Raw genomic sequence first — 56,728 nt, 5'->3', positions numbered from 1 at the left:
CGTTGTTGACGATGATCTCCGGCGCGCCGAGGTCCAGGAGCCGCTTGAGGCGGTTGTTCCGGTTGATGACGCGGCGGTAGAGGTCGTTGAGGTCGGAGGTCGCGAAGCGGCCACCGTCGAGCTGCACCATCGGGCGCAGGTCCGGCGGGATGACCGGAACGGCGTCGAGGACCATGCCCTCGGGCTTGTTGCCGGTCTTGCGGAATGCGTCGACGACCTTGAGGCGCTTGAGCGCCCGAACCTTGCGCTGGCCCTTGCCGGTGGCAATGGTCTCGCGCAGCGACTCGACCTCGGCCTCGATGTCGAAGCTCTGCAGGCGCTTCTGGATCGCCGTGGCGCCCATGTGGCCTTCGAAGTACTTGCCGAACCAGTTCTTCATCTCGCGGTAGAGAACCTCGTCACCCATGAGGTCCTGCACTTTGAGGGTCTTGAACGTGCTCCAGACCTCGTCGAGGCGGTCCAGCTCGCGCTGGGCGCGGTCACGGAGCTGCTTGAGCTCGCGCTCGGCACCGTCGCGCACCTTGCGGCGCTGGTCGGCCTTGGCACCTTCGGCCTCGAGGGCAGCGATGTCCTCTTCGAGCTTCTTGGTGCGGTCCTCGAGACCCGAGTCGCGGCGCTTCTCGATGTTCTGGCGCTGCAGACCGATCTTGGTCTCCAGGTCAGGGAGGTCGCGGTGGCGAGCATCCTGGTCGACCGAGGTGATCATGTAGGCCGCGAAGTAGATGACCTTCTCGAGGTCCTTCGGGGCCAGGTCGAGCAGGTAACCCAAGCGCGACGGAACGCCCTTGAAGTACCAGATGTGCGTCACCGGAGCGGCGAGCTCGATGTGGCCCATCCGCTCGCGGCGGACCTTGGATCGGGTCACCTCGACGCCGCAGCGCTCACAGATGATGCCCTTGAAGCGCACGCGCTTGTACTTGCCGCAGTAGCACTCCCAGTCCCGGGTGGGACCGAAGATCTTTTCACAGAAGAGGCCGTCACGCTCAGGCTTGAGCGTGCGGTAGTTGATGGTCTCCGGCTTCTTGACCTCGCCGTGGCTCCACGTACGGATGTCGTCCGCGGTGGCCAGGCCGATCTTGAGCTGGTCGAAGAAGTTCACGTCGAGCACGATGGCTGCTGTCCTTCGTTAGTTCTGGTGCAAATGAGGCTGGGAGGACTGAGGCGGTACGGCGGCCGGATTCGACCGCCGTACCGATGACTCAGACTTCTTCGACGGAGCTGGGCTCGCGACGGGAAAGGTCAATGCCGAGCTCTTCGGCCGCGCGGAAGACGTCTTCCTCGGCGTCCTTCAACGAGATGGTGGAGCCGTCTTGGCTCAGCACCTCCACGTTGAGGCAGAGCGACTGCATTTCCTTGACGAGAACCTTGAACGACTCGGGGATACCGGAGTCGGGGATGTTCTCGCCCTTCACGATGGCTTCGTACACCTTCACGCGGCCCGGCACGTCGTCGGACTTGATCGTGAGCAGCTCCTGCAGGGCGTAGGCGGCGCCGTACGCCTCCATTGCCCAGACCTCCATCTCGCCGAACCGCTGGCCACCGAACTGGGCCTTACCGCCCAGGGGCTGCTGCGTGATCATCGAGTAGGGGCCCGTCGAGCGAGCGTGGATCTTGTCGTCGACGAGGTGGTGGAGCTTGAGGATGTACATGTAGCCCACCGACACCGGCTCCTTGTACGGCTCGCCGGAGCGACCGTCGAAGAGGCTGGCCTTGCCCGTCTCGTCGATCAGGCGCTTGCCGTCACGGTTGAGCGTGGTGGCACCGAGGAGGCCGATGATCTCGTCCTCACGGGCACCGTCGAAGACCGGCGTGGCGACCTTCGTGTTCGGGCCGGTCTTGTCGACGCCGATCGAGATGAGCCGCTGCTTCCAGTCGGCGTTCTCCGGGTCACCGGACAGGTTGATGTCCCAACCCTGCTTGCCGAGCCAGCCGAGGTGGAGCTCGAGGATCTGACCGATGTTCATCCGTCGCGGGACACCGAGGGGGTTCAGCACGACGTCGACCGGGGTGCCGTCCTCCATGAACGGCATGTCCTCGATCGGCAGGATCTTCGCGATGACGCCCTTGTTGCCGTGACGGCCAGCGAGCTTGTCGCCGACGGAGATCTTGCGCTTCTGCGCGACGTAGACCCGCACCAGCTGGTTGACGCCCGGCGGGAGCTCGTCGCCCTCTTCACGGTCGAAGACCCGAACGCCGATGACCGTGCCGGTCTCGCCGTGCGGAACCTTCATCGAGGTGTCGCGGACCTCGCGCGCCTTCTCACCGAAGATCGCGCGGAGCAGCCGCTCCTCCGGCGTCAGCTCGGTCTCGCCCTTGGGCGTGACCTTGCCGACCAGCAGGTCGCCGTCGCGGACCTCGGCGCCGATGCGGATGATGCCCCGCTCGTCGAGGTCAGCAAGCATTTCCTCGCTGATGTTGGGGATGTCGCGGGTGATCTCCTCCGGCCCGAGCTTGGTGTCGCGGGCGTCGACCTCGTGCTCCTCGATGTGAATCGAGGTGAGGACGTCTTCCTGCACCAGGCGCTGGCTGAGGATGATCGCGTCCTCGTAGTTGTGGCCTTCCCACGGCATGAACGCCACGAGGAGGTTGGTACCGAGGGCCATCTCCGCGTTGTCCGTGCAGGGACCGTCAGCGATCGGCGAACCGACCTCGAGGCGGTCGCCCACCTCGACGATCGGGCGCTGGTTGATGCAGGTGCCCTGGTTGGAGCGCTTGAACTTCGCGAGGCGGTACGAGGAGTACGAGCCGTCGTCGTTCATGGCCTCGATGAGGTCGGCCGAGACCGACTTCACGACACCGGCCGCGGTGGCGACAACGACATCACCGGCGTCGACAGCGGCACGGAACTCGATGCCGGTACCGACGATCGGGCTGTCGCTGCGGATCAGCGGAACGGCCTGACGCTGCATGTTGGCGCCCATGAGCGCGCGGTTGGCATCGTCGTGCTCGAGGAACGGGATCAGCGCAGTTGCGACCGACACCATCTGACGAGGCGAGACGTCCATGTAGTCGACGTCGTCGGCCAGGACTTCGGAGACCTCACCACGGCGCTGGCGGACCAGCACACGCTCTTCGGCGAACCGGTTGGTCTTGTCGAGCGCAGCGTTGGCCTGCGCGATGACGTAACGGTCCTCGTCGTCGGCGGTGAGGTAGTCGATCTTGTCGGTGACCTTGCCGTTCTCGACCTTGCGGTACGGCGTCTCCACGAAGCCGAACGGGTTGATCCGTCCGTAGGAGGCGAGCGAACCGATCAGACCGATGTTCGGGCCTTCAGGGGTCTCGATCGGGCACATGCGGCCGTAGTGCGACGGGTGGACGTCACGGACCTCCATGCCGGCGCGGTCACGGGACAGACCACCCGGGCCGAGCGCGGACAGACGACGCTTGTGCGTCAGGCCGGCGATCGGGTTGGTCTGGTCCATGAACTGCGACAGCTGCGAGGTTCCGAAGAACTCCTTCAGCGCAGCGACCACGGGCCGGATGTTGATCAGGGACTGCGGCGTGATGGCCTCGACGTCCTGGGTCGTCATCCGCTCGCGGACCACACGCTCCATGCGCGCCAGACCGGTGCGGAGCTGGTTCTGGATCAGCTCGCCCACGGTGCGCATGCGGCGGTTGCCGAAGTGGTCGATGTCGTCCGAGTTGATCTCGAGCGTGCCCTGGGCCGACGCCATGTCAGCGCGACCGTCGTGCAGCGCCACGATGTAGCGGATCGTCGCGACCATGTCGGAGATCGTCATCGTCTGCTGGTCGAACGCCAGCTCCTGGCCCAGCTTCTTGTTGATCTTGTAGCGACCAACCTTCGCCAGGTCGTAACGCTTCGGGTTGAAGTAGTAGTTCTTCAACAGCGTCAGCGCGGCCTCACGCGTCGGCGGTTCGCCGGGACGGAGCTTGCGGTAGATGTCGAGCAGCGCGTCGTCGGGTCCGGACGTGTTGTCCTTCTCCTCGGTCAGCTGGATCGACTCGAAGCTGCGCAGGTCGGCCATGACGGCCTCGTAGTCGTACTCCTCACCGGTGTCCTCGGCGACGGCCTGGAGGGCCTTGAGGAGAACGGTGACGTTCTGCTTGCGCTTGCGGTCGAGGCGAACGCCGACCATGTCGCGCTTGTCGATCTCGAACTCGAGCCAGGCGCCACGGCTCGGGATGAGCTTGGCGGTGTAGATGTCCTTGTCGGACGTCTTGTCGGCCGTGCGCTCGAAGTAGACGCCGGGCGAACGGACCAGCTGCGAGACGACGACACGCTCGGTGCCGTTGATCACGAAGGTGCCCTTGGGCGTCATGAGCGGGAAGTCGCCCATGAAGACCGTCTGGCCCTTGATCTCACCGGTTTCGTTGTTGGTGAACTCGGCGGAGACGTAGAGCGGGGCGGAGTAGGTGAGGTCCTTCTCCTTGCACTCGTCGACCGTGTACTTCGGGTCATAGAAGACCGGGTTCTCGAACGAGAGGGACATCGTCTCGGAGAAGTCCTCGATCGGGGAGATCTCCTCGAAGATCTCCTCGAGTCCAGACTTGTCGGAGGCGTCCTCGCCGCCAGCGCGGCGGGCCTCGATCCGAGCCTTGTGGGCCTCGTTGCCGATCAGCCAGTCAAAGCTGTCGGTTTGCAAAGAAAGGAGCTGCGGAAGTGCCAGCGGCTCCGAGATCTTCGCGAAAGAGATGCGGGACTTACCGGGGGTGGTGCGCGCGGCCAAGAGTTGTCCTTCGACGGTTCGACTCTTCGATTGCGCCGTCCCACCTCACAACGGCCACCGGGCAGGCCGAAGCGCATCTGAGGGCAGGCGCAAGGACCCACACTACATGAACTGGGCGCGCTCAACAATACCGGCTGCGCAACTTCACACAGCCGAGGAGCGGCCACCGCCAGCGGGCACAGGAAACCGGTGCGCCGATCATCCGTCGCGGGCCGCGAATCGTCAAGCGTCCTCGCCGTTCGTACGGCGGCAACAGGCGCGCGGGGATCAGCCGCAGGAGTCGTCGGTGCACAGGTCGTCGAGCAGCCACCGGCCGCCGTCGCCACCCTCGCGAACCAGCGACATCGTGGCCCACATGTGCAGGACGAACGGCTCGTTGGCCTTCTTCTCGACGTACTGGTCAATGAAGACGACCACGGTGGCGCGCTTGCCGTCAGGGTCCACGCGGGTGAGCGCGGTGCCGGTCGGGGTCGCCTCGACCACGATCTCCTGCGCCTGGGCTTCCTTGGTCAACTCCGGCCAGGCAGCCGACTGCTTGTCGGCCATCTTGGTCGTGAGGAAGCCCTTGAGGCGCTCGAGGTCCTCGGCCATCGTCTTGTGGTTGTACGACAGCACCGGGGTGACCATCTGCTCGGCGGCGCTCTCGACCGCGAGCGTCGCCTTGTCCTGGGCCTGACTGCGCTCGGCGATGTCCTGCGGCGACTCGTCGGCACGGACACCGGCGAGCGTGAAGGTCCAGATCGCCAGCACCACGGCCAGGGCGGCCGCCACGCCGACACCGATCAGGGTGGCCTTGCGCGGGCCGTCGGACGGCGTGCGCGGTTCGACGGCCGGCTCGTCGGGCTTGTCGGCCTTCTCGCTCGTGTCGGCCGGTTCGGCCTTCTCGTTCGTGGCCGCAGCCGGCGCCGCCGGTTCCTCGACCACCGCGTCAGGTTCGACTTCGGCTTCGACTTCGGCCTCGGCTTCGGCTCGCGCCTCGGCCAGCCCGGCGTCGTACGACGCCCGCTTCTCCTCGTCGAGCAGGACACCGGCCGCATCGTTGTAGGCACGGAACCGGCGGTCGCTCGGGTCGAGGTCGGCGATCGCGACCTTCCAGGCGGCGCGGATCTCGTCGGCCGTGGCCGACTCGTCGACGTTCAGCAGGTCGTAGTTGTTGACGCTCATGACTACTCCCCCGTCCCGGTTGCCGAAGGACTGGGATCGACCGACGCCGAACCAGACGGGTCACCAGATGGCTCTCCGGACGGGTCCGTCGACGGCTGGCCCTGCGGGATGGAGGCCTCGCCGAAGGAGGGCAACTCGTCGTCGAGGTCGTCGAGGTCGTCGACCTTCCACGCGCCACCGCTCTTCACCAGGGACACCTGATAGCGGAAGCGCAGCGGCGCGAACTCGATGCGCGCGCCGCTCTGCTTCGGGTCCGGGTAGGAGAAGTCGACGATGCCGGCGACCAGGAGTTCAGAGGAGTCGTTGTCGATCGACGCGACGCCCACGGCGTACACCGTCCCCACCCGGTCGATCCCGGTGTCCTTGACGACTTCGGCGGCATAGCCGGCGTTGTCCTTGAAGATCTTGGCGAACTTGGCCGTCATCACCTCGCCGAGGGCCGAGTAGTCCGGCATCGACCCGTCGGTCTGCAAAAGGTCGGGACCGTAGGTGTTGAAGCGCTGCACGAAGGAACGGGCAGCAGCCAGCGCCTGCTCACGGGCCTTGGCCGGATCGGGCGACGGATCGATCAGCGAGTCCAGCTTGCTGGCCGGGTTGGAGCCGGCGCCCTTGTCGAGGACGACAAAGCCCGCGATGCCGAGACCGGCGACGAGCACACCCAGCAGCAACCCGAGAATGCCCCAACGGATCCGTGCATTCGGGGTGGTGCTGCGTGCCGTTGAGATTTCTTCAGCGGTCACGCGACAAGTCCCCTAGTGGTCGAGCATCGGTTGGAGGTACAGCCACTTCCAGGAGTCTCCTCCGAGCGACGGCGGAGCCACGTTACCCCGCTTCGCAGCCGAGTCTGCCGGAGCGCCCCAAGTCACTTCGCCGGTGGACTCGTCGTAGCTGGCGACCACAGGAGAGGTGCCGGTCATGTCGGGCGCCACACGCGGCAGGTTCTGCGGACCGCGCGGGTTGCTCATCGTGATCGGCTCGTTGCAGCGCACGTTGGGCATTGGCGGGCTCTTGAACCGATCGGTCTCCGGGTTCTGGCGGTCGGTGAGATAGCCGTTGCGGCACAACGCGTGCCCGCCCGGAGTGGGCAGCTCCGCCTGGATGATGAGTCCGAAGTGGGCGTCCCAGAAACCCGAACCGCCTGCGGTCTCGGCGCGCTTCCCGACGACCACCATGCCGCCGAGCACGGCAGTCGGATAGACCACGAGCAGTTGCTTGAGCGCCGGCAGGTGCTGGACGACGACGTCATTGGTGGCCACGACGTTGGCGAGCAACTCGCTGAGCTCGACGCCGTTCTGCTCGAGGAAGGTGCGCAACTGGGTGGCCGCGAGCGACCCCGAGTCGATGACCTTGCGCAACGAACCGTCGGCTCCGGCCAAGGCCGTCGAGAAGGCCGAGAGCTGCGTGGCGAACGTGCGCAACGAGGACTCCGAGGCCAACTGGCCGCGCAGCACCGTGTTGCTGTCGCGGATCAGTGCCGTCGTGATGTCGAAGTTGTCGTTGGCCGTCTCAATGAACGAGTTGCCGGTGTCGATGATCTTCTGCAGGTCGGGGCCCGTGCCGCCGAACGCGGCACCCAGCTCCTTGACGGTGGTGCGCAGCGCGTCGCGGTCGATGCTGCCGACGGTCGCAGACAGGTTGTCCAGCAGGACCTCGGTGGCGATGGGTGTCGCGACATCATCGATCTCGGAACCATCGACGAGGTAGGGGCCGTCGTCGGTCTGCGGTTGCAGTTCGACGTACTGCTCACCGACCGCCGACTTGTTGCCGACCAGCGCGACCGAGTCCCGGGGGATCTTGTCCCACTCCTTCTCGATCTCCAGCTCGACGTCCACGCCCTTGTCGGTGAGGACCAGGTTGCCCACCCGGCCGATGCCGACACCTCGATAGGTGACCTCGGCGCCGGTGAAGATGCCGCCGGACTGGGGGTAGTGCGCCGTCACTGTGTAGGCCCGGTCGATGACCAGGCGGTCGAGCTTGGCGTAGCGGGCTCCCACGAACGAGACACCGACGAGGGTGATCACCGCGAAGATGATCAACTGGATCCGGGTACGACGAGTGATCACTGAGCAGCCCTCCGAGCCGTGCCGGTCGTGGTCATCGGCCCGGCGTACAGGCTGACCATGTCCGTGTCGTAGGTCTGGTCGAAGTCGCGCCACATGGCGTTGGCGTCATCGGAGCCACCCGGTGCCGGTCGGCCCAGGCCCCCGCCCTTGAGCACGCTGCCCAGGAGGTCTTCGATCGGGTTGCTGGCCGCGCCGCCGCTTTGTGCGCCACCGGGGAGGGCACACAGCAGGTCGACCGCGTCGCAGACGTTGTCGAGGAGGTACTGCGGCAGCTTGGCGCACGCGGCCGCGTCGGGCGGGGTCTTGAGGCAGCCCTGCAGCGCCTTCGTGGCCCCGGCGCAGAGGTTCTTCAGGTCGATCAGGTCATCGAGGGGCGAGTCGGGCAGCTCGTTGATCGGGATGCAGATCAGGTCGGGAATCTCCAGCGCCCCGATGTCGAGTTGCAGGTCCACCGACAGGTTGACGTAGTCACCCATGTGGAGGTTGGCCGCTACGACGGGGTCGCGTCCGACCGCTTCATCGATGAACGGGAAGGTGAGGAAGGTGCTGAACCCGTCGACGAAGTCGTCGCCCGCCTTGGCGATCTGGGTGAGGATCGGGTCGAGCGCGCGCAGCGAGTTCACCGTGGCAGTCGAGGTGGTCTGGATGACCCGGACACCGACGTCGCTGAGCCTGGTGAGTCCCTGCAGCATCGCCACGAGGTCCTCACGCTGGCGGTCGAGCGAGTCGAGCGCGCTCGGGAGCTCCTCGAGAGCGGTGTCGATGCTCTTCTGATGGGTGCGGGCACTGATGGCGAGCCGGTTGATCGACTCGATCGCGTTGACGATGTCGCCCTTGCGCTGGTCGAGCTGGGAGACGAGCGAGGAGACCTGGGTCAGGACCGACTTCGCCGAGTCCTCCCGACCTTCGAGGGCCAGGTTGAGTTCGCTGGCGATGGTCTTCAACTGTGCGACGCCGCCGCCGTTGAGGACAAGGCTCAGGGCGCCGAGGACTTCTTCGACCTCGGGGTTGCGCCCGCCCTTCTCGATCACGTCACCATCGGACAGTTCACCCGTGGCGCCGGTGCTCGGCGGTGCCAGCGAGACGAACTTCTCGCCCAGGAGGCTGGTCTGGCGGATCGAGACGACGGCGTTGTCGGGCAGGTCCACGTCGCCGCGGATCTCGAGCGTGACGACGGCCCTGTAGCCCTCGAGCTCGACGTCCTTCACCTGTCCGACCGAGACGTCGTTGACCTTCACCGACGACATCGGCACCAGGTCGAGGACGTCGTCGAACTTGACCGTCACCTGGATCGGGTTGTCGCCCGTGTCCGTGCCGCCGGGCAGCGGCAACTGGTAGACGTCGAAGTCGCAACCGGACATCAGCACCATGCCGAGCGCGAGCGCAGCAGCTGCACGCATCCGGGACCGGAATCCGGTGTTCCTGCGGGTCATCGGTCCACCTCCACGAGTCCGCTGAGAGTGGGGTCGTAGGGCTGGGTGTGCCAGGACCCGGTCCCGAACGGTGCACCGCGGGGCAGGACCCCACTCACGAGGTCACACACCGTGCCGCCCGGGTCCGCCCCGGACAGGATGGCGCACAGGACGTCGGCCGGGTTCGAGGTCAGCTCGTTCACCAGGTTGCCGATGTTGGCGTTGGTGTCGAGCGTGCCGTTGCCCGGGTTGTAGGTGTGGTAGAGGTTCGTCAGCGCCAGAGGACCGGCCTCGAGGATCTCGTCGAGGGCAGCGCGCTGGCGGACCAGGATCTTCGCGACCCGGTTGACGTCCTTGATGTTGCGCCCCAGGACCTCGCGGTTCGTCTTGACGAAGTTGCCGACCTCGTCGAGGGCGACGCCCAGGTTGCTCAGTGCCGTCGTCAGTTCCTGGCGCTCGTCGGCCAGCAGGGTCGACACGTCGCCGAGCGACTTGTTGAAGTCACGCACCGTGGAGTCGTTGTCGGCGAGGGTCTTGATGAAGCCCTCGAGCTTCTCCGCCGACTCGAACAGCTCGTCCTTGTTGTTGTCGAGCGTCTCGCTGAACCGACCGAAGTCCTTGATGGTCTGGTTGAACTGCTCGCCCTGACCGCCGAAGTTCTTCGCGGTCTGCTCCAGGAGATCGGTCAGAGCGCCGTCGCGGTTGGCCCCCTCGGGGCCGATGGCGACGGTGAGCCGGTCGATACTGGAGAAGACCTGGTCGAGTTCGAGCGGGATCGCGGTCTTGTCGACCTTGATCACGGTGTTGTCGGCCATCACGGTGCCCGACTCGTAGGCGGGGGTCAGCTGGATGTAGCGGTCACCGACCACCGACGGCAGTACGACGACCGCCTCGGCGTCCTGCGGGAGCTTGAGGTCCTCGTCGTAGGTCATGACGACCTTGACCTGGGTGCCCTCCGGCACCACCTCGGTGACCTCACCGACGGTGACCCCGAGGACCCGGACATCGCTGCCTTCGTAGATCGACACGGCGCGCGGGAAGTAGGCGGTCACGGTCTTCGTGCCACCTCCACTGCCGAACAGCCAGACGAGACCGGACACGATGAGGAGTCCGATGACGGCCAGCGGCAGCCAACGGCGAAGAGCACTCACTTCGGTAGTCATGCTCACTTCACCGTCCCGGGCGCGGGCGGCAGATTGAAGATGTAGGTGTCGAACCAGGGCCCGTTGCCGAGCGTGCTGGCGAAGACCCGGTAGAACGGCGCCATCGTCTTGATCGACAACTCGAGATTGTCCTCGTTCTTCTTGATGACCTTGAGGACGGAGTCGAGGTGGTCGAGGGCCGGCTTGAGGTCGGCCCGCGTCTCCCGGATCAGGCCGGTGAGCTTGGTGCTCAACGTCGTCGTCGACTCCAGCAGGCGGTGGATCTGGGCCTTGCGCAGGACCAGCGCCTTGAACAGGCTGTCCGAGTCGGCCATCAGGGCAATGATGTCCTCGTCGCGGGCGTCGAGCACTGTCGAGACCCGGTTCAGGTTCTTCAGCAACGAGTTGATCTCGTCATCGCGCGAAGCCACGACCTCGGAGAGGGCAGATACGCCGTCGAGCGCGGCCCGGAACTCCTCGGGGGTGTTGCGGGTCAGGTCGGCCAGGGTCGTCAGCGACGCCGCGAGCTGGTCGGTGTCGATGTCGGCCGAGGTCTCGGCAAGGCCGGAGAACGCCTCCACGATGTCGAACGGCGAGGTGGTGCGGTCCTTCGGGATCAGCGTGCCCTCGGCGAGCTGACCCTGCCCGGCAGGGATGAGCGCGATGAACATCGATCCGAGGATCGTCTTGACCTTGATGTCGGCCCGGGTCTGGTCGCCGAACTCCGCATCGGTCTTGACCTTGAACCCCACCTTGACCGAGTTGCCGTCGAGTTCCATCGAGGTGACCTGGCCGACGCGGACGCCCGCGATGCGGACCTCGTCCTTGACCTTGAGCCCACCGGCTTCGGCGAAGGACGCGTAGTAGGTGTCGCCGCCGCCGATCAGCGGGAGGTCCTGGGCACGCAGCGCGGCCACCAACAGCAAGACCAGGGTGGCGATGCTGACGGCACCCACGATGACGGGGTTGCGTTCGCGGAAGGGGATCACTGGCCCACCTCCTGAGCAAGGGAGCAGCGCTTGGCGGTGACTTCGTACGTCGCCTTGATCGGCTTTGCGACACCCGGCACCTTGATGGTGGCCTTGAAGTGGCACAGGTAGAAGTTGAACCACGAGCCGTACGTCGCCGTACGACCGATCTTGGTGAGCTTGATGGGCAGCACCTGGAGCGACCGGTCGATCTCCTGGCGGTTGCGGTCGAGGTTGCCGGCCACCTTCCGCAACTCCTTGATGTCCTTGACCAGCGGGTCCTTGATGTCCGTCACGAGCGCTGCCGTCTGCACCGAGAGCTCCGAGATCGAGTCGAGCGAGGACAAGATCGCCTCGCGGTCGTCGTTGAGACCGCCGATCAGGCCGCGGAAACTGTCGATCAGCTGGGTCAGCTGCTCGTCACGGTCCGCGACGTGGTCGAGCACGTAGTCGAGGTTGTCGAGCAGTTCGCCGATCACCTGGTCGCGGTCGGCGAGGGTCTGGGTGATCGAGGCGGTGCTTCCGAGGAGGCCCTCGACCGTCCCGCCCTCACCCTGGAAGACCTGGACGATCTCGAACGAGAGCTTGTTGATGTCGTCGGGAGAGAGCGCCTGGAAGAGCGGCTTGAAGCCGTTGAACAGCACGGTCAGGTCGAGCGCCGGCTTGGTGCGCGCCACCGGGAGGGCATCGCCCTCGTCCAGCCGGTCTCCCCCGTCGCCCTGCTGGGTCAGCGAGATGTAGCGCTGGCCGATCAGGTTCCGGTACCGGATGCTGGCGTGGGTGGCCTGGTCGACGACCGTCTCGGCGTCGACGTTGAAGGTGACCTTGGCGCGGTCCGCCCCGAGCACCTCGATCTTCTGCACCGTGCCCACCTTGACGCCGGCAATCCGGATGTCATCGCCCTTGTTGACGCCAGTGGCGTCGACGAATTCGGCGGCGTACTCCTTGGTGGCACCGAAGGAGAGGTTGCCGATCGTGATGATCAGGACGCCCGTGGCCAGCGCCGTGGTGACCATGAAGATCACCAGTCGGACGAGGTCACCGCTCGTCTTGCGGTCGAGTCCGCGTACCGGCATCAGCGAGCACCTCCCTGCGCCACGATCGGGCCGGTGAGAAGGACGTTGAAGTCGGTCCCGGCGTCGCCGTACTCCTGGGTGAGCAACGAGCGCAGGGTCGAGACGTCATCGGGCGTGCCGTAGTAGCCGGAGGCCGAGGTACCGGGCGCCGGGCGGAAGTTGCCCTTGCCCGTGTTGCCATTCATGCCGTCGTTGAGGGCCGGCTGCCCCGGGGCCGGGTTGAACTGGCTGTAGGGCGTGTTCGGCAGCCCCTGGCAGTCCGGTCCGGTGTCGGTGCCGAAGATCGGCCGGTCCGCCGGCGTGTAGGCGCGCGGCTGGTCCTTCAGGGTCTCCAGCACGATGTGCAGCTCGTAGCCGCGGAACGCCTCGGCCAGTCGGCCCTGGGTGATCACGATCGAGCGGGACATGCAGGGAATGGTGGGCGCATAGCGAGCCACCGCACGCAGGATCGGCGTGCTCGTCTCACCGAGACGCTTGAGGCGGCTGGCGTTGGCGTCGAGGAACGACGTCGCCGTGTCGGAGAAGCTCTTGATGTCGCGCAGGGTCGCGGTCAGTGCTGCTTCCTTCTCCTCCAGGGTGCCCGTCGTCTTGACCGTGTTGTCCAGGATCTTGGCCACCTCGGGGAGGATGTCGGCATAGGTGTCGGACACCTGGGCAGTGAGCTTGAGGTCCTCGAGCAACGCCGGGATCTGCGGGTTGAGGCGCTTGAGGTACGAGTCGACGGTCTCGAGGTTCTGGCCCAACTGGTCGCCCCGGCCCTCCAGCGCCGTCGCCAGCGCGGTCAAGGTCAGGTTGAGGTCGGCCGGCTGCACCGTCTGCAGCAGCGGGTAGAGGTCCGACAGCACGGCCTCGAGCTCGATGCTGACCTTGGTGCGGTCGATGACGTCGCCGGCCTTCATCGTCCCGGCAGGTCCCGTCTCGGGGACCTCGAGCGAGACGTACTTCTCGCCGAACAGCGTCTTCGGCACGATGGAGCCCGTCACGTTGGCGGGAACCAGGTCGATCTTGTCGGCGTAGAGACCGAGGGTGAGCTCGGCACCGTCGGCGTTGCCGGCCCGCGCTTCGAGCACCTCGCCCACGATGACGCCGCGCACCTTGACGTCCGCGCGGGTCGGAAGCTGCAGGCCGATCGTCGAGGTCTGCAGGGTGACCTCGTCGTAGTCGGTGAACTTCTTCGTGAAGACGGCGTAGGTGAGCCACACACCGAGCAGGAGCAGGGCAACGAAGATGACGCCGAGCGTCTTGTGAGCGCTGAGAACCTTGTCCATGATCAACCCGCCAGCCTGACCGTGGTCGAGGCGCCCCAGATGGCCATCGACAAGAAGAGGTCGATCACGTTGATCGCCACGATGCTCGTCCGGACCGCCTTGCCGACGGCCATGCCCACGCCGGCAGGACCACCCGACGCCGTGTAGCCGTGGTAGCAGTGGATGAGGATGACGACGACGGCGAAGACCAGAACCTTGCCGAAGGACCACAACACGTCGCCCGGTGGCAGGAACTGGTTGAAGTAATGGTCATAGGTGCCCGCGGACTGGCCGTAGAACTGCGTGACCACCAGCCTGCTCGCGACGTACGACGACAGCAACCCGACGACGTACAACGGCACGATCGCGATCAGTCCACCGACGACCCGGGTCGTGACCAGGAACTGCATCGAGGGGATCGCCATCACCTCGACGGCGTCGATCTCCTCGGAGATCCGCATGGCGCCGAGCTGAGCGGTGAAGCCGCAGCCGACCGTCGCGGCGAGCGCGATGCCCGCGACGAGCGGCGCGATCTCGCGGGTGTTGAAGTAGGCCGAGACGAAGCCGGCGAAGGCCGCCGTACCGAGCTGGTTGAGCGCGGCGTAGCCGGACAGGCCGACCTGCGCACCGGTGAAGAAGGTCATGCCGATGATGACGCCGACCGTGCCGCCGATGACCGCGAGCGCGCCCGAGCCGAGCGTGACCTCGGCCAGGATGCGCAGGATCTCGCGCGGGTAGCGCTTGATCGAGCGCGGCAGCGCCAGGAGCACCTTGAGGTAGAAGGACAGCTCGTGACCGAGCGTGTCGAGACCCTTCAGGGGCCGGTCGTAGACAGCCTTGAGATTCGCCATGTCGTCGCTAGCCCCCCTTCGGTGGGACGATCTGCAGGTAGATCGTGCTCAGGGTGAAGTTGACGATGAACAACAGCAGGAACGTGATGACGACGGACTCGTTGACGGCGTCGCCCACGCCCTTCGGGCCACCGGCCGCGTTCATGCCCTTGTAGGCCGCCACCACCGCGGCGATGAGGCCGAAGACCAGCGCCTTGACCATGCCGATCCACACATCAGGCAGTTGCGCGAGCGCGGTGAAGCTCGCGAGGTAGGCCCCCGGCGTGCCGTCCTGGAGGATCACGTTGAAGACGTAACCGCCACCGACGCCGACGACGCTGACCATGCCGTTGAGGAACACCGCGACGAGCATGCACGCAAGGACCCGCGGCACCACAAGGCGCTGGATCGGGTCGATGCCGAGCACCATCATCGCGTCGAGCTCTTCACGGATCTTGCGCGCGCCGAGGTCAGCCGCGATCGCCGACCCACCTGCACCCGCGATCAACAGCGCCGTCGCGATCGGGCCGGCCTGCTGGATGACAGCGAGGACCGACGCCGAACCGGTGAACGACTGCGCGCCGAACTGCTTGATCAGGCCACCCACCTGGAGCGCGATGACCGCGCCGAAGGGAATGGCAACCAGAGCCGTCGGGACGATCGTCACCGAAGCAATGAACCAGGCCTGTTGAATGAACTCCCGCAATTGGAACGGGCGTCGGAACAGGCCACGGCCCACATCGAGGGCGAAGGCGAACAGCTTGCCAGCTGTGCCGATCGGCCTCAGTACGCGCGCAGTTGTCGAGGACAATGGCTAACCGTCAGTGCTGCTGGGAAGAACCGCTGGCGTGCTCGGCTTCCTTGGTGAAGGAACCCGGCGGCGGGACGATGCCGTTGTCGCGGCACCACGCGCCCGGCTCACGCTGGCTGCGACGCGGGATGCCGTTGGAGGGCTCGAGCTGGAGCGGGATCGGGGGCAGCGGCGGCAGGTCCATGTCCTTCTCCGCGGCGAGCTGGTCGGCGTCCTTCTCCTCGGACATGCCGATCGGGCCGACCGTCTGGGCGTTGAGGAACTGGCGCACCACGGGCTCGTCGGAGGACAGGAGCATCTCGCGCGGGCCGTACATGGCCAGGTGCTTGTGGTAGAGCAGGCCGATGTTGTCCGGCACGATCCGGACGCTGTGGATGTCGTGGGTGACGATCAGGAACGTCGCGTCGATCTGCGCGTTCAGGTCGATGAAGAGCTGGTTGATGAACGAGGTGCGGACCGGGTCGAGACCCGAGTCGGGCTCATCGATCAGCAGGATCTCGGGGTCGAGGACCAGCGCGCGAGCCAGACCGGCACGCTTGCGCATACCGCCGGAGATCTCGCCCGGGAGCTTCATCTCGGCGCCGAGCAGACCGACGAGGTCCATCTTCTCCATGACGATGTCGCGGATCTCGGACTCGCCCTTGCGGGTGTGCTCACGCAGGGGGAAGGCGACGTTGTCGTACAGGTTCATCGAGCCGAACATGGCGCCGTCCTGGAACAGCACGCCGAACAGCTTGCGGATCTCGTAGAGCTCCTTCTCGGAACACGACGCGATGTCGGTGCCCTCGATGACGATCGAGCCCTCGTCAGGCTTGATCAGGCCGATCAGGGCCTTCAGGAACACGGACTTGCCGGTACCGGACGGGCCAAGCATCACGGACACCTCACCGGCAGGAAGCGTCAGCGTGACGCCCTTCCAGATCAGCTGCTTGCCGAAGCTCTTGCTCAGGTTCGTCACTTCGACATCGACGCCCATGTTGACCTCTTCCTCAAAAAGACTCTCGCTGGCCCACCGAACCGGCTGCGATGGATCAACGCAGCCGCGTGGCGCACGTTACGCGGAAACCGTGGCAGACGTCACGCGTAGCCGGACTCCGGGACAAGATCCGTACTGATCAGTAGCCATACCCCGCCCAGATGGTCGCGACGAACCGGCGGAGAAAAATGCACGAGGCCGGCAGAGCGTTCGCTCTGCCGGCCCCGTGACTACAGGTCAGTGACCAGTCACTTGAGGGTGACGGTGGCACCGGCGCCCTCGAGCGCCTCCTTGGCCTTGTCAGCAGCAGCCTTGTCGACGCCCTCGAGGATCGCCTTCGGGGCGGCCTCGACGAGGTCCTTGGCTTCCTTCAGACCGAGGGAGGTCAGCGCGCGGACCTCCTTGATGACGTTGATCTTCTTGTCGCCAGCGGCTTCGAGAACGACGTCGAACGAGTCCTGCTCAGCGGCAGCCTCGGCGGCCGGGGCACCCGGGCCAGCAGCAGCGGCAACGGCGACCGGGGCAGCAGCGGTGACGCCGAAGGTCTCCTCGAACTGCTTCACGAACTCGGAGAGCTCGATGAGGGTCATTTCCTTGAACGCGTCGAGCAGTTCGTCGGTGGTGAGCTTCGCCATGGTGGCGGTTTCCTTTCTCAGGTGGTCGGGCCGCTCAAGCGACTCGACCGGGTTTCAGGTGGTGTACGTCGGCCTGGATACCGACTTCGTCGGCTACCCTCAATCGCCTCGGCATACGAGCAAGCTCGTCTGCGCTCGGCTCAATCGGGTCTCAGGCTTCGGTGGACTCGGCTGCCTCGTCGGTCGCCTCAGCCTCGGTGGCGTCGGCAGCGGGTGCCTCGACCTCTTCGGCGGGGGCGGCTTCCTCAGCGGCCGGGGTCTCCTCGACAGCGGCCGGCGTACCGGCACCACCTGCGAGGATCGAGGGGTCCTCCGTCGCCTTCGCCTGCAGGGCGCCGGCGAGCCGGGCAGCCTGTGCGAGCGGGGCGTTGAGGAGGTAGACGGCCTGGCTGAGGGAAGCGAGCATGGCGCCCGCCATCTTGCCCAGCAGGACCTCGCGCGACTCGAGGTCGGCGAGCTTGCCGATCTCCTTCGCGTCGAGGAGGTTGCCGTCCAGAACTCCACCCTTGATGACGAGGGTGGGGTTTGCCTTGGCAAAGTCACGCAGACCCTTGGCCGCCTCGACGACGTCGCCCTTGATGAAGGCGATCGCGGTCGGGCCGGTCAGCAGGTCGTCGAAGCCGGTGATGCCGGCCTCGTTGGCGGCCAACTTGGCCAGCGTGTTCTTGACCACGGCGTAGCTGGCGTTCTCACCAAGGGAGCGGCGAAGGTTCTGCAGCTCCTTGACGGTGAGACCGCGGTACTCGGTCAGCACAGCGCCGGCGGATTCGCTGAATGCTTCAGCGATCTCCGCGACGGCGGCTTGCTTGTCTGCCCGCGCCATGGGTCTCCTTCCGGATGGGGACCTCCGCGAGTGTCCTGGGAAAGACAGACGCCCTGAGCGCAGGCGCTCAGGGCGTGGACATCGCTCGTGACTGACGAACGTCGTACTGCTCTGATCCCCTGCGCAGGCCATCCGCTTTCACGGAACCTTCGGTCAGGGCTGGCAGCCCGGACAACCGGCGGTCTTTAGGTTTCAGTGGGTAACTGTACGGCGGAGCGCGGGCCCGGTCCAAATCACCGTGGCCGAAGTCGATACGGCACCATTGTCCCCGTGACCACCACCCCCGCGCACCTGTCCGAACTGTCCGCCGACGACCTCGCCGCGCGCCTGACGACGGTGCAGGCGGAGTACGAAGCGTTGAAGGCGGGCGGGCTCAAGCTCGACCTGACGCGGGGCAAGCCCGGGGCCGACCAACTGGACCTCTCCAACGGGTTGCTCGGCCTTCCGACCGGCTACCGCGACCGGTCCGGCACCGACCTGCGCAACTACGGCGGACTGGACGGGCTCGTCGAGCTGCGCGAGATCTTCGCCGACCTGCTGGGCGTCGACGTCGCCAACGTCGTGTGTGGGGGCAACTCCAGCCTCACGATCATGCATCAGGTGCTCAGCGCGATGCTGCTCAAGGGCGGCCCCGACTCCCCGCGACCGTGGTCGCAGGAGCCGGTCGTGAAGTTCATCTGCCCCGTGCCCGGCTACGACCGCCACTTCACGATGCTCGCCGAGCTCGGCATCGAGATGGTGAGCGTGCCCATGAACGCCGACGGCCCCGACGTGGTCGCCGTACGCGCCCTCGTCGCGGAGGACCCCAGCATCAAGGGCATGTGGATCGTGCCGACGTACGCCAACCCGACGGGCGCGGTGTGCTCGACCGCCGTGGCCGCCGACCTGATGGCCATGGACACCGCGGCCCCTGACTTCCGGATCTTCTGGGACAACGCGTACGCCGTCCACCACCTCACGGAAGAGGAGACCAAGAGCGCGGACGCCCTCGGCCTGGCCGCCGTGTCCGGTCACCCGAACCGGCCGCTGATCTTCGCGTCGACCTCGAAGATCAGCCTGGCCGGAGCCGGCGTCGCGGCGCTGGCAGCGTCCAGCGAGAACATCGCCTGGTACCTCGCGCGCCTCGGCTTCGCGTCCATCGGGCCGGACAAGCTCAACCACCTGCGCCACGTCGAGTTCTTCGGCGACGCCAACGGCGTGCGCGCCCACATGCGCAAGCACCGTGAACTGATCGCCCCGAAGTTCGCCGCGGTCGAGGCGGCGCTGTCCGGGCGGCTCACCGGCCTCGGCATCGCCGAGTGGACCGTGCCGACGGGTGGCTACTTCGTGAACCTCGACGTCGTCGACGGCACCGCGTCGCGGGTGATCTCGCTGGCCAAGGAAGCAGGCATCGCGCTGACGGCGGCCGGCTCGGCGTTCCCCTACGGAAACGACCCGTTCGACCGCAACATCCGCCTCGCGCCGACGTTCCCGGTGCTGGCCGAGGTCGAGGCCGCGATGGCCGGGGTCGCCGTGTGCGTCGAACTCGCTGCATTGGAGTCGTTCACCTCCGCCTGATCCCTCAGGGCGCAGCGACGAACGGCGTCAACCGCAACGTCGTGAGGGTGCCGATGTCGAGCGACGGGGCATCCGCCGGGTCGTTCTCCAGGCGCGCGGGAACGGCCACCGGAACCTGCCCCTTCGCCAGTTGTACGACGACCAGCGAGGCGTGCTCGGACTCGGCACCGGCGAGGTCACCGGTCCACTCGAGGGTGCTCGTCGCGGCGGCACCGGGCGCCAGTTCGACGGCGTCGGGATCGGCGAGAGAGCCGCTGCCCCGCCCGACCCCGGGCACGAAGGTCCTGCCCCACGCGCCGCGGACGCCGATGCCGGGCACCCCCTCGACGAGGCACGCCTGGTCCGACACGTTGTGCACCGTGATCCGGGTGGCCCGGTGTCCGGCGGCCATGTCGAACCCGCTCAGCACGGCCCGGACCTGATCGGGCCGGCAGTGCTCCGTCGACCCCACGGTCGCGCGGGTGCGCAGCAGCGCGATCAGGTCCTCGTCGGTGAGCTCGGCGTCCGGAACCGGCGGTGGCCCGTCCGGCGACTCGTCCGCGTCAGCGGGAACGTCCTCGAAACCGGGCGACGCGGACTCCGCAGGCGCATCGGGAGCCGCGGGCGTCGTACCCGGGCTGGAAGGGGTGGCCTCCGGATCGGAGGAGTCGGCGCTGCAGCCGCCGAAGGTCAGTGCGAGCAGGCAGGCAGAAGCAGCGGCCCCGAGACGTTTCACCACGCGGCCACCCTACGGAGACCCGAAAACGGCGACACCCGCCCTTCCCGAGGGAAGAGCGGGTGTTGCGCGAAGAAGGGGAGGCTCAGGCCTCGTCCTCCTCCGTGACGTTCTTGACCTTGTTGGGGTCGACCTGGATGCCGGGGCCCATCGTCGTCGAGACGGTGACCTTCTTGAGGTACCGGCCCTTCGAGCTCGAGGGCTTGAGGCGCAGGACCTCGTCAAGCGCCGCAGCGTAGTTCTCGGCGAGCTGGAGCTCGGAGAACGACGCCTTGCCGATGATGAAGTGCAGGTTGGCGTGGCGATCGACGCGGAACTCGATCTTGCCGCCCTTGATGTCGTTCACGGCCTTGGCCGGGTCCGGGGTGACGGTGCCCGTCTTCGGGTTCGGCATGAGGCCGCGCGGACCGAGCACGCGACCGAGACGGCCGACCTTGCCCATCAGGTCCGGGGTGGCGACCACGGCGTCGAAGTCGATCCAGCCGCCGGCCACCTTGTCGATGAGCTCGTCGCCACCGACGAAGTCGGCGCCGGCCTCACGGGCGGCCTCGGCCTTGTCGCCGTTCGCGAACACGAGGACGCGAGCGGTCTTGCCGGTGCCGTGGGGCAGGTTGACGGTGCCGCGCACCATCTGGTCTGCCTTGCGGGGGTCGACGCCGAGACGCATGACGACGTCGAGGGTCTCGTTGAACTTCTTCTTGCTGGTGCCCTTGGCGATCTTGATCGCGGCGAGCGGCGCGTAGAGCTCGTTCTTGTCGAACGCCTCTTCCGCCGCGCGGTAGGTCTTGCTGCGCTGCATGGGTGATTCCTTACTTAAGAGAGGAGATGTGGTCAGCGGGCCAGCGCGGCCCTTCCACGGTGCTTCAGTCGGTGGTGACGCCCATGGAGCGGGCAGTCCCCTCCACGATCTTCATGGCGGCGTCGATGTCGTTGGCGTTCAGGTCAGGAAGCTTGGTCGTCGCGATCTCGCGCACCTGGTCCTTGGTCAGCTTGCCGACCTTTTCCTTGTGCGGGACGCCCGAGCCCTTCTTGAGGCCAGCGGCCTTCTTGATCAGCTCTGCGGCCGGCGGGGTCTTCGTGATGAACTCGAAGGACCGGTCCTCGTAGATGGTGATCTCGACGGGGATGACGTTTCCACGCATGGACTCGGTCTGGGCGTTGTACGCCTTGCAGAAGTCCATGATGTTGACGCCGTGCGGGCCGAGAGCCGTACCAACCGGCGGAGCCGGGGTGGCCGAACCAGCCTGCAGCTGCACCTTGACCAGTGCGGCGATCTTCTTCTTGGGAGGCATTCCGTGTTCTCTTTCTTCTCGTGGTCATGACGAGGGCTGCCTGGCCCTCTGCCACCTACTGCAGGTCGACGCCGGAGTGCCGGCGCGACCGCGCTGAGCTCAGACCTTCTGGACCTGGCTGAAGCTCAGCTCGACCGGGGTCTCCCGGCCGAAGATCTCGACCAGCGCCTTGACCCGCTGGGCCTCGGCGTTGATCTCGGTGATCGTGGCGTGCAGCGTTGCGAACGCGCCGTCGACGATCAGGACGGAGTCGTTGACGCCGAAGTCGGCGACCTCGATCGGCTTCTTGGCCGGCGTGGTGGGCGAGCCCGCGGCGCTGGCAGCGGCCTCGGCCTCGGCGGCAATCACGGTCATCGCGGCGGGGGCGAGCATCTTCTCGACCTCGTCCATGCTCAGCGGCACCGGCTGGTGGCTGTGACCGACGAAGCCGGTCACCGACGGGGTGTGGCGAACAGCGGCCCACGACTCGTCGGTGAGGTCCATGCGAACCAGGACGTAACCGGGGAGAACGGTGCGCTTGACCATCTTGCGCTGGCCGTTCTTGATCTCGGCCACTTCCTCGGTGGGGACCACGATCTCGTGGATGTAGTCCTCCATGTTGAGGGAGTGGATCCGGTTCTCCAGGTTCTGCTTCACCCGGTTCTCCATGCCGGAGTAGGTGTGGACGACGTACCAGTCACCCGGCTTGGCCCACAGCTCACGGCGGAAGGACTCGAGCGGGTCGGCGTCCTCGGCGGGCGTCTCCTCGGCGAGCTCGTCCTCGACGATCTCCTCCGCGACAACCTCCTCGACACCCTCTTCAACCTCGGGGGCGTCGGTCGCTTCGGCGTCGATGGTCTCCTCGACGTCGGCGGCCTCGGTGACCTCGGCGGTCTCGACGTCCTCGCCCTCGACGACGATCGTCTCGTCGCTCTCGAGGGCCGGGTCGTACTGCTCCGTCACTTGCTGCTCCATCAGTTGGTCGTCAGGGTCAATCAGGTCTGAGCGGAACTCAGATGTCGTCTGCGCCGGTGAAGATCTCGAACGCGAGCTTGCCGAGACCGAGGTCCAGCAGCGACACGATCGCGATCATCACGAGCACGAAGGCAAGAACCACGAAGAAGTACGTCACGAGCTGCTCGCGGGTGGGGTAGACCACCTTGCGCAGCTCGGCAACGATCTGGCGATAGAAGGTCACCGGACCGGTGCGCTTCGGTGGCTTCTTGCCACCCGGGGCGTCCTTGCGGCCCCCGTGGACGGCTGGAGCGTCCGACAAGATGCTCACCCTTTCCTTCTGTCGTCTTCATGGTCTGTCTTGCAGGGCACGAGGGACTTGAACCCCCAACCTTCGGTTTTGGAGACCGATGCTCTGCCAGTTGAGCTAGTGCCCTCCGCGGCTCTCCCGGCCAGCTCGACCCGCGCACAGATGCCCGAAAGGGAACTGCGTCAGGGCGCGACCAACCATGTGGAAGAACCACCAGTGGGTGAGTCTACGCACGCCACCCACGCCGCTCCAAAGTACGACGGCCCCTGAAACAACAGAGGGGCCACTCCCGGCGACGGAGACCATCGCGGTTCCCCGGGCCCTCGACGTGACGAGCGCCCTCCCGCCTACGATGGCAGCGTGCGGGACCTCCATGTGCTTCCCAAGGCCCACCTCCACCTGCACTTCACCGGTTCGATGCGGCACGGCACGCTGCTGGAACTCGCGGAACGCGACGGCATCCACCTGCCCGACGCGCTCGTCTCCGAGTGGCCCCCGCAACTCACGGCGGCCGACGAGAAGGGCTGGTTCCGCTTCCAGCGCCTGTACGACGTCGCGCGCTCCGTGCTGCGCACCGAGGACGACGTACGACGGCTGGTGCTCGAGGCCGCGGAGGACGACGTCGCCGACGGTGGCCGGTGGCTGGAGATCCAGGTCGACCCGAGCGGCTACGGCGCCCGGTTCGGCGGGATCACGGCGTTCACCGACCTCGTGCTGGACGCGGTGCGGGACGCGACGCAGCGGACCGGCCTCGGTATGGCCGTGGTGATCGCGGCCAACCGGACCCGTCATCCGCTGGATGCCCGCACCCTGGCCCGCCTTGCTGCGCAGTACGTCGACCGTGGCGTCGTCGGCTTCGGCCTGTCGAACGACGAGCGCCGCGGCCGGACCTCCGACTTCGCGGGTGCCTTCGCGATCGCCGAACGGGCCGGCCTGATGCTGGCGCCCCACGGTGGCGAACTCCGCGGACCCGAACACATCAGCGCGTGCCTCGACTCGCTGCACGCCGGGCGGCTCGGCCACGGGGTACGCGCGGCCGAGGACCCCGACCTGCTGCGGCGGATCGTCGACACCGGAGTCGCGTTGGAGGTCTGTCCGGTGTCCAACGTGGCGCTGGGCGTCTACTCCGACCTGACCTCGGTCCCGCTCCCCACGCTGCTCGAAGCCGGGGCGACCGTTGCACTCGGCGCCGACGACCCGTTGCTGTTCGGCTCCCGCCTCGCGGGCCAGTACGCCACGATGCGCGCCGCCCACGGACTCAGTGATGCCGAGATGGCCGAACTGGGCCGGATGTCACTGCGGGCGAGCCGGGCACCGTCGGACATCAGGGACGCAGCGCTGGCGGACATCGACGCGTGGCTCGCCGCTCCCGAACCGGGCGCCTGAACACGCACTGCGCCCGGACGGTTTGGCGCACGCCCGGAACTGGGAGAATGAGGTCATGAGCGACCAGCCGCCCCTGACTCCCCCGTCGCAGCCTTCGCCGGGATTCGAGCCCTACCAGGCTCCGGCCTACGGCGACGTCGCTCCCGATGCGCCCACCCAGCAGGCACCTGCCGGGTCCGCCCCGGTCCCGCCGGCGGCGCCGTACCCCGTGGCGCCCGGGCCCTACCCGGTCGCGCCCGTGGCGTCGCCGTACCAGGGCGCACCCGTGCCGTACCAGGTCGCGCCGCAGTACCTCCGCCACGTGGCGCCGACCCACTCCCTGGCGACGACCTCGCTGGCGCTCGGCATCAGCGGCCTGGTCGGCCTGATGCTCACGCCGGTCTTCTTCGTGACCTTCCTGGCCGTGCTGTGCTCGCCCTTCGCCATCTGGACCGGCCTGAAGGCGCGACGCGAGATCCGGGCCAACCCCCAGGCCTTCGGCGGCGAAGGACTGGCCACGGCCGGCTTCATCACCGGGATCATCGGCCTGGTCCTCGCCGTGCTCGGACTGGTGGCCCTCGTGGCCGTCGTGGGACTGTTCGTCGCCGCGCTCAGCTCCGCGAGCAGCTGAGCCTCAGAGCACGCAACCGACGAGCACGGGCTCGTTGACCAGGGCGACGCCGAAACGCGCCTCCACGCCGTCGCGGACCTCGCGGGCCAGGTCGAGCAACTCCGCCGTCGACGCACCGCCACGGTTGGTGAGCGCGAGCGTGTGCTTTGTCGACAAGGAGACGCGGGCGTCCGGCCGGTCGAGTCCGAAGCCCTTGCCGAAGCCGGCCTTCTCGATCAGCCATGCGGCGCTGGTCTTCACCCGCCCGTCGCCCTGGGGGTACGACGGCGCTCCCTCCGGAACGCGATCGGGCTCGACGAACGGGTTGGTGAAGAACGACCCGGCACTCCACGTGTCGTGGTCCGCAGCGTCGAGCACCATGCCCTTGCCGCGCCGCAGCCCGAGGACGGCTTCGCGGACCTCCGCCAGCGGGGCCCGGTCGCCGACCTGGACGCCGAGCGTGCGGGCCAGTTCGGCGTAACCGACCGGCGCGGACTGTTCGCCCGGATGGAACTCGAAGGTGACGTCGAGGACGATGTGGCGGCCGGGGTCGGCCTTGAAGCGCGAGTGGCGGTACCCGAACTGGCACTCGGCGGCAGCGAAGCTCCGCTGGCCCCGCAGCACCCGGTCCCAGACCCGGACGCGGGCGATCGCCTGGGCGACCTCCTGGCCGTAGGCGCCGACGTTCTGGATCGGGGTGGCCCCGACGGTCCCGGGGATCCCGGAGAGGGCCTCCACGCCCGTCCAGCCCTCCTGGACGGCCCGGGCGACCAGGTCGTCCCACGGCTCGCCGGCCGCGACCGTCACCGAGGCCACGCCGCACGCGTCCCCGTCGACGTGGACGCCGCCGCCGGTCAGGTGCACCACCGTCCCGGCGAAGCCAACGTCTGCGACCACCAGGTTGCTGCCGCCGCCCACCAGGAGCACCGGTTCGCCCGCCGCATCGGCTGCCGAGACCGCGGCCACCAGCTCGTCCGCGTCGACGACGGGCACGTAGCGGGCCGCCGGCCCGCCCAACCGCAGCGTCGTCAGGTCGCGGAGAGCCGGGTCAACCACGAATGGTCGCCTTGGGCGCGCCGAGCACCTTCGTCCCGTCAGAGGTGACGAGAAGCGCCAGCGCGAGCAGGTCGTCGGTCCGCTCCCCCACGGTGCCCGTGACGGTCACCCGTGCCGCCCCCGTGGCGGGTACGACGACGGGCGCGACGAACTTCGCACCCAGCTCGACGACCTCGGCACCGGGCGCCCACTCGCCGACGGCGCGGCCGACCAGCGCGAGGGTGTACATGCCGTGCGCGATCACACCGGGCAGGCCGACCGCGAGGGCGATCTCCTCGTCCTGGTGGATCGGGTTCTGGTCGCCACTGGCCGCCGCGTAGGCGACCAGGTCGGCGCGGGTGATCTCGAAGGTGATCTCGGGCAACGCATCGCCCTTGGTGAGTTCGCTGATGGCACTCATGCGGCACCTCCACGGTGAACGAGGGTCGCGGTCGCCGTACACACGAGGGAGCCGGAGGCGTCGAGGATCTCGCTGGACGTGCTCACGATGTCGTTGCCGCCAATGGATCGCACACTGGTGACGGTGAGGGCCGTGGTGAGCACGTCACCGATGACGACGGGGCGCTCGTAGCGGAAGCGCTGGTCGCCGTGGACGATCCGGGAGAGCTCGACCTGCTCGGCGGCCAGGAAGTCCTGGAGGGCGGCGAAGGTGACCACGATCGGGAAGGTCGGCGGGAGGCCCGCGGCGACGTCGTAGCTGCCCCCGACCGAGGTGGCGAAGGCCACGACGGCGTCCGTGGTGACCGGGTAGGGCTGCGTCGGGGGGAAACCACGCCCGACGAGGGAGGCGTCGATCGGCATGACCCGAGCCTACTGGTGGCAAAACAACAGCAGCCCGCGGTCCCCGAGGGGACAGCGGACTACTGGAGCGCCGGACGGGGCGCTGGGTCGAACGGGTCGCTCAGCGCGTTTCGCGGTGCGCGGTGTGGGTGCGGCAACGGGGGCAGAACTTCGACAGCTCGATGCGGTCGGGGTCGTTGCGGCGGTTCTTCTTCGTGATGTAGTTCCGCTCCTTGCAGTCCACGCAGGCAAGCGTGATCTTGGGGCGAACGTCTGAGCTCTTGCTGGCCACGGGAAGTCCTTCTACTGCTGTCTATGGGGTACTGCCGGGGTGTTTCTTCGTCATCTGGCGTAGCGGGGGCGGGACTCGAACCCGCGACACCACGATTATGAGCCGTGTGCTCTAACCACCTGAGCTACCCCGCCAGGGGGTCAGGGCGTCCGCCGCACCGTGTGGCTTTCACCGTCTGGATTGGCGGACCCTTGTCCCAGAGCCCCTTTACGGAATCGAACCGTAGACCTTCTCCTTACCATGGAGACGCTCTGCCGTCTGAGCTAAAGGGGCAACGCCGCAGAACGATACACGCGCTTTCGACGGAGATGAAATCGGGCCGCTCACCGTCGAATTCAGGCGTGGATCCGGGCGAACGGTTGGGCCTGTTCGAGCTCGTACGCGAGCTCGATCAGGAGGGTTTCCTGACCGGGTGCTGCACCGAACATCATGCCCTGCGGAAGCCCCGTTGCGGTGGTCGCGAGGGGCAGCGAAATGGCGGGTGCACCCGTGACGTTCTGCCACGGCGTGAAGGCCACCCAGTCCATCAACTTGTCCATGATCACGTCGTAGGTCTGGGTCGGGTCGAGGTGGCCGACCGGGGGCGTGGCGGCGCCGAGCGTCGGCGTCAGCGCGACGTCGTACTTCTCGTAGTAGAGCTCGGCCTGGGCGTTGGCGCGCTTGAGGCGGGTGATCGTGCCCGGGAGGCGGTGCAGGTTGCGGCGGGCGTGGCGGGCCAGGCCAAGGGTCAGGTTGTCGTGCTTCGCCTTGCTCCACGTGCGGCCGTGGACCGGCCGGCCGGTGGTCAGCATCGCCTGGGCGAGCATCGCCCAGTAGAGGAGGAAGTCGTCGGCGAACCCGGGTCCGATCGGTGCGTCGGTCTCGGTGACCGTGTGGCCGAGGTCCTCGAGCAGGGCGGCCGTCTTCTCGGTCAGCGCGCGCGTCTCGGGGTCGGCGCCGCGGCCGACGCCGCTGGTGTTCAGGGCGACCCGCAGCCGGCGCTTGATCGGGCGGGTCAGGTCGCCGATCGGCGGCAACGCGAGATTGCGCTGGACGCGCTCGGCCTCGCGGTAGAACGCGGCCGTGTCGCGAACCGTCCGGGTCACCACGCCGTCAGAGACGATCTTGATCGGCATCTCCCGCATGATCTTGTCCTGCGGCAGACGGCCGCGGGTGGGCTTGAGCCCGACCAGTCCGTTGACGGACGCGGGGATCCGGATGGAGCCGCCGCCGTCGTTCGCGTGGGCAATCGGTACGGCGCCCGCCGCGACGAGTGCCGCCGAGCCGGCGCTCGACGCACCGGCCGAGTGGTCGGTGTTCCACGGGGTGCGGACCGCACCGAGCCGCGGGTGCTCGGCGGAGGCGCTGAAGCCGTACTCCGAGAGCTGGCTCTTGCCCAGCGCGATCATCCCGGTAGCGAGGTACATCGCCGCGAAGTCGCCGTCCTTCTTCGCGGGCCGGGGCGCCCAGGCGTCGGTGCCCGACATGGTCGGCATGCCGCCCACGTCGACGTTGTCCTTGAGCAGGGTGGGCACGCCGGCGAAGAACTTCTCCCCCGGCGTCCGGGCGCCCACCCGCGCGCGGTCGTAGGCGGTGAACGCCATCGGGTTCAACTCGGCGACGACCTTCTCGATCCGGCTGATCGCAGCCTCGACGGCCTCGGTTGCGGAGACCTTGCCCGCAGCAAGGTGCTCGGCGAGGCCGACCGCGTCCAGGTCGCCGAGGGCGTCGTCAGAGAAGGCGTGGACTCGCGTCGTCATGAGTCGAGACCGTAGCCGCCACCCGGTCGCTGTGCGACCGCAACCGGAAGATCGCGGCGCCGTCGTTCGGGGTGTGCCACGGTGAGCCCATGGACCTGTTCTGCAGCAGCGAGGCCTTCCTGCATTTCGACGGCGCCGTCCTCGAGTGCTTCTCAGGGACCCAGCACAGCAACGGGCGGGTCCACGCCGCCACGATCCGTGAGATCAAGGTCGACCGGGCGAAGGGTCGCAACTACCTGCAGCCGCACCTGACGTGGGGCAGTACGCCTTTCCTCGTGTACTTCGACGACGACCGCGCGGAGGCCGTGGCCGCGCTCGTCGCCGAGGTGCTGGCCGTCCGCGACCGGCTCTGGGGCAAGTAGCTCAACCTCGGCCAGTTCAACCCGTCCAGCTCAACTCAGAAGAGCCAGAGGGCCAGGACGGGGACCAGCAGGCTGATCGCGAGCGCCGAGAGTCCCATCGCGAGGCCGGCGAACGCCCCTTCGGTCTCGTCCTCTCGGAGCATCCGCGAGGCACCGATGCCATGGGAAACCGCACCGACGGCGAGCCCGCGCGCCCGGCGGTCCCGGATCCGGAGCAGGTTGAGCGTCGCCGGGCCGACGATGGCACTGAAGATCCCGATGATGATCGCGAACACCGCGGCCAGCGGCGGGATGCCGCCCAACGCGTCGGTCACTGCAATCGCCACGGGGGTCGTCGCGGCCTTGGTGGCCAGGGTCCGTTCGAGGTCGTCGCCCGCACCGAGGGCACGGGCGAGCAGGACTGCGGACACGATCGACACGACGGCGCCGACCACGATCGCCACCAGCATCGGGACCACGAAGCCCTTGAGCCGCGCGGCCTGGCGGTGCAACGGAATGGCGAGGGCGACCGTCGCCGGTCCCAGCCAGAAGGCGATCAGCTCGGTGGCGCTGCGGTAGTCCGCGTAGTCGACGTCCAGCGCCGTGATCGCCAGTCCCACGACCACGATGGTCACCAGCACCGGCTGGACCAGGGCATGCCCGCCCGAGCGGACCTGCAGCCACCGGCCGAGCTGGTAGCCGCCGAGGGTGACGGCCAGCAGGGCCAGTGGCGAGCGAGCGACCTCGAGGGCCTGGTCCAACGCGGCGGTCATGCCGCACCCAGGTCGTCGCGGGGTCGGCCGAGCAGCCGCTCCAGGGCCACCGCGGTCCAGCCGACCGCAGCGAGGCCGAGCAGCCACGAACCGAGCATCGCCACCCCGATCGGCAGCACCTCGCGCCCGATCAGGCCGAGGTAGAGCACCACCCCCACGCCGGCCGGGACGAAGAAGAGCTGCAGGTGTCGCAGCAACGCGGTGCCGGCGCGCACGATGGAGCCCGCATCGTCGTACCGACGCAGACGGAGGAAGCAGAACAGCAGAAGCATGCCCACGACCGGGCCCGGCACGGGCAGGTCAGCCATCCGGGCGATGAACTCTCCGAGGAGCTGGAACGCGACCAGCCAGGTGAGTCCGGCAATCAACGACGTTCCTTGAGGCGCACGTTGGGCAGCACGGGCGCGGGGATCGGCTTCAGCGGCTGGTCGGGTACGACGCCGAAGCGGCCTGCTGCGACGAGGCGGCTGTCGTCCAGGATCTCGCCGGCGGCGTCGGTGATCTGCGCCTGCCAGTCAGCGCGGAAACCGGCGACCTCCTCGTGGGTGCGGCCGACGAAGTTCCACCACATCACGATGGACTCCCCGAAGGGCGGACCGCCGAGGAGCAGCAGCCGGGCACCGTCGGCGCCCGCCACCAGACGGATCTCCTCGGCTCCGGAGGCGACGTAGGCGAGGTCGGCCGTGGCGGCGTCGATGCCGTCCACGGACACCGACCCGAGGTCCACGAGGACCCCGTGCTCGAAGGTCTCGTCGACCGGCACGTCCAGGCTGGTGCCGGGATCGAGCACCAGTTCGGCGCCCAGCAACGGCGTGAAGGTGCTGACCGGCGAGGTGTCCCCGAGCACCGAGCCGAGGAAGACGCGGGCGCGCCAGCCCGTGCCGGCGATCTCAGCCGGTGCGTGGTGCTGGAAGCCCGGGGCTGTGTGGCGATCGGCGTCCGGCAGGGCCACCCAGAGCTGGGCGCCGTGCAGCACTGCCGTCTCCGGCGTCGAGACCTCGGAGTGACTGATCCCCTGGCCCGACGTCATCAGGTTGACCTCGCCGGGACGCACCATCGCGACGGTCCCCGCACTGTCGCGGTGCTCGATCTCGCCGGTGAACAGCCAGCTCACGGTCTGCAGTCCGGTGTGCGGATGGGGCGCGACCTCCATGCCACCGGACTCACTGACGGCATCGGGGCCGTAGTGGTCGAGGAAGCACCAGGCGCCGATCAGCGACCGTTCCCGCTGCGGGAGCGTGCGTCGTACCGTCATCGCGCGAGGCCCGCCGAGCGGCACCTCCCGGGGCGTCATCAACTCGACCATGCCCTTCATCTTTCCGCGCTCGTCAACCACAGGTGGGCTCGGGTTCACCGGGAGCGGGGAAGGTGGCAACGTGCGGATTGCTCAGCTGGCCAACTTCGTCGGGTCGACCTCGGGAGGGATGCGGACCGCGATCGAGCAACTCGGGCGTGGCTACGTCGCCGCCGGGGCCGAGCGGTTGCTGGTGATCCCCGGCCCGGTCGACGCCATCCTCGAGACCGATCTGGGCGACGTCGTCCAGGTGCGCGCTCCCCGGGTCGGCGGCGGCTACCGGCTGATCGTCGAACCGTGGCGGGTCACCGACGTCCTCGAGCAGTGGCAGCCCACGAGCGTCGAGTGGAGCGACAAGCTCACTCTGCTGCCGGTGGCGTGGTGGGCCGGGCGCAACGACGTCCGCAGCGTGTTGCTCTCGCACGAACGCCTCGGCGACATGTTCGCGATGCGGACCGGTTTCGACACGACGTCCAAGGTCTCCATCGGCCTGCTCAACCGCTTGCTGGTCCGCAGCTTCGACACCGTCGTGGTGACCTCCCGCTACGCCGAGGGCGAGTTCCGCGCGGTCGCGGACTCGGCCGGATGCCCCGTCGAGCGCGTCCCCCTGGGCGTGGACCTCGACACCTTCCGGCCCGCTGTGAGGCGACCCGGCGGTGGCCCGGAGCTCCGCCTGGTCCACGCGGGTCGGCTCTCCCGGGAGAAGTCCCCGCACCTCGCGGTCGCGACGGCCGTGGAGCTGCACCGACGTGGCGTTCCCGTCCGGCTCGACGTGTACGGCGATGGCCCGCACCGCGACGAGCTCGAGGAGATCGCGGCAGGATCACCCGTCCACTTCCACGGGTACGTCGACGGGCGGGCCGCGTTGCGTGACCGGCTCGCCGCCGCCGACATCGCGCTCTCCGTGTGCCCGGGCGAGACGTTCGGACTGGCCGTGCTGGAAGCGCTGGCCTGCGGGACACCCGTGGTCACCGCCAATCGCGGCGGCGCCCGGGAGCTGGTCACCGACGGGTGCGGAGCATGGGGCGCCCCGGAGGCAGGCGCGCTGGCCGATGCGGTACTGGCCCTCGCGTCGCGGCCACAGGCCAGGGTGCGCCGGGCAGCCCGCCTCCGTGCGGAGACCTTCACGTGGGCGAGCACCGTGGACCGGATGCTGGCGATTCACGCCGGCGACCGGGTCGGCGCGCTCACCGCCTGAAGCGGTCGGGCGGAATACCCACCGTCGAGGTCCTGTTGGTGATCGAGTGACCTCACTCTTCGACCCGCTCAGCATCGGCACGACCCCGCTGGCGAACCGTGTCCTGATGGCCCCGCTGACCCGGATGCGCGCGACCCCCGGGATCGACGTCCCGAACGACCTGATCGTGGAGTACTACCGGCAGCGCGCCGGAGCTGGCCTGATCTTCTCGGAGGGCACCCAGATCTCGCCGATCGGCAAGGGCTACATGGACACCCCGGGCATCTACAGCGCCGAGCAGGTCGAGGGCTGGCGCAAGGTCACCGACGCGGTGCACGCCGAGGGTGGTCGGATCGCCGCCCAGATCTGGCACGTCGGCCGGGTGTCCCACGAGTCGTTCCACGACGGCGCCCTGCCGGTGTCGGCGTCCGCGCTGCCGTACCGCAACCGGGCCACGATCAAGGGCGAGGACGGCCAGCCGCTGCGCGCGAACTGCCCCACCCCGCGTGCACTCAGCGTCGAGGAGATCGCCGAGACGGTCGAGGACTACCGCCGCGCAACGGCGAACGCCCGGGAGGCCGGCTTCGACCTGGTCGAACTGCACGGCGCGCACGGCTACCTGATCCACCAGTTCCTCAGCGAGCAGAGCAACCACCGCACCGACGAGTACGGCGGCTCCCAGGAGAACCGTGCCCGCTTCCCGCTCGCGGCGGTCGACGCGGCCATCGACGCCTGGGACGCCGAGCACGTCGGCATCCGGATCTCGCCCCAGGGCTCGTTCAACGGACTCGATGACGACGACCTGCCGATGGCACTGCACCTCGCCGCCGAGTTCTCCCGGCGGAACCTCGCGTTCCTGCACCTGTCCGAGCCGGACTGGGCTGGCGGCCCCGTGATCGACGACGAGTTCCGCACGCAGTTGCGCGCGGCGTTCAACGGCGTGATCGTCGGCGCCGGCAACTACACGACGGACAAGGCCGAACGCCTCATCACAGCCGGGCTGATCGACGCCGCAGCGTTCGGTCGCCCCTTCATCGCCAACCCCGATCTGCCGGAGCGATTCCGTACCGGCGCCGCGCTCAACGAGCCCAACGGTGCGACCTTCTACGGCGGCGGAGCCGAGGGCTACACGGACTACCCGGCGCTGGCCGCGGGCTGATCCGGGCGGTCCGCTGGCGCCAGCGGCGCGACGATGCTGGCCAGGCGCTCCCGCGCCACCCGGGTCAGCAGTAGCACTGGCATCAACAGCGCGACGGTCATCGCTCCGATCACGATCGCGTAGTAGGCACCGTGCAAAGAGGAGTCGAGGGGCGCAACCAGTCCGAGCAGCAGGGACACCGCGACCAGGGCGCCCATGGCATGGCGCGGAAGTCGCTGGGTCGCCAGGAACGGCGGCAGCATCAGGAAGTACCAGAGGTGCACGACCGGGGACAGCAGCACGAAGGCCGCCGTGGTGAACGCGACGGCGCTGAGCGCCGCTGTGCGCGAACCGGTCTGCCCGCGCAACACGAGCCACGCGCCCACACCGAGCGCGACCAGCAGGCCCACGGCCCGCACCAGGTCGCGGAACATCGCCGGGTCCGTGCCGAGACCCAGATGAAGCGCACCCCAGTCCAGAACGCCACCCACCAGGGTGGTCGCCGAGAGGGGGGTGTTGACCTCGCCGGGGACGGTGAGGGCCCGGACCCAGCCGGCACCAAGCCCGGTGACCAGGCCCAGTCCCACGAGCGTTCCGACAGAGACCGCAGCGACGGCCCCGAGGCGTCGTACCCGGGGTAGCAGTGCGGCTCCTGCGGGGAGCGAGACGACCACGATGCCGACGGCCACCAGGCCGCCCGGCACCTTCACACCCGCGGCGACCCCGGCGAGCATCGCTCCCCAGACCCAGCCGCGTTCGACGGCGATGACCAGCGCAGCGGCCATCAGGCCGACCATGAGCAGGTCGTTGTGGAGACCGGCGACACCGTTGGCCATCATCAACGGCGAGACCAGGACGAGCGCTGATGCCACCGCAGGGTTGGCTCCCGTCCAGCCGGCAAGGCGCGGAACCGCCCACGCCAGCAGGGCAAGGCCCACCAGGGCGATGCAGCGGTGCGCGATCACGAGCATCCACGGGTTGCCCGTGGTGTCGGCCGCGAGAGCGCCGAAGAAGACGGGCACCGGCCCGTACGGCGTCGCGGTGTCCCACCACAGCGGGTCGACCGCCTGCACGATCGGCGGTCCCGTGATCCACGGCCACGGGATGAAGTCGGCAGGAGCAAGCGCCCCCGGCCCCCAGTCGTACGGCGACAGTCCGACCCTCGCGAGCATGCCCTGGGCGGCGTACGACCAGCCATCACGGGAGAACAGCGGCGGTGCCAGCACCAGGGGGGCGCACCAGGCGGCGGTCGCGAAACGAACGAGGGCCACACCTTCGGCGGGATCGACGGTGTCCCGGTCGCCCACGGCGACGGTACGACACAGGCGCAGCCAGGCATGGGCGAGCAGGCCGAGCCCGGCCAGAACCACCACCAGACCGGCCATCCGGCCGACTTCCAGTCCGCGCAGGACGTCGAGCGGACCGATGTTGAGAACGGGCGTGCTCGCAGGCAGGGTGGCGGTGACGAGGCCTCCGAGGAGAACCAGCACTCCGCCGAGGAGCCCACGCGTGATCACGTTCGGACGCTAGTGACGGCGGTTGTCGGCGGGGCGGCGTCCGGCGGACCTTGGGTTGAACGGGCCGACAACAGGGCAAGAACGCGCGTGCGCCTGCTCGGAGGCCGTGATTTGCCCTAGATTGCTGACATTCCCCGGTGCGGTCGCGCACCACCTGACTCAAGGAGGACCCATGTCCTACAACCAGCCGCCGCCTCCGGGAGGCCCCGGAGCTCCGCCTCCGCCGCCTGGTGGCGGATATGGTGCGCCCCCTCCGGGTGGCGGAATGCCCGCCGCGCAGTGGGACCTCGGTGCCGCGGTCAACTACGCGTGGACCAAGTTCCAGGCGAACATGACGCAGTTCATCCTCGCTGCATTGGCGCTGTTCGCGGGTATCGCGATCACCGCCATCGTCGGCTTCGTCTTCATCGGCCTGGTCACCGACTTCGGCACGCCGTTCGTCGTCAGCCTGATCCTCAACGCGATCGTCTTCGGCGCCATCATGATCGTCGCCCAGGTCATCGGCTCCGGCCTGATTCGCGGCGCGCTCGGCGTGACCGAGGGGCGACCGTTCGCTGCCGCTGATGCGCTCAAGTTCGACAACATCGGCCCGGTGCTCATCACCTCGCTCATGGTCGGTGGCGCAACGATCGTCGGCACGATTCTCTGCTACCTGCCGGGCATCATCATCGGCTTCTTCACCAGCTACTCGCTCTACTTCGTGATCGACAAGCGCCTCGCGCCCGTCGAGGCCATCAAGGCGAGCATCGACCTGGTGAAGAACAACATCGGCAACGCGCTGATCTGGTACCTCGTCGGCGGTCTGATCGGTGGCGCGGGCGCCATCCTCTGCGGCGTCGGCCTGATCTTCACGCTGCCGATCGCGCTCATCGGTACCGCCTACACCTACAAGGTGTTGACGGGCCAGCAGGTCGCTGCCTGATTGCACGCACGACACAGCACCCTGACGGGGCGTCCTCCATCCGGAGGGCGTCCCGTTGGTCATTTCAATGGAACACGTTCCACTACGCTGGGAACATGGGACTTCTGACTCCGGTCGCCGTGAAGATCGGCTCACAGCCATGGATGCCGAAACTCCTGCCCCAGGTCACCTGGACCGACTCCCACCTCCAGCAAGTGACGCGCGGCCGCCTGAGCCTCCTGGACATCGCCGGGTTGCCGAACCTGATGCTCACCGTCATCGGTCGCAAGTCGGGCATCCCGCGATCGACTCCCCTGCTGTGCGTGCCGTGGCAGGGCGGGTGGCTCATCGCCGGATCCCACTTCGGTGCGCCCAAGCCTCCCGTGTGGACGCACAACCTCCGCGCCGCCGAGACGGTCGAGGTCGCGTACCGCCGACGCCGACACACCTGCACCTGGCAAGAGGTGACCGGCGAGGAGAAGGACCGGGTCTGGGCCCACATGCTCACGATCTGGCCCAACTACGCGAAGTACACCGAGTGGACCGACCGGGTGATCCCGGTCTTCCTGCTCCGTCCCATGTGAGGGCAGGCATACCCAACTGAGGTCAACCTTGCCTTACCCTTCAGGGGTGGGGGAAGGCACAGCCAGCGCACAGGTGCAGCAGACGGTCCTCGCGACCGGGTTCGCTGTCGACCTCGCGCGCCATGGCCACCGCCCCGCCCTGCACACTCCGGACGGGAGCATCAGCTACGCCGCGCTGGACCGTCGTGTCGCGACGGCCCGGGCCGAACTGGACGCGCTCGTCGGCACGACCCGCCAGCTCGTCCGGCTGAGCCCGGCCCCCACGGTCGACTTCGTCGTGGCCTGGCTGGCCTCCCTCACCGGCGGGCACGCCACCCTCCTGACCCACAACGACGGCCTGGCCCGGGCCTACACCTCCTCCATCGAGTACGACGACCGCGCGTGGCGTCCGACAGGTGCCCCCGCGCCCGCACTCCACCCCGACCTGCGGCTGCTGCTCAGCACGTCGGGTTCGACCGGGTCGCCCAAACTGGTGCGCCTGTCGCAGGCCAACCTCGACGCCAACGCGAGCGCCATCGCGTCGTACCTCGGTCTGCGCAGCGACGACGTCGCCGTCACGACCCTGCCGCTCGACTACTGCTACGGCCTGTCGGTGCTGCACAGCCACCTCGCTGTCGGCGCCTCCCTGATGCTGGACGACCGTTCCGTCACCGACCCCAGCCTGTGGGCGGATGCGCGCGAGCGCGGCGTGACGTCGTTCGCCGGTGTTCCGTACACCTTCGACCTGCTCGGCGCCGCCGGCTGGCCCGAACTGCCGGCGCTGCGCCAGGTCACCCAGGCCGGCGGCCGGATGGCGCCCGAGCGCGTCACGGCGCTGGCCGAGCAGGGCCGCCTCGAGGGCTGGGACCTGTTCGTCATGTACGGCCAGACCGAGGCAACAGCACGGATGGCGTACCTGCCGCCGGCCCTGACCCTGACCCACCCGTCGGCCGTCGGCGTAGCAATCCCGGGTGGCACCTTCCGGATCGATCCGGTGGACGGCGCCGAGCCCGGGGTCGGCGAACTCGTCTACTCCGGCCCGAACGTGATGATGGGCTACGCCGATTCCCCGGCGGACCTGAGTCTCCGTCAGCGCAGCGGGGACCTGCGGACGGGCGACCTCGCCCGGATCACCGACGGACTCGTCGAGATCGTCGGCCGACGGTCGCGGTTCGCCAAGGTCTTCGGCGAACGCATCGACCTGGACCGGGTGCAGACCCTGCTCTGCCTCGGCGGCCACGACGTCGCGTGCGCAGAGGCGGCCGACGGCTCCGGACTGGTGGTGGCGGTGCCCGGCCCGTCCGAAGCCCTCACCCTCGACGAGGTGCGCGCCGCGACGGCCGCCGACACCCGGTTGCCCGGCCACGCGATCCGCGTCGTGCCGGTCGACGACCTCCCCCGCCTGCCGAACGGCAAGATCAACCAGCAGGCCGTCGCCCGCCTCGAGGTGCCCGAAGTCGTCGAGCAGGGAACGGCGGCCACCTCGATCGCCCGCCTCTACGAGCGGATCCTCGGGTGCGGCCCGGTCGGCCCGGACGACTCGTTCGTCGGTCTCGGCGGCGACTCCCTGTCCTACGTCGAACTCTCGCTCCGCCTCGAGCGACGGATCGGCCGGTTGCCCGCCGACTGGCCGCGGCGCTCCATCGAGGACCTCGCCACCCTGCTGGGCAACGCCGACCACCCGCGTCGCCGTGGCTGGGCGCGCATCGACACGACGATCGCCCTGCGCACCGCCGCCATCGTGTTCATCGTCGGCACGCACACGAACCTGTGGCTGCTCTACGGCGGCGCCCACGTGCTGCTCGCCGTCGCCGGCGCCAACTTCGCCCGCTTCCACCTCACCGACGAGAGTTCCCGCGACCGGGTGCGCCGGGTCTTCCGCGCGACGAGCCGGGTCGTCGTACCCGCCATCCTCTGGATCGGCGCTGTCTCCCTGGTGACCGGCGACTACCTGTGGCGCAGCGTCTTCCTGCTCAATGACGTCCTCGGCGGCCGGAATTGGTCCGAGCCCGCGTGGCACTACTGGTTCATCGAAGTGATCGTGTTGTTCGCGGTCGGGGCCGGCCTGTTGACGGCGATCCCGCGGATCATGGCGCTCGAACGCCGGCACCGCTTCGCGCTCGCCACCGGTCTCACTGCCCTGGCACTCGTGCCGCGCTTCTGGGCCACCTCGACGTCGTACGACGGCGACCTGATCCACTCCTCGACGTTCGTCGCATGGCTCTTCCTCGGCGGGTGGGCCGCGTCGGTCGCGCGGAACGTGCCACAGCGACTCGCCGTCACCACCCTGCTGCTGGCGGGCACGTGGGACTTCACCGGCGACGTCGCCCGTGACCTGATGATCGCCGGTGGCGTGGCACTGCTGGTGTGGGTGCCGACGGTGCCGTGGCCACGGGTCCTGGTCGGTCTGACCGGAACGATCGCGAGCGCCTCGCTCTACGTCTACCTCACGCACTGGCAGATCTACCCGCACCTCGAGGACCGCTGGCCGCTGGCCGGGCTGCTGGTCTCGCTCGCCGCAGGCGTCCTCACCTGGCACCTGGTGAACCGGGCCACCGCGCTGGCCGCTCACCGCTCTCACTACGCTCCCCATGGAACCGAACGACAGGAATCCCGATGAAGAACCGCCTGCTGCGCGCCGGCCTCGGCCTCGCCGCCGTGACCCTCGTCGCTCCCATGCTCGCTGCGTGCAGCGGTGACGACGAGCCGAAGCTGGTCATCTACAACGCCCAGCACGAGCCGCTGCTCAAGGAGCTGGCCCCGGCGTTCACGGAAGAGACCGGCATCGAGGTCGAGCTCCGCAACGGCAAGGACCTCGAGCTGTCCAACCAGCTCGTGCAGGAGGGCGACGCGTCGCCGGCCGACGTGTTCCTCACCGAGAACTCCCCCGCCATGTCGCAGGTCGAGGCGGCCGGTCTGTTCGAGAAGCTGCCCGCCGACCTGGTGGAGCCGATCCCGGCGCAGTACCGCCCCCGCAGTGGCCTGTGGACCGGCTTCGTGGCGCGCTCGACGGTGCTCGTCTACAACACCGACAAGGTCCAGGTGTCGGACCTTCCCGCGTCGATCCTCGATCTCGCGAAGCCCGAGTGGAAGGGCCGGCTGTCCTTCTCCCCGACCGGCGCGGACTTCCAGGCGATCGTCGCGGCCGTCCTCGAACTCGAGGGTGCCGACGCCACCAAGGCGTGGCTCGAGGGCATCAAGGAGAACGGCAAGGTCTACGACGGCAACAACCTCGTGCTGGAGGCCGTCGACTCCGGTGAGATCGAGGTCGGCATCGTCTACCACTACTACTGGGAGCGCGACCACAAGGAGAACGGCGACGTCTCCGACAACAGCGAGCAGTACTACTTCACGAAGCAGGACCCCGGCGCGTTCGTGAGCGTCTCCGGCGCCGGCATCCTCAAGTCCAGCGACATGAAGGACGAGGCCGAGCAGTTCATCGAGTTCCTTGTGAACAAGAACGGCCAGCAGATCCTCGCCGACAGCTACGCACTGGAGTACCCGCTCAACCCGGCCGTCCAGCTCGAGGGCGTGGCCAAACCGTTCAGCGAACTGCAGCCGCCGGAAGTCAACGTTTCCGACCTCGACGCCAAGGCCACGTTCGCCCTGATGACCGAGGTCGGTTTCTTCTGAGTTCGTCGAGACAAGCGGTGCGACCCCCCGCGGCCGGAAGGCCGCGGGGGGTCGCTGCGCCTGCCTTGCCGCTCCTGGTCGTCGGTCTGCTCATCGCGGCGCTGACCCTGGTGCCGCTCGGGTACGTCCTGTGGACCACCGCCGAGCTCGGCCGCGACGAGGCCGCGAACTTCCTGTGGCGGCCCCGGATCGGCGAGCTGCTGTGGAACACCACCCGCCTCCTGGTGGCCGGTGTCTTCACCAGCGTCGTCGTCGGCGTGGCCGGGGCGTGGGTGGTCGAGCGCACCGACGTCCCCGCACGCGTGTGGTGGCACGGCCTGCTGTGCGCGCCCCTCGCCGTCCCGGCGTTCGTCAACGGCTACGGCTGGGTCTCGCTGACCCACGACGTGCAGTCCTTCCCCGGCGCCGTGATGGTCGTGACGCTGTCCTACTTCCCGCTCGTCTACCTGCCCACCGTCGCTGCGCTGCGCCGCCTCGACCCCGCCGTCGAGGAAGTCGCCACGTCGCTCGGCAAGGGACCGTGGCAGGTCTTCTTCCGGGTCACCCTGCCGGCGATCAGCCCGGGCGTGCTGGGTGGCGCGCTCCTGGTGGGCCTGCACCTGCTGGCCGAGTACGGCGCCCTCCAACTGCTCAACTACCCGACCCTGACGACGGCGATCCTCCAGCAGTACGCCACGGTTTTCAACGGACCGGAAGCCACCCTGCTCGCCCTGGTGCTCGTGGTCTTCTGCCTGTTGCTGCTCGGCATCGAACTGCTCCTGCGCGGGCGTGGTCCGCGGGCGCGCGTCGGATCCGGAACCAACCGCCAGTTCGCGCCGATCCGCCTGGGCCGCCACAAGCCGTGGGTCGTCGGATCCCTTGCCCTGTTGGCCGCGTGGGCCCTTGGCGTCCCCCTCGGCAGCCTCGCCCGCTGGCTGGCACGCGGCACGTCAGCGGGTGTCGACATGGGCGAACTGGGCGGCGCCCTCTGGTCAACGCTGATGCTCGCCGTCCTGGGCGGTGCGCTGGCGACGGCCGCCGCCATCCCCGTCGTGTGGCTCGCCGTGCGGCATCGCAGCCTGCTGACGACCACCATCGAGCGCAGCGTCTACACCGCGAGCGCGATGCCCGGCATCGTCATCGCGCTGGCGCTGGTCACCGTCGCGATCCGCGTGGTGCCGTCGTTCTACCAGACCCTCGGGCTGCTGCTGATCGGCTACCTGATCCTCTTCCTGCCGCGTGCTGTGGTCAGCGTCCGGGCCACCTTCGAACTCGTACCGCCGGGCATCGAGGAGGTCGGGCGCAGCCTGGGCTGCACCGGTCCGGAGGTCGCTCGCCGCGTCACGCTGCCCCTCGTCGTACCCGGTCTGGCGGCGGCAGCCGCCCTCGTCGCACTCGCGGTCTCGACCGAACTCACCGCCACCCTGCTGCTCGCGCCGATCGGCACCGATACGCTCGCCACCGAGTTCTGGTCCGATGCCTCCTCGATCGCCTACGGTGCCGCGGCGCCCTACGCGCTGGCGTTGATCCTGCTCTCCGTTCCGTCCACCTGGCTGTTGGCCCGGCTGAGCATGAGGAGTCGTTCGTGACCACCACGACCGCCGCCTTGGAGATCCGCGGTCTCGAGGCCGGGTACGGCGGCGCGCCGGTCCTGCACGGCCTCGACCTCGTCGTCCCCGGTGGCGTGACCTCGATCCTCGGGTCGTCGGGTTGCGGCAAGACGACCCTGTTGCGCGCGGTCGCGGGCTTCGTCCGGCCCTCCGGCGGCAGCATCACCGTCGCCGGCACCGAGGTGGTCGGCGGTCGCCGGATCGTGCCCGCCCGCCAGCGCGGTCTCGGCTACGTGCCCCAGGAGGGCGCGCTGTTCCCGCACCTCACCGTCGCGCGCAATGTCGCCTTCGGCCTGCCGCGCGCCGAGCGCCGCGACGCTCACGGCCGCGTGTCCGAGGCGCTCGAGCTCGTCGAGCTCGCCCCCGAGCTCGCCGGTCGGTTCCCGCACGAGCTCTCGGGCGGACAACAGCAGCGGGTCGCGCTCGCCCGCGCGTTGGCGCCGCGTCCGAAGCTGGTCCTGCTCGACGAACCGTTCTCCTCCCTCGACGCCTCGTTGCGCGAGGAGACCGGCCGGGCCGTCGTACGCGCCCTGCGGGCTGCGGATGCCGCTGCCGTGCTGGTCACCCACGACCAGGGCGAGGCGCTGTCGCTGGCCGATCAGGTGGCGGTGATGGTGGACGGCCAGTTCCTCCAGGTCGCGCCGCCCACGACGGTCTACCTCGAGCCCGCCGATCCCCGCGTCGCGTCCTTCATCGGCCACGCGTCGCTGCTGCCCGGCCAGGTCGACGCAACCGGCTCCGGCCAGTGCGCGCTCGGCACGGTGTCGACGCAGTCGCCGGTCGGCTCCGGCGGTCCCGCCCAGTTCGCGGTCCGCTCCGAGCAACTCCAGATCCGTCCCGCGGACGGCGAGGGTGCACCGGGCGAAGTGCTCGACGTGAGCTTCTTCGGCCACGACGCGACCATCCGGGTCCGGCTGGAGTCCGGCGAGCACGTCGCGGCGCGTACGCCGGCCGACTCCGTGCCGCTCCCCGGCGACCGGGTCCGGGTCGGCGTGGTCGGCCACGTCGTGGCCTTCCGCTCCTGACCTTCCCTGCCGGGGCTCAGGCGTAGTCGGCCCAGACCTGCTGCTGGGCTCCGTCGACGGTCATCTCGCCGCCATGCGGGACGATCCACTGCGGCCGAGTGTGTCCGAACGGAATGCCGACGCACACCACGGCGTCCGGGTTGTAGCGCGCCACCTCGGCGACGACGGCGTCGCGTTGCGCGGCCCGGAGCTCGATGCGCTCCTCCGGCGAGGGCTGGACGACGAAGTCCGAGACCGGCGGGCGGGCGACCAGCACGGCGTCGACCGCGGCCAACACGCCCCGCTCCCCCAGCGCCCGCACGATCCAGCCCACCTCACGAGCCGGCAGGAGTTCCTCGGACGCCTCCAGGAGGAGGACGCCGCCGGCCAGTTCGTCCACCCCGGCCTCGAACCGCCCCGCAATGAACAGTTGCGGGAGCACCTCGAAGCAACCGCCCCAGGTGCGGCCGGTCACGGCCCGCTGCGGGCCGAACCACTCCCACGGCTCGCTCGGTTCCCGGGCGCCGTACTCACTGAGCGCGAGGGAGTTGTCCCACCCCAACCCGATGTCCTGCGACCAGTCCGCGGGCGTGAGCTCGATCCGTTCGCCGGTCAGCAACGCCGCACGCAGCGCGGCGGCATGGATGTCGTCGACGGCTGGCCCGGGGCCGAGGTGAACCTGGGTGGATCCGCCGTAGAAGCTGGCGATGCCGGCGGCCCACAACCACTGGTGGAGGTGGGTGTTGTCGCTGTAGCCGACGAAGGGTTTCGGGTCGGCGCGAGCCAACTCGGCATCGAGGTGGGGGATCACGGTGATCTGGTCGAACCCGCCCACCACCGCATGGATGGCCCGGATCGTCGGGTCCGCGAAGGCCGCGTTGATGTCGGCCGCCCGCGCCTCGGGACTGGCTCCGACCTGTCGGGTCGTGGGGAATTCGACGGGCTCGAGACCGGTCACCTCACGCAGCCGCACCATCGCCTGCTCGTGGATCTCCGGAAAGGCACCGGCAGCCGCGAACGACGGCGACAGCACCGCGATCCGGTCCCCCGGAACGGCCTTGGGCGGGTGGACCAGTTCGCGACTCATGGCTCCAGTCAAGCATCGGGTACGACGAAACCCGGCCCCGTTTTCGGGGACCGGGCTTCGCCGAGCCCACTCAACAGATCGGCCTCAGCAGACCAGCGTCAGGAAGAAGGCGCTGTCGACGGGTGCGTTGGACGGCAGCCGGACCTGCACCGTCGCCTGGGCGAAGTTGGGGGAGATGCTGGTCGACACGATCGCGTTCGTCACGACCACGTCGCCACTGATCGCTCCGACCGAGCCCGTGACCGCGCAGGTGCGGATCTCCGCGATGCCGGTGAGGACGTAGACGCCCGCGCTCGGCCGCGAGACGGTGGCCGTGCCGAGGTCGACGACCCCCGTGCTCTTGACGTGGACCTTGTGGACGACGGGCACGGGCTCCGGCTCGGGGAGCGACTCCCAGCCCACGGTGCCGTTGCCCTGGTTGGTCAGCACCTGACCGTCTCCGCCCCCGACGCCACTGATCCCGGCCGCGCTCACCAGCGTGGAGTAACCGGTGATCTTGACGCCCAGGGTCGCGGACGCGGCACTGGAGTTGGTCACGACGACCTTGTTCGAGTTACCGACGTTGACCCGCACGGTTCCTGCGCCGGACCCACCAGCGGCCCAGGACACCGTGGTCGGCGAACCGTTCCCCGGCTCCCCGAGCGGAGCAAAGGACACCGTTCCCGCCTTGGTGCCCTTGGCCGTGATCGCCAACTCGACCACCAGTGCATTCGACGGCACCGTCGACGTACCACCGCTCGCCACGAAGGTGTAGGTCTTGCCGGCAGCAACCGAAGCCCCGGTGGCGATCAACTTCGTCGGCGTCAGGGGCGTGATCGCGACCCCCGTGGTACCGGAGGTGGCTGTCGCGCCGGTCAGACCGAAGGCAAGCAACAGCAACGTCAGTGCGCCGACGACGAGGGGCACTCGACGTGGACCGGCGGTAGGCAGGGAACGAGGACGTACGGACACAGGACACTCCAAGGGTTGCGGGGGGACCCTCCCCGCGACGCACGCTAGAGCAGCGGACACCCTCGTGCGTGCGGTTTGCTTCAGGAGCGTTGAATCAGCAGACCTTCGCATCGCTGGCGCGCGTGGCAGTGCTGGTCACGGCGGCGGTCCAGTAACGCAGGCCCTTCTCCGACTGGTGCGTTCCGTCGCGAATCATCGCGGGGTCGTTGATGGCGATCCTCCGCCAGTTCGCCACCGTGACCACGTGCTTCATGGTCGGCGACTGGGCGATCTCGACCATCCATCGGCTGTACTCCCGCCCGTCGGACAGACCCGCGGCCGCGGCGCCCGGTCGGTAGGTGTTGACGAACACGATCCGCGTCGAGATAGGGAACTTGCGGATGGCATGGACGTAGTGCGCACGGGTCCAACCCGCCTGTTCGTTGGTCCCCAGCGCGATGACGGCGACCTTCGGGGGGAGGCGGTGACCGGCCAGCCACCGGTCGATCTGCCGCGGCAACTGCAGGACGCCACGGCCCCAGAAGGCGTCGATGCTCCACGCGGGCTGAACCCGGTTGAGCAACGGAGTTGCCCCGACCGTCATTGAGTCGCCGAACACGACCACCGTGCTGCTCGTGCGGGGGCAGGTGACACCTGCCTGGGCAGGAGCGGAGGGCATCAGGACCAGCAGGCCTGCCAGGAGCAGGGCCACAAAAAGGGCGCGCACGTTTTTCACTTCCGCTGCATCGTCCGCGCAGAGGAGTTTCCGAGCGTTCCGGGAGAAGAATCTCATGAACCCTCACCAAAAAACTTGGAAACCCTGAAAACGACGAAGCCCGGCCCCCTTGGCAAGGGGCCGGGCTCCGTACTGTTCCCGTGGCAGATGCAGGATTCGAACCTACGTAGGCGTTGCCGGCTGATTTACAGTCAGCTCCCTTTGGCCGCTCGGGCAATCTGCCGGGAGTGTCGCTGGCCCCGTTCCACGCCTATGGAACAGCCCTGTGTTGGATGGTCAGCAACGACGAGAAACAATAGCGCAGCACGGCGTTCCACAGAAAACCGCACCATCCTCTTCCGACAGTCAGCGCAGGTGACCACCATGGCCGATTCCTCCTTCGACATCGTCAGCAAGATCGACCGCCAGGAGGTCGACAACGCCCTCGGGCAGACCGCCCGCGAGATCGCGACCCGATTCGACTTCAAGGGCACGGGCGCGTCCATCGACTGGAAGGGCGATCAGGCGATCGAGATCTCCGCCTCCGCAGACGACCGCGCCAGCGCCGTCCTCAGCGTCTTCCAGGACAAGCTCATCAAGCGCGACCAGTCCCTGAAGATCCTCGATGCCTCCGAACCGCGCCAGTCGGGTCAGCAGTCGAAGATCGACATCGTGCTCAAAGAGGGCATCACCTCCGAGGACGCCAAGAAGATCTCGAAGCTGATCCGCGACGAGGGCCCCAAGGGCGTCAAGGCGCAGATCCAGGGCGACGAGCTCCGCATCTCCTCCAAGAAGCGCGACGACCTGCAGGCCGTCCAGCAGCTGGTGAAGTCGCAGGACCTCGAGTTCGCCGTGCAGTTCACCAACTACCGCTGAGTCGCCCGTGCTCCCGGACCGCGTCATCGGGTCGGTCACCCTCGGCATTGCCGCGATCCTGCTCGTCCTGGGAGTCGGGGCCGCGGTGGCCTACACCGCCGGGAAGCCTCCGCCGCTGCCCGCCTTCGAGGGGCAACCGGCGCCGGCGGTGACCGCTGACGCCCCCCCGGCCCCGACTGGGGACACCGCGACGGTGCGCGACCGGTTCCAGCCGTCAGCAGCCTGGATCTCCACGACGTCGACGGCCACCGGCATCCCGCCGCGCGCCCTGGAGTCCTACGCCCGCGCCAACCTGCGGATCGCCGATGAGCAGCCCGGCTGCCGAGTCGGCTGGACCACGATCGCGGCCATCGGGGGCATCGAGTCCGGTCACGGGAGCGCCAACGACGCCGTGCTGGGCGAGGACGGCTGGCCGCGGCCGGGCATCGTCGGGCCCGCACTGAGTGGCGGCAAGTTCGGCGTCGTCCGCGACTCCGACGACGGGGCCCTCGACGGAGACACCACCTGGGACCACGCGGTCGGGCCGTTGCAGTTCATCCCGCAGACGTGGGAGCAGTGGGGCGCCGACGGCAACAACGACGGCACCTCGGACCCGAACCAGATCGATGACGCGGCCCTGGCGGCCTCCCGCTACCTCTGCCACAGCGGTGACCTCGGCGTCGCCGACAACTGGCGTCGCGCCATCTTCAGCTTCAACCACTCCGACGTGTACGTCGCCGACATCGCCTCACTGGCGAACCAGTACGCCGCCCGGGTCTCCTGATGCCTTGAGGGATTCCGCAGGACAGGTAATAGCACTTGCTATACTTGGTCCATGACGGTCCTTGGACAGGTGGCTCGCCGGTCGGACGCGGCGGTCGCAGAGGCACGTCGCGAACTGGTCATTGCCGTTCGTGCCGCAAGCGCTGCCGGGATGACCCAGGCCGAAATTGCCCGTGAGATCGGACGCAGCCAACCCGAGGTCTCCCGCCTGCTGAGGTTTCATGGCACCAGCCCTCGCGCGATGGCACTTCGCCAGCACCGAGGCGAGGTGGCGCGACGGATCAAGCAGGCGGGCGGATCGAACGTCAGAGTGTTCGGGTCAGTCGCGACGGGCGAAGACCAGGAAGGCTCGGACATCGACCTGCTCGTCGACCTCCCCCCAACCGTCGGCCTCCTCAAGATCGCCCGCCTCGAGCGCCTGTTGTCGGACGTCGTCGGTATACCTGTGGACGTCGTGCCACAGGACGACCTGCGGGCCGACTTCAGGGACCGAGTTCTCGGGGAAGCGGTGTCGCTATGAGCAGGACCACTACGGATCTCATCGTGGAAGCGCTCGTGCACTTCGACGCGGCCGCCGAGTACGCACAACGGGACGACCCCGAGCCGCAGATGGCCATCGACGCCATGTCGATGCGCCTGTTCGCCGGGCTTGAGACGCTGACGCGGCTCCCCGAAGGGGTGGCCGACCCACCACCACCGCAATGAAGCGGGCGTCGGTCAGACTGTGCGCATGGGCGATTGGGGCAGTTACCTGTACGAGGCCGACACCTGGTCCAGTTCCCCTCGGCCTTCCGGCAGTTCCCTGGTGAGCTTCGCTCGATCATCGGCAAGGATGCGGACATGAACCCCGCAGCCGAGATCGAGATCGACGCACCTCTCGAGGTGGTGTGGGGTGTCATGACCGACACCGCCCGCTACGGCGAGTGGAACCCCTTCGTGGAGCGAGCCGAGACGGCCGCGCCCGCCCAGGTCGGCAACCCGATCGTGCTGCACGTCGTCTGGTCCAACGGCAAGAAGACCCGCTCCCCCGAGCGGATCACAGCCCTGGACGGACCCACCACCGACCCGGCCAGCGGTACGACGACCGCCCTCATGTCCTACGTCTACGAGGGCTTGCCGTCGAAACTCGGACTGGTGCGCGGTGTGCGGCACCAGCGACTGACACAGCGACCGGGTGGCCCGACGTCGTACACGACGGTCGAGGAGTTCAGCGGTCCGCTCGTGAAACTGGCCGGTCCCGGCCGGGTGGCCGACGGCTTCCGCCGCCATGCCGAAGGACTCAAGAAGCGCGCTGAGTCCCTGGCGTCTTCTGCCGGACAGGCTGGGAACCCGGCGGAATGAGTTCGCTGGAGTTGCGGGCCGCCCACAGGGCGAAGGCCAGGACCGCGACTCCGCAGATGATGTCGACGATGACGTGCGTCTGGCGCCACCAGACCATGTCGGTGGCGCCCGGGATCGTGTAGTGCGCGATGCCGATCAGCCCGGACAGTGAGTAACCGGTCAGGGCGATCGCGGCCGACGTGATGTGGCGCCGGAACCACAGCAGCAGCCCGACCGCACCGAATGCCGTGAACAGGAACCAACCGAACGCGACCAGGCCCGCCGACGGCACCGGGAGCGAACTGTCCGAGGCGGGCACCGGGTAGTCGTCGTAGTTGACGTAGTTGTCGACGTAATGGACGACCGACACCAGCACTGCGATCCCGAGCAGCCAGCCCAGGACCCGTGTCGCTCGCAGATAGCTCACGGGTCCCAGACTAGGCCACCTGGTGGGGCAGGCTCAGCCGTGCGGCAGCGTGGCGGGAGCCGCCGACGGCAGCTTGCTGCCCCTAATTCTGCGGCGGAGACACGCTCGCACCGTCAAACTGCAGCGACTCCCAGCACCGGCACCGAGGTGGCCCCCGTGGCGGGACGCAGCCACACCCGCGTGCCGACTCCGAGATCCAGGGCGCGCGCGTGCGTGCGGGACAGCACGACCTGCGTGGTCTCGCCCTGACCCTCGACGTCGACCGTGAGTCGCACCTCGAAACCCACCCGCAGCGCACGGGCAACCGTCCCCGCGAACGCGGGCGGCGTGCCCGGAGCAACGGCGGGCGACAGGGCCAACTCGATGTCGTGCGGCCGCAGCCGCACGTTGCCGAGACGGGTGACGTCGCCGAGGAAGCCCATCACGAAGTCATTGGCGGGCTCGTCGTACAACTGGTCGGGCGTGCCGATCTGCTCGATCCGACCGTTGTTGATGACCACGATCTCGTCGGCGACCTCCATGGCCTCCTCCTGGTCGTGCGTCACGAACACGGTCGTCACGTGGACCTCGTCGTGCAGGCGGCGCAACCAGTCACGCAACTCCTTGCGGACCTTCGCGTCCAGCGCACCGAACGGCTCGTCGAGCAACAGCACGCTCGGCTCGACCGCGAGGGCGCGGGCCAGGGCGAGGCGCTGGCGCTGGCCACCCGAGAGCTGCGACGGCAGCCGGTGGGCGAACTGCGACAGGTGCACCAGTTCGAGGAGTTCGGCAACCTTCGCCTTGACCTCGGCCTTGGGGCGCTTACGGATCTCCAGGCCGAAGGCCACGTTCTTGGCCACCGTCATGTGCTTGAACACGGCGTAGTGCTGGAACACAAAGCCCACGTTGCGCTTCTGCGGGGGCAACCGCGTCGCGTTCACGCCCTCGATCTCGACCGAGCCGCTGTCAGCCGTGTCGAGGCCGGCGATGATCCGCAGCAGCGTGGACTTGCCACCACCACTCGGGCCGAGCAGTGCGGTCAGCTGGCCGGTCGGCAGGGAGACATTGATGTCCTCCAGCGCGATGAAATCGCCGTACTTCTTGTTGATCCCGGAAACTTCGATACTCACTTGTGGTCCTCCGGCTTGCGGATGAGTGACACCACGACGAGGGCCAGCACGGAGGCCAGCACGAGCACGAAGGCGGCTGCGTACGCCGTCGGCTCCTCGTAGTTGGTGTAGCGATTCTGGATGAGGATGGTGGCGGTCTCGCCACGGAATTCGGCGCCGGGGCTGACGATCTTCACTGCCCCGAACTCACCGAGCGACCGGGCCAGGCTCAGCACGACGCCGTACACGACGGCCCACTTGATGCTGGGCAGCGTGATCCGGCGGAAGGTCTGCCAGCCGTTGGCGCCGAGGCTGCTCGCGGCGAGCTCGGAGTCGATGCCGATCTCCTCGAGCACGGGCACGATCTCGCGCACGACCAGCGGCAGGCTGACAAAAGCGGTCGCCATGATCAGACCGGGCGTCGTACCGATGATGAAGATGCCCGCCGACTCCAGCACACCACCGAACCAGCCCTGGCCGCTGCTGTAGGCCAGCACCAGCGCGAGGCCGACGACGACCGGCGAGACCGACATCGGCAGGTCCACCAGCACGGACAGGATCCGGCGGCCGGGGAACTGGTAGCGCACCAGCAGCAGCGAGATGCCCACGCCGAAGACGGTGTTGATGAGCACCGCCCAGAAGGCACATGTCGCGGTCAACTGGAAGGCGTAGGTCACCGACGGGTCCTGGAGTCGCTCCAGGAACGCGGCGATGCCCCCTTCGGCACCCTGTTCGATCGGCGCGAAGGTGCGGGCGGTGACCTCGTAGAGCGGCCACACGACGAGCACGGACAGGTACGCGATGACGGAGAACCGCATCACGTAGGTGACGGGGCCCTTGCGTCCCCGGATGGTCGATGTGTCAGCCACGACGCGCCACCCTTCGCGACACGATGTCGAGCAGGACGATCGTGATGACCGCGACCAGCAGGAGGAGTACGGCGACCGCCGCGGCTCCGGCCTGGTTGTCACCTTCGATGAACTTGAGGATCTTCAGTGAGGCGACCTCGGTCTGGTACGGCGTGTTCCCGGAGATGAGCACCAGCGACCCGAACTCACTGATCGCCCGGGCGAAGCCGAGCGACGAGCCAGCCGTGATCGCCGGCACCAGGCTCGGCAGGATGATCCGGCGGAACGTCGTGAAGCGCGACGCACCGAGGGAGGCCGCGGCCTCCTCGACGTCCGCGTCCAGTTCGATCAGCACCGGCTGCACGGTCCGCACCACGAAGGGCAGCGTCACGAACAGCAGCGCCAGGAAGATGCCCTGGCGGGTGTTCACGATGTTGATCCCGACGGGGCTCTCCGGGCCGTAGAGGCTCAGCAGGACCAGACCGGCCACGATCGTCGGCAGCGCGAACGGGATGTCGATGACGACGTCCAGGATCCGCTTGCCGAAGAACTGGTCACGGACCAGCACCCAGGCCACGACCGTGCCGAGGATGCCGTTGACGACCGTCACGAGGCCGGCCTCGATCACGGTGAGCCGCAGCGCAGCAAAGGTCTGCGCGTCGGTCAGCGTGTTCCAGAACGCGCCCCAGCCACCGGCAGCAGCGGCCCCCACGACCGCCGCGAGCGGCAGCAGCACGAGGACGCTGAACCAGACCAGCGCGATCCCCAGACCGATGCCCGAGGAAGGCGTCAGCCGGAACAGCCCACTGGGCCGACTCGACGTGCGAGCCGGCCCAGCAGGTTTGACGAGTACTTCAGTCACTGCTTCGTTGCTTCGGCGTACAGGTTGTCGAAGCGGAGCTTCTCGCCGTCCTTGCCGAACCATTCCTTGGTGACAGCCTTCCAGCCGCCGAGCTCATCGATCGTGTAGAGCTTCTTCGACGGGGCCGGGAAGGGGCTGGCCGGGTCGTTCGCGCCGTCGACCTCGATGCTGGAGATGTCCAGGCCGCCGACGGGGCGGAAGCCCTTCTTCACGAACTCGGTCTGGCCTGCGTCGCTGAGGACGAACTTCAGCCAGTCGCTCGCGACCGGGTCGGCGTCCTTGAGGACGGCGCCGGGGTTCTCGATCAGGAAGGTGGTGTCGGGGAGGATGTAGTCGAGGTCCTCGCCCTTCTGCTTGGCCAGGATGGCCTCGTTCTCGTACGTGATGAGCACGTTGCCGACGCCCTTCTTGAAGGCCTCGGTCGCCTCGCGGCCGCTCGCGGCCCAGGTGGTGACGTTCGCGAAGACCTTCTTGAGGTACTCGTCGGCCTGCGCCTCGGTCTGACCGAGCGCGAGAGCGTGCGTGTAGAGCGCGAGGATGTTCCAGCGTGCGGCGCCAGAGCTGGCCGGGTCGGCGGTGATGACGTTGACGTCGTCGCGGGTCAGGTCTTCCCAGCCCTTGATGCCGAGCGGGTTGCCCTTCTCGACGGCGATGACGGCGACCGAGGAGGAGACGATGCCCTTGTTCGGGCCAGCGTTCCAGTCCTCGTCGACCAGGCCGGCGTCGACGAGACGGGTGACGTCGCCCTCGAGGGAGAAGTGGACGTAGTCCACGTCCTTGCCCTTGGTGTCAGCAACCTTGCGGCTCTGCTCACCCGAGGCGCCGTACGAACCGGAGAACTTGACGCCCTTGCCCTCGTCGGTCTTGTTGAATTCGTCGGCAATGGCCTCGTTGGCAGCCTGCGGGACGGCGAAGCCGTAGATCCCGATGGTGTCCGCACTGTCGGTGCCGCCTGCGCTCGAGCACGCAGACAGCGCCAATGCGCCGGTCATTGCCAGGGCCGCAGCCTTGATCACTCGCTTCATCGCACCCATTCCTTGCTTCGGTCCGGCCCCACGCCGGCAGTTTTAACTCGACTGGAATAATACACATTAGAGAGTTAGTCGACGCGGTTTGAGATGGATTTGTCTTTCAACGTGACGGACGTCACGACGCGCCACCGCCCACGAACTGGCTTCACACGGGGCTTGCCACGCGGGCGGACTATCGTGGGAGTGCCGCTGCGCACGTCGCCAGCCAGGCGGGGACCGGACACCAGTCCGCCAAATGTGGAACACGTTCTAGATATCGATCTAGAATCGTCCTCACCTGTCGCTGCTGCGACGCCGTCCAGCGGCAGCCGCCTGATGTTGAGAGAAGTGGACCGAAGCGTGAGCCAGACCAAGCAGGTCAAGCAACTGGACCGGGTGATCATCCGGTTTGCCGGTGACTCCGGTGACGGCATGCAGCTGACCGGTGACCGTTTCACCCAGGAGTCGGCCGTCTTCGGCAACGACCTGGTCACCCTGCCCAGCTTCCCCGCCGAGATCCGGGCCCCTCAGGGCACTATCCCTGGTGTCTCGTCGTTCCAGATCCACTTCGCGGATCACGACATCCTCACCGCGGGTGATCGCCCCGATGTGCTGGTGGCGATGAACCCTGCCGCGTTGAAGGCGAACCTTGCCGACCTGCCCAAGGGCGCGGCGATCATCGTGGACTCGGCTGACTTCACCAAGCGCAACCTCGAGAAGGCCGGGTACGACACCAACCCGCTCGACCAGCTCGGCGAGGTGAACGACCCGCTGGCCGACTTCCAGGTCCACCCGGTCGACCTGACCGGGATCACGGTCGAGGCCGTCAAGGAGTGGGGCCTGTCCCGCAAGGACGCATCGCGAGCGAAGAACATGTTCGCGCTGGGCCTGTTGTCGTGGATGTACGGCCGCCCGACCGAGCCCACGGTGAAGTTCCTGGAGAAGAAGTTCTCCAAGGTGCCCGACATCCTCGGCGCCAACCTGGCCGCGTTCAAGGCCGGCTGGAACTTCGGCGAGACGACCGAGACGTTCGTCGTCCAGTACGAGATCAAGCCCGCCAAGATGAAGGCCGGTAACTACCGGAACATCACCGGCAACCTGGCGCTGTCCTACGGCCTGGTGGCCGCGGGCGTCCGTTCGGGCCTGCCGGTGTTCCTGGGCTCGTACCCGATCACCCCGGCCTCCGACATCCTCCACGAGCTGAGCCGCCACAAGTCGTTCGGCGTCACCACGCTGCAGGCCGAGGACGAGATCGCCGGCGTGGGTGCCGCGATCGGCGCCTCGTTTGCCGGCCACCTCGGCGTCACGACCACGTCCGGCCCGGGCATCGCGCTCAAGGGCGAGGCCATCGGCCTGGCCGTGATGACCGAGCTCCCGCTGCTCGTCATCAACGTCCAGCGCGGTGGCCCCTCCACCGGGCTGCCGACCAAGACCGAACAGTCCGACCTCCTGCAGGCCATGTACGGCCGCAATGGCGAGGCACCGGTCCCGATCGTCGCCCCGCAGTCACCCGGCGACTGCTTCTCCGCCGCGGTCGAGGCCGCCCGGATCGCGATCACGTACCGCACCCCGGTCATGTTGCTCTCCGACGGTTACCTCGCCAACGGCTCCGAGCCCTGGCAGATCCCCTCGATCGAGGACCTCCCGGTCATCGACCCGAACTTCGCGACCGAGCCCAACCACACTTCGAAGAAGAGCCTGGGCGAGGGCGGTAGCGGGGAGCCGGACGAGTACTGGCCCTACCTGCGCGACGAGGAAACCCTCGCTCGCCCGTGGGCGATCCCCGGCACCGCCGGCCTGGAGCACCGCATCGGCGGGCTCGAGAAGGGCGAGGGCCACGGCAACATCTCCTACGACTCGGTCAACCACGACCGGATGGTGCGGATCCGCCAGGAGAAGATCAAGCGGATTGCCAACTCGCTCCCCCCGCTCGAGATCGACGACCCTTCCGGCGAAGCCAAGGTCCTGGTCATCGGCTGGGGCTCGACGTACGGCCCGATCGGTGCCGCGTGCCGCCGGGTCCGTCGCGCCGGTTACAACGTCGCGCAGGTCCACCTGCGCCACCTCAACCCGTTCCCGAACGACCTCGGCGCCATCCTCAAGTCGTACGACAAGGTGCTCGTCCCCGAGATGAACCTCGGCCAGCTCTCCAAGATGCTGCGCGCGGAGTACCTCGTCGACGCCATCGGCTACAACCACGTCTACGGCCTCCCGCTGAAGGCAGCCGAACTGGCCGAAGCCGTCGGCGCGCTCGTCGGCGAAGCCGAGGGCAAGGACGTCGACCTCGGCGAACACGGACTCAATCCCCCTGCCGACCACGAGGAGGCACCCGTCTCATGACGACCATCGACCTGCCGCTCCCCGGCGCCCGCACCGGCACCGAACTGGTTCCCGCCGTCGACGACGGCGTGACCCAGACCGCCAAGGAGTTCACCTCCGACCAGGAGGTCCGCTGGTGCCCCGGTTGCGGTGACTACGCCGTCCTCAAGGCCGTCCAGGGCTTCCTGCCCGACCTCGGACTGCGTCGCGAGAACATCGTCTTCGTGTCCGGCATCGGCTGCTCCAGCCGGTTCCCGTACTACCTCGACACGTACGGCATGCACTCGATCCACGGCCGCGCGCCGTCGATCGCGACCGGCATCGCCACCGCACGCGAAGACCTGTCGGTCTGGGTCGTCACCGGCGACGGCGACGCACTGTCGATCGGTGGCAACCACCTGATCCACGCACTGCGCCGCAACGTGAACATGACGATCCTGCTGTTCAACAACCGGATCTACGGTCTCACCAAGGGCCAGTACTCCCCCACCAGCGAGGTCGGGAAGGTCACCAAGTCCACCCCCGTCGGCTCACTCGACCACCCGTTCAACCCGGTCTCCCTGGCGCTCGGCGCCGAGGCGTCGTTCGTCGCGCGGACCATCGACTCCGACCGCAAGCACCTCACCGCGGTGCTCTCCGCAGCCGCCGCCCACCGCGGCACCTCCTTCGTCGAGATCTACCAGAACTGCCCGATCTTCAACGACGGCGCCTTCGACGCCATCAAGGGCATGGGCGACCACAAGGGCGAGAAGGAGTACGCAGTCATCCCGCTCCTCCACGGCACCCCGATCACCTTCGGCATCCGCGACGAAGCGACCGGGCTGGGCGACAAGGCCCTCATCCGAGCCGCCTCGGGCAACATCGAGGTCGTCGACACCGCCGACGTTGCCACCGAGGCGATCCTGGTTCACGACGCACACGACCCCGACCCGTCCACCGCGTTCGCGATCTCTCGCCTCACTGCAGCGGACTACCTCAACCGCAGCCCGATCGGCATCTTCCGCCAGGTCGAGCGGCCGACGTACGACGACCAGGCTCGCGCCCAGGTCAGCGACGCCGTCAGCAAGGTCACCGGCAGCGCCGAGGACCGCCTCGCCGCACTGATCAACGCCGGCGACACCTGGACCATCGACGACTGAGGGTGTCTCGCGCGGCGGATGCGGGGTGCACGCCCCCGCCGCGCGAGACAGTCAGGGGTCAGGCAGACCGCTCGAGGCGGCCGAACCCGCTGCGGTGGAAGACGAGGGGATGCCCCTCGTCGCCCGACTCGGCGTTGTCGACGGACTCCACCTTGAGGAGCACGATCACGTGGTCGCCGGCCTCCACCTCGCGATAGAGCGAGCAGGAGAACCGGACCAGACCCTCGTCGAGGGTCACCGCGCCGTCGTCCGCCACCGTCAGGGCAATGCCGGCGAACCGCTCGGCGACCGGGCCGGACAGTTGGCGACAGAGGCTCCCGTGGTGGTCGGCCAGGACGGTGACCCCGAAGTGCCGCGCGCGGCGCAGGTCCGGCCACGTTTTCGACGTGTGCGCCACCGACACGGAGACCAGCGGCGGATCGAGGCTGACCGTCGTGAACGAACTGGCGGCCAGGCCGACCGGCTCGCCGTCGACGTCGGCCGCGAGGGCGACCACGCCCGTCGGGAAGACGCCGAACGCCCGGCGCAGTGCGACCGGGTCGAGGTCCTGATTGGTGGCCAAGGTGCTCATCGCAGTCAAAGTTAACTGATCTGCTACAGATTGACGAGACAGTGCGGCAGCGGTTCGGCCGAGCCCGTGGAAGGCACTGCCGATCAGGTCCCGGCAAGCTCGACCATCGGTGGGATCAGGCGGAGCGCACCGCGACGACGTCGGCGAACGCCTCGAGCGCCGACCGCACCGAGCCCTCGGGCAGCACCTCGAGGAGCTGCTTGGCCTCCTGGGCGCGCGCGACGACGTACGCTCGCGCTTCCTCCATCGCGGGGTGCTTGCGCAGCAGACCCAGCGCCTCGGCGTGCAGGTCGACGTCGTTGGCGAGGTCGGACTTCTCGGGGTCGAGCAGCTCGAGCAGGCGGGCGTCGCCCGGGTCCG

58 protein-coding genes and 4 tRNA genes (2 of these 62 running past the window's edge) are annotated in these 56,728 nt (G+C 68.2%); 19 read left to right on the top strand and 43 right to left on the bottom strand.

Features of this window, described 5'->3' with window-relative positions; translation table 11 throughout:
- The 15 genes from HRC28_RS05565 to rplJ form a co-directional block, all read right to left on the bottom strand.
- Positions 1-1,108: the 5' end (the start) of a DNA-directed RNA polymerase subunit beta' gene (locus HRC28_RS05565; protein ID WP_182379158.1), read on the bottom strand. The gene continues 2,756 nt to the left of window position 1, outside the view; only the first 1,108 of its 3,864 coding nucleotides appear in the window; it begins with the start codon at positions 1,106-1,108; its stop codon lies off the left edge, out of view.
- A gap of 91 nt (positions 1,109-1,199) precedes the next feature.
- Positions 1,200-4,688 carry a DNA-directed RNA polymerase subunit beta gene (rpoB, locus tag HRC28_RS05560; protein WP_182379157.1) on the bottom strand — a complete coding sequence of 1,163 codons (3,489 nt, stop codon included), beginning with the start codon at positions 4,686-4,688 and terminating at the stop codon, positions 1,200-1,202.
- A 267-nt stretch (positions 4,689-4,955) separates the two neighbouring features.
- Positions 4,956-5,852, bottom strand: a complete 897-nt coding sequence (locus HRC28_RS05555; protein WP_182379156.1) for a hypothetical protein — start codon at positions 5,850-5,852, stop codon at positions 4,956-4,958.
- Between the two features lie 2 nt (positions 5,853-5,854).
- Positions 5,855-6,592, bottom strand: a complete 738-nt coding sequence (locus tag HRC28_RS05550) for a hypothetical protein (protein ID WP_182379155.1) — start codon at positions 6,590-6,592, stop codon at positions 5,855-5,857.
- A gap of 12 nt (positions 6,593-6,604) precedes the next feature.
- Positions 6,605-7,915, bottom strand: a complete 1,311-nt coding sequence (locus HRC28_RS05545; RefSeq protein WP_182379154.1) for an MlaD family protein — start codon at positions 7,913-7,915, stop codon at positions 6,605-6,607.
- Positions 7,912-9,348 (bottom strand): MCE family protein, encoded by a 1,437-nt coding sequence (locus HRC28_RS05540; RefSeq protein ID WP_182379153.1) that lies wholly within the window; start codon positions 9,346-9,348, stop codon positions 7,912-7,914. Before HRC28_RS05540 ends, HRC28_RS05545 begins: the two co-directional genes overlap by 4 nt.
- Positions 9,345-10,490, bottom strand: a complete 1,146-nt coding sequence (locus tag HRC28_RS05535) for an MCE family protein (protein WP_182379152.1) — start codon at positions 10,488-10,490, stop codon at positions 9,345-9,347. The genes HRC28_RS05540 and HRC28_RS05535 overlap by 4 nt, the downstream gene beginning before the upstream one ends.
- A gap of 2 nt (positions 10,491-10,492) precedes the next feature.
- On the bottom strand, positions 10,493-11,458 hold the full coding sequence (locus HRC28_RS05530) for an MCE family protein (protein ID WP_182379151.1): 966 nt from the start codon (positions 11,456-11,458) through the stop codon (positions 10,493-10,495).
- Positions 11,455-12,513 carry an MlaD family protein gene (locus HRC28_RS05525; RefSeq protein ID WP_182379150.1) on the bottom strand — a complete coding sequence of 353 codons (1,059 nt, stop codon included), beginning with the start codon at positions 12,511-12,513 and terminating at the stop codon, positions 11,455-11,457. Before HRC28_RS05525 ends, HRC28_RS05530 begins: the two co-directional genes overlap by 4 nt.
- The gene (locus HRC28_RS05520; RefSeq protein ID WP_182379149.1) at positions 12,513-13,781 is read right to left on the bottom strand and encodes an MCE family protein; all 1,269 of its coding nucleotides are present in this window, start codon (positions 13,779-13,781) and stop codon (positions 12,513-12,515) included. Before HRC28_RS05520 ends, HRC28_RS05525 begins: the two co-directional genes overlap by 1 nt.
- A 2-nt stretch (positions 13,782-13,783) precedes the next feature.
- The gene (locus HRC28_RS05515) at positions 13,784-14,611 is read right to left on the bottom strand and encodes an ABC transporter permease (protein ID WP_182379148.1); all 828 of its coding nucleotides are present in this window, start codon (positions 14,609-14,611) and stop codon (positions 13,784-13,786) included.
- A gap of 7 nt (positions 14,612-14,618) precedes the next feature.
- Complete coding sequence (locus tag HRC28_RS05510; RefSeq protein ID WP_182379147.1) at positions 14,619-15,401, bottom strand: ABC transporter permease; 783 nt, start codon at positions 15,399-15,401, stop codon at positions 14,619-14,621.
- Between the two features lie 10 nt (positions 15,402-15,411).
- On the bottom strand, positions 15,412-16,377 hold the full coding sequence (locus HRC28_RS05505; RefSeq protein ID WP_182379146.1) for an ABC transporter ATP-binding protein: 966 nt from the start codon (positions 16,375-16,377) through the stop codon (positions 15,412-15,414).
- Between the two features lie 248 nt (positions 16,378-16,625).
- Entirely contained in the window at positions 16,626-17,012 is a 387-nt protein-coding gene (gene rplL / locus HRC28_RS05500; protein ID WP_182379145.1) for a 50S ribosomal protein L7/L12, read from the bottom strand.
- A 151-nt stretch (positions 17,013-17,163) separates the two neighbouring features.
- The gene (rplJ, locus tag HRC28_RS05495) at positions 17,164-17,835 is read right to left on the bottom strand and encodes a 50S ribosomal protein L10 (RefSeq protein WP_182379144.1); all 672 of its coding nucleotides are present in this window, start codon (positions 17,833-17,835) and stop codon (positions 17,164-17,166) included.
- A 270-nt stretch (positions 17,836-18,105) separates the two neighbouring features.
- On the opposite strand from rplJ, the gene HRC28_RS05490 reads away from it, so the two are divergent.
- A complete protein-coding gene (locus HRC28_RS05490) occupies positions 18,106-19,392 on the top strand; it encodes an aminotransferase class I/II-fold pyridoxal phosphate-dependent enzyme (RefSeq protein ID WP_237111719.1) in 1,287 nt (428 codons plus the stop codon).
- Between the two features lie 4 nt (positions 19,393-19,396).
- Here HRC28_RS05490 and HRC28_RS05485 read toward each other — a convergent pair whose 3' ends face one another.
- From HRC28_RS05485 to HRC28_RS05460, 6 genes are all read right to left on the bottom strand, one after another.
- Entirely contained in the window at positions 19,397-20,110 is a 714-nt protein-coding gene (locus HRC28_RS05485; RefSeq protein WP_182379143.1) for a DUF4232 domain-containing protein, read from the bottom strand.
- Between the two features lie 82 nt (positions 20,111-20,192).
- Entirely contained in the window at positions 20,193-20,906 is a 714-nt protein-coding gene (gene rplA / locus HRC28_RS05480; RefSeq protein WP_182379142.1) for a 50S ribosomal protein L1, read from the bottom strand.
- 64 nt (positions 20,907-20,970) lie between these two features.
- Positions 20,971-21,399, bottom strand: coding sequence for a 50S ribosomal protein L11 (gene rplK / locus HRC28_RS05475; protein ID WP_056712441.1), 429 nt, complete (start codon positions 21,397-21,399; stop codon positions 20,971-20,973).
- 99 nt (positions 21,400-21,498) lie between these two features.
- Complete coding sequence (gene nusG, locus HRC28_RS05470) at positions 21,499-22,356, bottom strand: transcription termination/antitermination protein NusG (RefSeq protein ID WP_237111833.1); 858 nt, start codon at positions 22,354-22,356, stop codon at positions 21,499-21,501.
- A 34-nt stretch (positions 22,357-22,390) separates the two neighbouring features.
- Positions 22,391-22,663 (bottom strand): preprotein translocase subunit SecE, encoded by a 273-nt coding sequence (gene secE, locus HRC28_RS05465; protein ID WP_202033231.1) that lies wholly within the window; start codon positions 22,661-22,663, stop codon positions 22,391-22,393.
- 33 nt (positions 22,664-22,696) lie between these two features.
- Positions 22,697-22,769, bottom strand: a tRNA-Trp gene (locus tag HRC28_RS05460).
- A gap of 233 nt (positions 22,770-23,002) precedes the next feature.
- Between HRC28_RS05460 and HRC28_RS05455 the strand changes: the two genes are divergently transcribed.
- Entirely contained in the window at positions 23,003-24,028 is a 1,026-nt protein-coding gene (locus tag HRC28_RS05455; protein WP_182379140.1) for an adenosine deaminase, read from the top strand.
- A 55-nt stretch (positions 24,029-24,083) separates the two neighbouring features.
- Complete coding sequence (locus HRC28_RS05450) at positions 24,084-24,638, top strand: DUF4190 domain-containing protein (protein ID WP_182379139.1); 555 nt, start codon at positions 24,084-24,086, stop codon at positions 24,636-24,638.
- Between the two features lie 3 nt (positions 24,639-24,641).
- Here HRC28_RS05450 and HRC28_RS05445 read toward each other — a convergent pair whose 3' ends face one another.
- From HRC28_RS05445 to HRC28_RS05415, 7 genes are all read right to left on the bottom strand, one after another.
- Positions 24,642-25,673 (bottom strand): UDP-N-acetylmuramate dehydrogenase, encoded by a 1,032-nt coding sequence (locus HRC28_RS05445; protein WP_237111718.1) that lies wholly within the window; start codon positions 25,671-25,673, stop codon positions 24,642-24,644.
- On the bottom strand, positions 25,666-26,073 hold the full coding sequence (locus HRC28_RS05440; protein WP_182379138.1) for a MaoC/PaaZ C-terminal domain-containing protein: 408 nt from the start codon (positions 26,071-26,073) through the stop codon (positions 25,666-25,668). The genes HRC28_RS05445 and HRC28_RS05440 overlap by 8 nt, the downstream gene beginning before the upstream one ends.
- Complete coding sequence (locus HRC28_RS05435; RefSeq protein ID WP_182379137.1) at positions 26,070-26,474, bottom strand: MaoC family dehydratase N-terminal domain-containing protein; 405 nt, start codon at positions 26,472-26,474, stop codon at positions 26,070-26,072. The genes HRC28_RS05440 and HRC28_RS05435 overlap by 4 nt, the downstream gene beginning before the upstream one ends.
- A gap of 100 nt (positions 26,475-26,574) precedes the next feature.
- Entirely contained in the window at positions 26,575-26,745 is a 171-nt protein-coding gene (gene rpmG / locus HRC28_RS05430) for a 50S ribosomal protein L33 (RefSeq protein ID WP_036490026.1), read from the bottom strand.
- 60 nt (positions 26,746-26,805) lie between these two features.
- Positions 26,806-26,879, bottom strand: a tRNA-Met gene (locus HRC28_RS05425).
- Between the two features lie 66 nt (positions 26,880-26,945).
- Positions 26,946-27,018, bottom strand: a tRNA-Thr gene (locus HRC28_RS05420).
- 62 nt (positions 27,019-27,080) lie between these two features.
- Positions 27,081-28,484, bottom strand: coding sequence for an amidase (locus tag HRC28_RS05415; RefSeq protein ID WP_182379136.1), 1,404 nt, complete (start codon positions 28,482-28,484; stop codon positions 27,081-27,083).
- An 89-nt stretch (positions 28,485-28,573) separates the two neighbouring features.
- Between HRC28_RS05415 and HRC28_RS05410 the strand changes: the two genes are divergently transcribed.
- Positions 28,574-28,846, top strand: coding sequence for a hypothetical protein (locus tag HRC28_RS05410; protein ID WP_182379135.1), 273 nt, complete (start codon positions 28,574-28,576; stop codon positions 28,844-28,846).
- 35 nt (positions 28,847-28,881) lie between these two features.
- Here HRC28_RS05410 and HRC28_RS05405 read toward each other — a convergent pair whose 3' ends face one another.
- The 3 genes from HRC28_RS05405 to HRC28_RS05395 are packed head-to-tail and all read right to left on the bottom strand — an operon-like array spanning position 28,882 to position 30,904.
- Positions 28,882-29,598, bottom strand: a complete 717-nt coding sequence (locus HRC28_RS05405; RefSeq protein WP_182379134.1) for an LrgB family protein — start codon at positions 29,596-29,598, stop codon at positions 28,882-28,884.
- The gene (locus HRC28_RS05400; RefSeq protein ID WP_182379133.1) at positions 29,595-29,966 is read right to left on the bottom strand and encodes a CidA/LrgA family protein; all 372 of its coding nucleotides are present in this window, start codon (positions 29,964-29,966) and stop codon (positions 29,595-29,597) included. The genes HRC28_RS05405 and HRC28_RS05400 overlap by 4 nt, the downstream gene beginning before the upstream one ends.
- Positions 29,963-30,904, bottom strand: coding sequence for a pirin family protein (locus tag HRC28_RS05395; RefSeq protein WP_237111717.1), 942 nt, complete (start codon positions 30,902-30,904; stop codon positions 29,963-29,965). The genes HRC28_RS05400 and HRC28_RS05395 overlap by 4 nt, the downstream gene beginning before the upstream one ends.
- A gap of 70 nt (positions 30,905-30,974) precedes the next feature.
- Between HRC28_RS05395 and HRC28_RS05390 the strand changes: the two genes are divergently transcribed.
- Both HRC28_RS05390 and nemA read left to right on the top strand, forming a co-directional pair.
- On the top strand, positions 30,975-32,090 hold the full coding sequence (locus HRC28_RS05390; protein ID WP_182379131.1) for a glycosyltransferase: 1,116 nt from the start codon (positions 30,975-30,977) through the stop codon (positions 32,088-32,090).
- 46 nt (positions 32,091-32,136) lie between these two features.
- Positions 32,137-33,228: an N-ethylmaleimide reductase gene (gene nemA, locus HRC28_RS05385; protein WP_182379130.1), complete on the top strand. Its 1,092-nt coding sequence runs from the start codon at positions 32,137-32,139 to the stop codon at positions 33,226-33,228.
- Here nemA and mptB read toward each other — a convergent pair.
- Positions 33,204-34,724, bottom strand: a complete 1,521-nt coding sequence (gene mptB / locus HRC28_RS05380) for a polyprenol phosphomannose-dependent alpha 1,6 mannosyltransferase MptB (RefSeq protein WP_182379129.1) — start codon at positions 34,722-34,724, stop codon at positions 33,204-33,206. The two genes, nemA and mptB, sit on opposite strands and share 25 nt — an antisense overlap.
- A 172-nt stretch (positions 34,725-34,896) precedes the next feature.
- Between mptB and HRC28_RS05375 the strand changes: the two genes are divergently transcribed.
- The 6 genes from HRC28_RS05375 to HRC28_RS05350 all read left to right on the top strand — a co-directional run bounded on the left by HRC28_RS05375 (position 34,897) and on the right by HRC28_RS05350 (position 42,435).
- Positions 34,897-35,646, top strand: a complete 750-nt coding sequence (locus HRC28_RS05375) for a hypothetical protein (protein ID WP_182379128.1) — start codon at positions 34,897-34,899, stop codon at positions 35,644-35,646.
- A 95-nt stretch (positions 35,647-35,741) separates the two neighbouring features.
- Positions 35,742-36,209: a nitroreductase family deazaflavin-dependent oxidoreductase gene (locus HRC28_RS05370; RefSeq protein ID WP_182379127.1), complete on the top strand. Its 468-nt coding sequence runs from the start codon at positions 35,742-35,744 to the stop codon at positions 36,207-36,209.
- A gap of 46 nt (positions 36,210-36,255) precedes the next feature.
- Positions 36,256-38,808 carry an AMP-binding protein gene (locus HRC28_RS05365; RefSeq protein ID WP_182379126.1) on the top strand — a complete coding sequence of 851 codons (2,553 nt, stop codon included), beginning with the start codon at positions 36,256-36,258 and terminating at the stop codon, positions 38,806-38,808.
- On the top strand, positions 38,805-39,821 hold the full coding sequence (locus HRC28_RS05360; RefSeq protein WP_182379125.1) for an iron ABC transporter substrate-binding protein: 1,017 nt from the start codon (positions 38,805-38,807) through the stop codon (positions 39,819-39,821). Before HRC28_RS05365 ends, HRC28_RS05360 begins: the two co-directional genes overlap by 4 nt.
- Before the next feature lie 65 nt (positions 39,822-39,886).
- Positions 39,887-41,389: an iron ABC transporter permease gene (locus HRC28_RS05355; protein WP_237111716.1), complete on the top strand. Its 1,503-nt coding sequence runs from the start codon at positions 39,887-39,889 to the stop codon at positions 41,387-41,389.
- Positions 41,386-42,435 (top strand): ABC transporter ATP-binding protein, encoded by a 1,050-nt coding sequence (locus HRC28_RS05350; protein ID WP_182379124.1) that lies wholly within the window; start codon positions 41,386-41,388, stop codon positions 42,433-42,435. The genes HRC28_RS05355 and HRC28_RS05350 overlap by 4 nt, the downstream gene beginning before the upstream one ends.
- Positions 42,436-42,451: 16 nt before the next feature.
- Here HRC28_RS05350 and HRC28_RS05345 read toward each other — a convergent pair whose 3' ends face one another.
- From HRC28_RS05345 to HRC28_RS05330, 4 genes are all read right to left on the bottom strand, one after another.
- Positions 42,452-43,501, bottom strand: a complete 1,050-nt coding sequence (locus HRC28_RS05345) for an LD-carboxypeptidase (protein WP_182379123.1) — start codon at positions 43,499-43,501, stop codon at positions 42,452-42,454.
- Between the two features lie 84 nt (positions 43,502-43,585).
- The gene (locus tag HRC28_RS05340) at positions 43,586-44,407 is read right to left on the bottom strand and encodes a hypothetical protein (RefSeq protein WP_182379122.1); all 822 of its coding nucleotides are present in this window, start codon (positions 44,405-44,407) and stop codon (positions 43,586-43,588) included.
- 139 nt (positions 44,408-44,546) lie between these two features.
- Positions 44,547-45,158, bottom strand: a complete 612-nt coding sequence (locus tag HRC28_RS05335) for an SGNH/GDSL hydrolase family protein (protein ID WP_182379121.1) — start codon at positions 45,156-45,158, stop codon at positions 44,547-44,549.
- 150 nt (positions 45,159-45,308) lie between these two features.
- Positions 45,309-45,390, bottom strand: a tRNA-Tyr gene (locus HRC28_RS05330).
- Between the two features lie 140 nt (positions 45,391-45,530).
- Here HRC28_RS05330 and HRC28_RS05325 point away from each other — a divergent pair.
- The 5 genes from HRC28_RS05325 to HRC28_RS05305 all read left to right on the top strand — a co-directional run bounded on the left by HRC28_RS05325 (position 45,531) and on the right by HRC28_RS05305 (position 48,125).
- Positions 45,531-46,022, top strand: coding sequence for a YajQ family cyclic di-GMP-binding protein (locus tag HRC28_RS05325; RefSeq protein WP_182379120.1), 492 nt, complete (start codon positions 45,531-45,533; stop codon positions 46,020-46,022).
- A gap of 7 nt (positions 46,023-46,029) precedes the next feature.
- Positions 46,030-46,785, top strand: coding sequence for a lytic murein transglycosylase (locus tag HRC28_RS05320; RefSeq protein WP_182379119.1), 756 nt, complete (start codon positions 46,030-46,032; stop codon positions 46,783-46,785).
- 51 nt (positions 46,786-46,836) lie between these two features.
- A complete protein-coding gene (locus tag HRC28_RS05315) occupies positions 46,837-47,304 on the top strand; it encodes a nucleotidyltransferase family protein (RefSeq protein ID WP_182379118.1) in 468 nt (155 codons plus the stop codon).
- Positions 47,301-47,489, top strand: a complete 189-nt coding sequence (locus tag HRC28_RS05310; RefSeq protein WP_182379117.1) for a hypothetical protein — start codon at positions 47,301-47,303, stop codon at positions 47,487-47,489. Before HRC28_RS05315 ends, HRC28_RS05310 begins: the two co-directional genes overlap by 4 nt.
- Before the next feature lie 135 nt (positions 47,490-47,624).
- On the top strand, positions 47,625-48,125 hold the full coding sequence (locus HRC28_RS05305; RefSeq protein ID WP_182379116.1) for an SRPBCC domain-containing protein: 501 nt from the start codon (positions 47,625-47,627) through the stop codon (positions 48,123-48,125).
- Here HRC28_RS05305 and HRC28_RS05300 read toward each other — a convergent pair.
- From HRC28_RS05300 to HRC28_RS05280, 5 genes are all read right to left on the bottom strand, one after another.
- Positions 48,064-48,531 carry a hypothetical protein gene (locus HRC28_RS05300; protein WP_182379115.1) on the bottom strand — a complete coding sequence of 156 codons (468 nt, stop codon included), beginning with the start codon at positions 48,529-48,531 and terminating at the stop codon, positions 48,064-48,066. The two genes, HRC28_RS05305 and HRC28_RS05300, sit on opposite strands and share 62 nt — an antisense overlap.
- 113 nt (positions 48,532-48,644) lie before the next feature.
- Positions 48,645-49,640 carry a sulfate ABC transporter ATP-binding protein gene (locus HRC28_RS05295; protein ID WP_182379114.1) on the bottom strand — a complete coding sequence of 332 codons (996 nt, stop codon included), beginning with the start codon at positions 49,638-49,640 and terminating at the stop codon, positions 48,645-48,647.
- Entirely contained in the window at positions 49,637-50,488 is an 852-nt protein-coding gene (locus HRC28_RS05290) for a sulfate ABC transporter permease subunit (RefSeq protein ID WP_237111715.1), read from the bottom strand. The genes HRC28_RS05295 and HRC28_RS05290 overlap by 4 nt, the downstream gene beginning before the upstream one ends.
- Positions 50,481-51,329: a sulfate ABC transporter permease subunit CysT gene (gene cysT, locus HRC28_RS05285; protein ID WP_237111714.1), complete on the bottom strand. Its 849-nt coding sequence runs from the start codon at positions 51,327-51,329 to the stop codon at positions 50,481-50,483. Before cysT ends, HRC28_RS05290 begins: the two co-directional genes overlap by 8 nt.
- Entirely contained in the window at positions 51,326-52,354 is a 1,029-nt protein-coding gene (locus HRC28_RS05280) for an extracellular solute-binding protein (protein WP_182379112.1), read from the bottom strand. Before HRC28_RS05280 ends, cysT begins: the two co-directional genes overlap by 4 nt.
- 345 nt (positions 52,355-52,699) lie before the next feature.
- Between HRC28_RS05280 and HRC28_RS05275 the strand changes: the two genes are divergently transcribed.
- Both HRC28_RS05275 and HRC28_RS05270 read left to right on the top strand, forming a co-directional pair.
- A complete protein-coding gene (locus tag HRC28_RS05275) occupies positions 52,700-54,679 on the top strand; it encodes a 2-oxoacid:acceptor oxidoreductase subunit alpha (protein ID WP_237111713.1) in 1,980 nt (659 codons plus the stop codon).
- A complete protein-coding gene (locus HRC28_RS05270) occupies positions 54,676-55,797 on the top strand; it encodes a 2-oxoacid:ferredoxin oxidoreductase subunit beta (RefSeq protein WP_182379110.1) in 1,122 nt (373 codons plus the stop codon). The genes HRC28_RS05275 and HRC28_RS05270 overlap by 4 nt, the downstream gene beginning before the upstream one ends.
- 58 nt (positions 55,798-55,855) lie before the next feature.
- Here HRC28_RS05270 and HRC28_RS05265 read toward each other — a convergent pair whose 3' ends face one another.
- Positions 55,856-56,368, bottom strand: a complete 513-nt coding sequence (locus HRC28_RS05265; RefSeq protein ID WP_182379109.1) for a flavin reductase family protein — start codon at positions 56,366-56,368, stop codon at positions 55,856-55,858.
- Between the two features lie 115 nt (positions 56,369-56,483).
- Positions 56,484-56,728 carry the 3' end of a polyprenyl synthetase family protein gene (locus HRC28_RS05260; RefSeq protein ID WP_237111712.1) on the bottom strand. The gene runs 778 nt beyond the window's last position, so only the last 245 of its 1,023 coding nucleotides appear in the window; its start codon lies off the right edge, out of view — the gene reads right to left on this strand; its stop codon occupies positions 56,484-56,486.

This window comes from Nocardioides sp. WS12 (assembly GCF_014108865.1).
GTDB lineage: Bacteria > Actinomycetota > Actinomycetes > Propionibacteriales > Nocardioidaceae > Nocardioides.
The sequence above is the reverse complement of the archived record's forward strand: the minus strand, read 5'-3'. Positions and strand labels throughout refer to the sequence as shown.

Excerpts from the sequence above, each read along its gene's own strand:
- rplJ (WP_182379144.1), bottom strand. The coding sequence starts at position 17,835 with ATGGCGCGGGCAGACAAGCAAGCCGCCGTCGCGGAGATCGCTGAAGCA.
- HRC28_RS05535 (WP_182379152.1), bottom strand. The coding sequence starts at position 10,490 with ATGACTACCGAAGTGAGTGCTCTTCGCCGTTGGCTGCCGCTGGCCGTC.
- HRC28_RS05360 (WP_182379125.1), top strand. The coding sequence starts at position 38,805 with ATGAAGAACCGCCTGCTGCGCGCCGGCCTCGGCCTCGCCGCCGTGACC.
- HRC28_RS05375 (WP_182379128.1), top strand. The coding sequence starts at position 34,897 with ATGTCCTACAACCAGCCGCCGCCTCCGGGAGGCCCCGGAGCTCCGCCT.
- HRC28_RS05315 (WP_182379118.1), top strand. The coding sequence starts at position 46,837 with ATGACGGTCCTTGGACAGGTGGCTCGCCGGTCGGACGCGGCGGTCGCA.
- HRC28_RS05555 (WP_182379156.1), bottom strand. The coding sequence starts at position 5,852 with ATGAGCGTCAACAACTACGACCTGCTGAACGTCGACGAGTCGGCCACG.
- HRC28_RS05415 (WP_182379136.1), bottom strand. The coding sequence starts at position 28,484 with ATGACGACGCGAGTCCACGCCTTCTCTGACGACGCCCTCGGCGACCTG.
- rplK (WP_056712441.1), bottom strand. The coding sequence starts at position 21,399 with ATGCCTCCCAAGAAGAAGATCGCCGCACTGGTCAAGGTGCAGCTGCAG.
- HRC28_RS05440 (WP_182379138.1), bottom strand. The coding sequence starts at position 26,073 with ATGAGTGCCATCAGCGAACTCACCAAGGGCGATGCGTTGCCCGAGATC.
- HRC28_RS05410 (WP_182379135.1), top strand. The coding sequence starts at position 28,574 with ATGGACCTGTTCTGCAGCAGCGAGGCCTTCCTGCATTTCGACGGCGCC.
- HRC28_RS05435 (WP_182379137.1), bottom strand. The coding sequence starts at position 26,474 with ATGCCGATCGACGCCTCCCTCGTCGGGCGTGGTTTCCCCCCGACGCAG.
- HRC28_RS05265 (WP_182379109.1), bottom strand. The coding sequence starts at position 56,368 with ATGAGCACCTTGGCCACCAATCAGGACCTCGACCCGGTCGCACTGCGC.
- HRC28_RS05270 (WP_182379110.1), top strand. The coding sequence starts at position 54,676 with ATGACGACCATCGACCTGCCGCTCCCCGGCGCCCGCACCGGCACCGAA.
- HRC28_RS05540 (WP_182379153.1), bottom strand. The coding sequence starts at position 9,348 with ATGACCCGCAGGAACACCGGATTCCGGTCCCGGATGCGTGCAGCTGCT.
- HRC28_RS05310 (WP_182379117.1), top strand. The coding sequence starts at position 47,301 with ATGAGCAGGACCACTACGGATCTCATCGTGGAAGCGCTCGTGCACTTC.
- rplL (WP_182379145.1), bottom strand. The coding sequence starts at position 17,012 with ATGGCGAAGCTCACCACCGACGAACTGCTCGACGCGTTCAAGGAAATG.
- HRC28_RS05515 (WP_182379148.1), bottom strand. The coding sequence starts at position 14,611 with ATGGCGAATCTCAAGGCTGTCTACGACCGGCCCCTGAAGGGTCTCGAC.
- HRC28_RS05305 (WP_182379116.1), top strand. The coding sequence starts at position 47,625 with ATGAACCCCGCAGCCGAGATCGAGATCGACGCACCTCTCGAGGTGGTG.
- HRC28_RS05505 (WP_182379146.1), bottom strand. The coding sequence starts at position 16,377 with ATGGGCGTCGATGTCGAAGTGACGAACCTGAGCAAGAGCTTCGGCAAG.
- HRC28_RS05525 (WP_182379150.1), bottom strand. The coding sequence starts at position 12,513 with ATGCCGGTACGCGGACTCGACCGCAAGACGAGCGGTGACCTCGTCCGA.
- HRC28_RS05345 (WP_182379123.1), bottom strand. The coding sequence starts at position 43,501 with ATGAGTCGCGAACTGGTCCACCCGCCCAAGGCCGTTCCGGGGGACCGG.
- HRC28_RS05395 (WP_237111717.1), bottom strand. The coding sequence starts at position 30,904 with ATGGTCGAGTTGATGACGCCCCGGGAGGTGCCGCTCGGCGGGCCTCGC.
- HRC28_RS05280 (WP_182379112.1), bottom strand. The coding sequence starts at position 52,354 with ATGAAGCGAGTGATCAAGGCTGCGGCCCTGGCAATGACCGGCGCATTG.
- HRC28_RS05520 (WP_182379149.1), bottom strand. The coding sequence starts at position 13,781 with ATGGACAAGGTTCTCAGCGCTCACAAGACGCTCGGCGTCATCTTCGTT.
- rplA (WP_182379142.1), bottom strand. The coding sequence starts at position 20,906 with ATGCAGCGCAGCAAGACCTACCGCGCGGCGGAAGAGGCGTTCGACAAG.
- HRC28_RS05325 (WP_182379120.1), top strand. The coding sequence starts at position 45,531 with ATGGCCGATTCCTCCTTCGACATCGTCAGCAAGATCGACCGCCAGGAG.
- HRC28_RS05405 (WP_182379134.1), bottom strand. The coding sequence starts at position 29,598 with ATGACCGCCGCGTTGGACCAGGCCCTCGAGGTCGCTCGCTCGCCACTG.
- HRC28_RS05370 (WP_182379127.1), top strand. The coding sequence starts at position 35,742 with ATGGGACTTCTGACTCCGGTCGCCGTGAAGATCGGCTCACAGCCATGG.
- HRC28_RS05450 (WP_182379139.1), top strand. The coding sequence starts at position 24,084 with ATGAGCGACCAGCCGCCCCTGACTCCCCCGTCGCAGCCTTCGCCGGGA.